Source organism: Cerasicoccus sp. TK19100, assembly GCF_027257155.1.
Classification (GTDB): Bacteria; Verrucomicrobiota; Verrucomicrobiia; order Opitutales; family Cerasicoccaceae; genus Cerasicoccus; species Cerasicoccus fimbriatus.
Genome location: NZ_JAPWDU010000005.1, coordinates 55631 through 113301, shown reverse-complemented (window position 1 = coordinate 113301; position 57671 = coordinate 55631). Strand labels below are relative to the sequence as shown.

Genomic DNA, 57671 nt, shown 5'->3' with positions numbered 1-57671 from the left:
GGGCTCGCTGCTCAAGCAATACCGCCGCGACTTCGCTGGCTACGAGATCGAGTTTAAAATTACGCCGGAATCCATCATCGAGATCGCCCGCCAAGCTTACGAGGAGAAGACCGGTGCCCGCGGCCTAATGACCGTCCTGGAGCGCATTTTCCGAAATTACAAGTTCGAGCTCCCCTCGACCGCCATCAAGTCCTTCGAGGTCACCACCGACATGATCGCCGACCCCGAGGAGTCGCTGACGAAGCTCATCGTCGACCACAAGCACCTGATGCGCGAGGTCTGGGAGAGCGAACTGGAGGCCTTCACTAAAGCCTTCGAAAGCGAAAACAGCTTCAAGCTGACCTTCACCGATGAAGCCGCTGACGTCCTGATCGAAGCCGCCACCGAAGCCGACCGCACCCTCCGCACCATCTGCGATGAGCGCTTTAAGGACTTCCCCCACGGCCTGAACATCGTCGCCCGCAACACCGGCAAGACTGCCTTCGAAATCAGCGCCGCCGCCGCAGAAAACCCCGACAAAGAGCTTTCCCAGTGGGTCGTCCAGAGCTTCAAAGAAGTCGAGGAAAACAAGCCCGCAGACGAAACGCCTCCAATCGACAACGACGCTACCGAACCGGAAAAATCTTAGCGCGACCTCGCAAAAGCGAAACGCGAGGTTGTCAAACGGGCAAAGTTTGCGTTCTAGTAAGGGATTATGCCGGAAGGAGCCGCAATCAGCCAGATGTTTGGACAAATCGCGCATCGCTACGATGCCGCGAATCACGTGCTTAGTGGCGGGGTGGACTTCTACTGGCGCAAAGTGCTCGTGGGCATGGTTGCCAAAGCCAAGCCGCAGGTAGTCGTCGATCTGGCCACCGGTAGCGGCGATGTCGCCTTTGCCCTGCGGCGCAAGTTACCCGCCGAGGTGAATTTGACCGGCCTCGATTTTTGCGAACCGATGCTCGATGAGGCCCGCGCCAAGCAACGCGACCAGTTTGGCGACGAGGCCATCCGCTTCGCCTTTGGCGACTGCCTGGACCTGCCACTGGAAAGCGAGTCCACCGATGCGATCACGATCGCCTTTGGCGTGAGAAATTTCGAGGACCGCCTACGCGGCCTGCGCGAAATGCGCCGCTCCCTGCGCCCCGGCGGACGGCTGTTCATCCTGGAGTTTTCGCAGCCCTACACGTGGTTTCGCCCGTTTTACTATTTCTATCTGAAGTGCGTGCTGCCGCCGCTGGCTGCCATCGTGACGGGGAAAAAAGACGCCTACGACTACCTGGCGTGCTCCATCGAGGGCTTTCCGGCACGTGAGACCCTCAGCGCGCAGATTCGCGAAGCGGGCTTTAGCGAGGTGCGTGCCGTGCCGCTGACGTTTGGCATTGTGGCGATCCACGAAGCGATTCGATGAGCAACGCCGCCGCCAGCCCCCCTGCCCCGGCACCGGCCTCTCCGTGGTCGGATGGGTGGCATCGCTGGCGAAAAAACCGCTTGGCCCTCGCCAGCGCCATCCTGCTTGCGCTGATCATCGCCGTGTGCCTGATCGGCCCGTTTTTCCAACCGGCGAAATACCACGAAGTCACCAACCTTGAGCTAGGTGCCAGCGCGCCATCGGCCGAGCACTGGCTAGGCACCGATATTCTCGGCCGCGACTTGCTGGCGCGCATCATGATCGGCGGGCGTATTTCCTTTGCCGTCGGGCTGCTGGCTTCCCTCGTATCCGTCCTCATTGGCGTGACCTATGGCGTGATCGCCGGGCTGGCCGGAGGCATGGCCGACCGCGCCATGATGCGCGGCGTGGAGATTTTGCAGGCCATGCCCTTTGTGATTTTTGTCATCCTGCTTCTGACCTTTTTCGGGCGAAACTTCGCGCTGATCTTTGTGGCCATTGGTGCCGTCGAATGGCTGACCATGGCGCGCATCGTGCGCGGGCAGGCTCTGGAGCTCAAGACCCGCGAGTTCGTGCAGGCATCGCGCGCACTGGGCCAAGGCGACTTGGCCATTATTTTACGGCACTTGCTACCCAATCTCTTTGGCGTAATCATCGTCTTTGCCACGCTCACGGTGCCGGGCGTCATGCTGCTCGAGGCGTTTATCAGCTTCCTCGGACTCGGCGTGCAAGCCCCGATGACAAGCTGGGGCGACCTGCTCAACCAAGGTGCCGAAACGATGGAAGAGTTCCCGTGGCTCCTGCTTTTTCCTGCGCTGTTTTTCTCGGCAACCTTGTTTTCGCTCAACGCGATCGGTGACGGCCTGCGCGACGCGTTTGACCCGAAGTCCGCAAAGTAAGACGCAAAAGCCGTTGCGCGGGAGTGGCGTAGGTCGGTCTCTTTAGAGGCCGACATGTAATTCGCGCAGAGATGCGGATGGCTGAAGCCGACCGCGCACGCCACGCCAACTCAGCGGACGCCTCGGAGATGCGTCCCTACCCCATTGCTGTTGCCTTACCAGTCCTTGACGACGCGCTTCATGGCCTTGGTGTCGAAATTGCCGAACTCCTCGCTGCCTTGCGCGTCTTCGGCAAACTGGACCATCTCCTGGTATTCCATGGCGACCTCCTGAGCGTTTTGCGCATTTGGCTCGCTGGGTTGCTGCGGCTGCTGGGCTTGTTGCTGAGCCTGCATTTGCTGCTGTGCGGCGGCAAGCTCTTGGGCGCGTTCATTGCGCTGGGCGAGCAGCTCTTCGCGGGCGGCATCCATCTTTTGGCCAATGGCGTCGGCTTGCGCATCGTCCTGCGCGAGGGCCATGGCGGAGTCGAAATTTTTGATCGCCTGCTCCATGTGGGCGATGGCCTGGTCTTCGTTTCCATTTTCCTCGTGAGTCGCGGCGGCGAGCATTTGCTGGTCGCCCGCTTGCTCCAGAGCGGCGGCTATTTTTTGCGTGGTTTCGGCTAACTTTTTCTCGGCGGATTCATTGCCGGGGTCAAAATCCAACGCCTTTTCAAGCTCGCTCTTGGCCGTGAGTAAACGGTCGGCGGCGTTCTGCGCGCTACGGGCATTATACTCCTCATACTTGGCAATTTCGTTTTCCAGGCGCTTCTGGCGATTGGCGTCGGGCTGCTGCGCGAGTTCCTTTTGCATCTGCTCTAAACGATCCTGCCGGGAGTCAATATGCTCCTGTGCACCCGCGGCAACGGCAAGATTTTCATCCGCCTGGGCCTCCAGCTCCTGAGACATTTTTTGCTGCATTTTTTGCAGCGCCTGCTGGGCCTGTTGGTTTTCCGGATCGTAGTCGAGGGCCTTCTGATAATCCTCCATCGCCTTCTCCGCCTGGTTCTGGCTGTCGTACTGGCTGCGGCGAATATTTTGCGCGAGCTCCTTGGATTCCTTTTCGAGCTGCTTGCGCTTTTTCTTATCCTGCTCGTTTTCCAACTGCTGCTGCACATCCTTGCGCTGCTGCTGTAGATCGGCGGTTTTCTGCTCGTAAAGCTCACTGTTCTGTCGCCACTTATCGGCGATTTCATCCATCAGCTTCGAGGCTTTTTCACGCGCTTCTTCCAGAGCTTTCGCAGCCTCTTTGTCATCAGGGCTGATCGACAATGCGTCTTCAAAGTTCGCCACTGCCTCACCGATTTGGTCCTCGGCATGTTGCAGCTCGCGCGCATCCTGTTGCTCCAGCTTTTCCTTGGCCGTGGGGTCATCGACATTCTCAATTTTCTTTTCGGCAGAGGCCAAATTTTTCTCTCCAGAATCTTTTAAATAGTCCGTCATCTTCTGGCGCGTGTTGTTGACGAGTTGCTGGATCTCCTCGTCCTCCGGGCGGATTAACAAGGCCTCCTCATAGTCCGTCAGCGCCGAGCGAAACAGCACCAAATCGCGCTCGCCCTTCACCCATTCGCTGTCGGATTTTTCGATCTTGGAATTGCCCTGCTGCACGAGATGCGCAACGAGCTTATCTGAGACGAACTCGTAATTTTGAACCGCGATATCGTAGCCATCATCTCGGTCCACGGCGGCTTGCAACGAGTGCTGGGCGCGGCGCAGCTGGATCGTGGCGTCCTCCTGCCGCCCGTCCGCCTTGATCTGCTCGCTAATCCGGTAGCTCGCGTTTCCGATCTGCGCCATGGCCTTGGTCACGAGGTCTTTGTCGGGCGCGAGGCGGACCTTTTCCCACAGCACAATCGCGTCCTCGTAATTGCCCCCCGCATAGTGAACCAGCGCGAGATTGTAGACGAGGTAAGGATCTTCCGGCGTCTGCTGGAGACGCTGGTCAATCAGCGGTTTGGCCTCGGTAAATTTGCCATCCGCGATCAGCTTTTCGATGGCCTCATACTGCGCGTGCGAGACAAAGGGCGCGGCGAGCAAAACACCGGCGAGGAGGATGCGGGTAAAGTTACTCATCGGTCAAAATTGCGCGCGGCGTGTGGCGGATGTTCTTTTCGGGAATCACGGTCTGCACCAAGAGCAGTGCCAAACCAATTAACAACGGAATCGGGAAAAACTCAACATAACCTTTCATCGTGGTCACGTCGGCCTCGTCGCCAAGCGGCTTCAGCGATTCGTAATAGAGGTCCACGAGCGCGTCGCCGTCTTCGTCGAGCTCGATAAACTTACCGCGCCCGGCCTCGGCCACGCGGCGCAGCAGCGAGCGGTCCATGCGCGAAGTGACCTCGGTGCCATACGCATCGCGCTGATAATAAACGCGGTCGCCGCGACGGCTCAGCTCGATCTTCGCACCCGTCATCGTGCCAGCGGCCACGGCGTGCGTAACGATGCCGTGCTCGTTATACATTTGGCGTGCAAAGCCCACGGCGTCCCCCTCCAGCTCCTCGCCGTCGGAGATGACGATCACGGCCTTGTGCTTCAGGTCCATGTCGGCCATGGCGTCGGCCACGCGCTCCAGGCCGCCCTCTAGATTCGTGCCGCCCGGGTAGGTATTGCTCGCGCTCACGTGGTCCAGCACGAGATTATACGCGGCGAAATCGAAGGTCAGCGGGGCGCGCAAAAAGCCTTTTCCGGCAAACACCACCAGCCCCACGCGGTCGCCCTTGGATGCCTCCAGCAGTTTTTTAATGGCCCGCTTCGAGGCCTCCAGCCGGTTGCTCTCCATATCGGTCGCGAGCATGCTCTTGGAGCCATCCAGCACGATAAAGTAGTCCATGCCGATGCGCTTGATTTCCTGGTCTTCAGGCTCCAACACCGGTCGCGCCAAGCCAATTAAAATCATCAGCAGACCGAGCAAAAACAACAGCGCCTTCAACCGGCTGCGCGCATAGATGGCGCGGAGGTTTGCCACGCGTTGAATCGCCGGCCCGAGGAACAAACGCATGCGCCGCTTGGCCCGCCAGTTCGACCAGACAAAGACCGCGAGCAACAAGACCAGAAAGCCAAGCCCGCCCCAAAAAATTTCCGGATAAACGAACCTCATGGCAGCCTCCTTTTAATCGTCTGCCACAGCAGGAAGTTCAGCGCCAGGCACCCCAGCCCGCCCCAGGCAAACCAGTGGTAAACCTCGTCGTAATTCTGAAAACGCTTTTGTTCGATGACGGTCTTTTCCATCTGGTCGATCTGCTGGTAAATCGACAGTAGCGTGGCGGTATTCGTAGCCTGGAAAAACTCGCCACCGGTTTCCTTGGCGATCGCATACATGACATCGCGCTCCAAACTGCGCGGCTGAACCGTGCCGGGATTAATCCGAATCGTGTGCACGCGGATCTGGTGCTCTTTGGCGATTTTGGCAGCCTCCAACGGCGACATACCGGTGTTGCTAATGCCGTCGGAAACGAGAATCAGCACCTTCTGCCGCTTGTCCGGGCCGCGCGATCCCTCCACCTCGATATGCTCCTGCATGTCGAGCATGTCGTACCAGTGCGAGGCTGGCTGTGGCTCCTGCCCCGCCTCCTCCGCCACGCGGCTGCGCTCGTCGGCAAGCAGGTATTTCACGGACATGTGGATACCCTCGCCTACCGCCGTGCCGCCTTCCGTCTTGATCGATTTCAGCGCGTTTTCGATCCAGTCATAGTCCAGGGTAAGCGGGCTCGTGAGATACGGATGCTTGGCAAAACCCACGATGCCAAAACGGTCGTGCGCACGGCCTTTGAGGAACTCGCCAATGACGGTGCTCAGCGCGGTCAGGCGGGAAACTTTCTCGCCGTCGACCACGTAATCCTCGGCGTCCATCGAGGCGGAAAAGTCGAGCACGAGCATGATGTCGATACCCTTCTCCGAGTCCGGAATTTCACCCTGCGGAATCCGCGGCCGCGCGATGGCGGCAACGAGCAGCGCCAGCCCAATGATCCTCAACAGGCGTAGAAAGAAACCGCGGCTCACGCGGTTTTCCTTGGCCAGCCCGGCGAGGATTTTCGTCGAAGAAAACGTCAACGAGCCCGCTGGCCCATGGCGCGAAGCCAGGTAAACCGCCACCGGGATCAGCACCCACAGCACCAGCAGCCACGGGTAGGCAAAGCGTATTTCCGCCGCGCGCAGCCAGAAGTCGTTCATCGCGAATCCTCCTTGGCAGGTGGTGATTTCTCGGTTGCCTCAATGTAGCTTTCGACGAAAGCCAAAAACGCGTTTCCCGTCTCTTCGGGCACCGTCTGATGCGCGAACTTGGCACGGTCGGACGTCTCCAGAAACTCGCGAATTTTCTCGCGCGTTTCTTCATTGAAACGGCTGCCCTTCGTCGCGGCTTTCAGAAACTCACGCGTCGTTTGGCTCGTGGCGCGAATGGTGAAACGTCCCTCCAAATAGGCGCGAAAAATCTTCGACAAGCGGTCAATAAATTCGCGCATGGTCAGCTCGCTCATCGCTGCACGCAGCTCTGCCAGGGCTTCACGCGCATCCTTGGCGGGATTGGGAGGCGGCGGCGCGGTTAGCTGCTCTATCTTCGCCCGTATGCGCGCCCGCATCTGCCAGATAATCGCCGCCAATGCGATGACCACGATTGCTGGGCCGATAAACCACCACGCACTGACCTCGGCCGGCGGCGTGGCGGGCGCAAGGTCGTCGATCAGGCCGATCTCTTCAACGGTGGTTGCCTCTGTGGTTTCGTCCGCCATCAGGCCAGTCGTCGCGACGAGCGCTCGGTTAGAAATTGACAGAGATCGACGAAATACGGGCGATCGGTATGGATGTCCAACGCCGGCACGCCGCCACTGCGCAGCTTGTGATGCAGGCTCCGGTAGCGAGCCATCGCCCGCTCTTTGTAAGCCTCGCGGATCTTCTTTTTGTTCGTGTTGATCTCCACGAAGTCGCCCGTCTCGGGGTCCTGCAACGTCACCCATCCCACACGCGGCAGCTCGAAATCGCGGTGGTCGATCAGGTTCAGCGCCATCATTTCGTGGCGTTGGTTGGCAGACTTGATCGCCCGCTCGAAGCCCTCGTCCATGAAATCGGAAATGACGACTACCACCGCCGGTCTCGCCGACACGCGTTCGAGGAATTTCACCGCCTCGGAAATGTTCGTGCCGCTGTTGCGCGGCTCGTGGAACAGCGCGCCTTTAATCATGTGCAGCACGTGGTCCTCGCCCTTGGCGGGGGGAATCCACGCCTCGACTTCGCTCGTAAAGAGCACCAGCCCGACGCGGTCGTTACTGCGAATCGCACTGAAGCCGAAAACGCCACACAGCTCGGCGGCGAGCTCGTTTTTCGACTGCTCAGCCGAGGTAAAGGCACCCGACGAACTCAGGTCCAGCAGAATGATAAAGGTCAGTTCGCGCTCTTCGATGAAGCGCTTCACGTAGGGCTCGCGCATGCGCGCGGTGACGTTCCAATCGATGCGGCGCACGTCGTCCCCCGGCTGGTAGGGCCGGACGTCTTCGAAGTCGATGCCGCGCCCCGTAAAGATGGAGTGCGCCTGCCCCTGTAGGAGTTGCTCCGAGAGCAGTCGGGTCTTCACCTCGACGGCGCGGACCCGCTTCAGCCATTGCTTGGCGCTCATAATCAGCGACCCTGCGGGCTTAGGGAACCTGGACGAGTTCAAGCACGCGGGTCAAAATATCCTCGCGGGTCACCTCGTCGGCGGCCGCTTCGTAAGTGGTGTTGATGCGGTGGCGCATCACGTCGAGCGCCATGTCTTTGACGTCGTCCGGCGTCACGTAACCGCGGCCGGAGAGGAACGCTTTGGCCCGGGCAGCGAGGGTCAGGTTGATCGTCGCACGCGGCGAAGCGCCGTATTTAATATACGGCACGAGCTTCTCATCGACGCGGGCCGGATCACGCGTGGTCATCACCAAGCTCACGATGTATTTGCGCACGGACTCATCGACGTAAACCTTGTCCACGATGTCCTGCATCGCCAAAATATTCTCCGGTGACAGCACCGGCTCAATGGGAATCTTGGGCCGTGTCTGCGCCATGATGTCGAGGATTTGCAGCTCCTCGTGCTCCTCCGGATATTCGACAACTACCTTGAGCATGAAGCGATCCATCTGCGCCTCGGGCAGCGGATAAGTCCCCTCTTGGTCGACAGGATTCTGCGTCGCCAACACCAGGAACGGCTCGGGCAGCGGATAGATGGTGTCGCCGATGGTCACCTGATGCTCCTGCATAGCCTCCAACAGCGCGGACTGCACCTTGGCAGGGGCGCGGTTAATTTCGTCGGCGAGGATCAGGTTGCCGAACAGCGGTCCCTTGTGCGTCGTGTAGACGTTGTCCTTCGGGTTGTAAACGAGCGTGCCGATCAGGTCGGCGGGAAGCAAATCAGGCGTAAACTGGATGCGCGAAAAGTCGGAATTTACCGCCAGCGCAAGCGCATTGATGGTCGATGTCTTGGCGAGCCCGGGCAAGCCCTCCAGCAGCACGTGACCGTTAGCGAGCAGGCCGACGAGCAGGCGATCGATCAGGTAATGCTGGCCAACGATGCGCTTAGCGAGCTGTTCATGCAGCGCGGGCAGCCATTGGTTAGCATTTTGAACTTCTTGGGTAACTTGCGCAATGTAGTCTTCGGTCTCAGTCACAGGGGGAATTGGGTTGGGGTGAAGGAATCACTGGTTTGCTTAGCAGCTTTCTTATCACATTAGAAACTATTTTCAGGACCAGTAGCACGGAATTTATCACCTAGTCGGAATATAACCACTTTCAAAACTGCTTTCGACAAGCTAATTTCAAAACAGTTCGTTCCGATCCTCGTTTGTTTAAAAAGAAATTTAGGGAATTATATAATTTACAATATAACAGTTATATGCACTGTAGTTTGCAACAACCCACATCAATTATGCAACAGACACTATCCCTCATCGCCCTATCGTCACTTTTGACCGTAAATGCTTCCGCCGCCATCGTCGTCGTCGAAGACTGGCAGTTTAACTCCCCCGGCGACACCGAAGGGTGGATCGCCGATGGCAGCACCAATTTGGACGTCCGCGCTGCCGTTAGTGGATCGGAAAGCGTCCTCAGTGCTGGTGCCAGCACCAACGACCCCAAGCTATTTTACACGAATGAAATCACCACGCCGGTCGGCTTCCAAAACTGGGAAACCATGACCATTCGCTGGCGGCAACTCGATGGCGACCCCATCGACGTCGGTACGGCTACCCAAGCCTATGCCAATTCCGGCACCCGCATCCAATGGCCGGGCTCAGGCTTTAAACAACCGTTGCCCACCACCAGCGGCGGCGACTGGACCTTTACCTTCGAGCCATCCGGCGAATGGGTGGAATTCACTTGGGACATTTCCGACTCTACCGACACGCCCATCGCCGCCAACGGATGGCGCTTCGACCCAATAGGTGATGTCGCGGGCACAGGCTACGAGATCGACTACATCGTCATTACCGCTGATGTCGTCCCCGAGCCCGAAACCTACGCCGCAATTCTGGGGCTGGGCGTACTAGGCATCGCTTGGTGGCGTAGACGCCAACGCTAGCCGCTTGGTATTGCCAAGTTTGCCCACGCACGTAGGCTTCAGCCCAAACTGAATGAAGAAGAAGGTAACGATACGCGACGTCGCCAAAGAATGCGGGTATTCCATTTTCACGGTCTCCTCCGCCCTGAATAATCGGGGCAACATCAAACCGGAAACATGCGAGAAGGTCCTCGCGGCCGCCAAGAAACTAAACTACAACGTCCTGCAAAACGTATCCGCTGTGCAGCGCATGCGCACACGGTCCATTGGCATCGTGCTGCCCGATTCCGGTTGCCTGAACAACGCCTTCTACAACCGCGCCATTTCCACATTTCGCGACGCGGCCACCGTCCACGATTACGACTGTAAACTCTTCACGGAGGAAGACATCAGTAAGCGCCTCGGGGTCAAACAACCCGATAGCGCCCATGCGCTCGGCTGCAAAGGTCTGATCTACTTCTGCCCGCGCACCAACTATTCGAAGGTTATCGACGCCTTGATCAACCAGTCTGTCGCGGTTGCCTTAATTCGCCGTCCAATCCCCGAGCGAAAGGGCCTGCTTCAGCTTGTGGATGACGACCGTGCTGGTATGATGACGATGCTCAATTACGTCCACCATCAGCTCAACTGCACTCGTTTGGCTTATGTGACGGGTCGACCGTTGGCCATGCGCTCCAAGGCCGGCCGCGAAATTGCGATCGATGAATTCATTGCCGCCAACCAGACCGTGACGGCGCATGCCATCATCGATGGCAGCCTGGCCAACGACCCTGTCAACTCCGAGCAGCTCATCCAGTTCCTGCAGGCAGGCCGTGACGCCGGGCAGAAGACCGCGCTGGTCTGCTGGACCGATAGCGACGCCGTCCCCGCAGTCGGGGTCGCCACTCAGGCCGGCTTTCGCGTGCCCGACGAGGTGTGCGTCACCGGCTATAACGACGATCCCCAATCCCGCAATGCCTACCCGGGCATCACCACCATGCAGATTCCCGTGGAAGACATGGTCGCGGACGCGACGCGTTACTTGATCGATTTCCTTGATGACGACGGCCTGCCGCGCTCTCGTGTCATACAGTTTCAACATGACTTGATTGTCCGCGGCTCGACCGAACACAACGCCGCCGCGACCAATGGCACCCGCGCATCGTAGCGCGAATCGACCGGTTAGTGTTGTCGCGCGACGCTGGGTGTGTTCAGTTGTGGCCAATAATGTTTCTTTTAATTGTATATGTGCTGATCGCGCTGGGCTTCTCCTTCCTTTGTTCGCTGCTGGAGTCGACCCTTCTGACCGTTACTCCGTCGAAGATCGAACGCGCCAAATCCGCCGGCAAAGCCTGGGGCGTTCGCATGGAAATGCTCAAAGCCGACATCGACCGGCCGCTCTCGGCGATCCTCACGCTCAACACCATCGCCCACACCATGGGCGCAGCCGGGGCCGGCGCGCAATACGCCAAGGTCTATGGCAACGTGGGTGAGTCGATCTTTGCCGGCGTACTGACCCTGGCGATCCTCATCGTCACGGAGATTATTCCAAAGACCCTGGGCGCGCGCTATGCGTTGTTTTTCGCGCCGATTGTTTCGTGGATTCTCCCCTGGCTCATCCGGCTGCTCAGCCCGCTGGTCTGGTTCTGCAAACAGATCACGAAGCTCATCACGCGCGGCAGTGTCGAGGGCACACACACCGACCGTGCTGAGCTGCTCGCTATGGCCAACCTCGGCGAGGAAGAAGGCATCATCGACTCGCATGAGCGCACCGTTTTCCAAAACATCCTGGAGCTCAAAAATATGCGCGTGGTCAACATCATGACGCCGCGCCCCGTCGTTTTCATGCTCTCGGAGAAAACCACCGGCCGCCAGTTCATTGAGGCGATCAAGGACAAGCCCTTCACCCGCATCCCGATCTTCCGAGAGAATCGCGACGACATTACCGGCTTCGTGGTTCGCTCCGAAGTGCTTTACCGCTGCGCCACCGAGGGCGACGACTTCGCTATCGAGGCCTGCCGCCGCCCCATCCTCGTCACCTCCGAGCGCGAATCGGTGGACGTCATGTTCCGCCGTCTGTCCGAGGAAAACACCCATATCATGCTGGCCACGGATGAGTTCGGCTCGGCCGCAGGCATCGTCACTTTTGAGGACGTCATCGAAACGGTGCTCGGCTTTGAAATCGTCGACGAAAACGACCGCCATCAGGACCTCCAGGCCTTTGCCCGCAAACTATGGCGCGTGCGCGCCGCCCGCATGGGTCTACCCACCGAGGACGAGCCGGAAGAAGCAGCCAAGGATACGTAACGCCATCGTGCGCATTCCCTGCCAATCATTTGACGACCACGCTACTTCGCTGTAACATTTTTACCGAAATCGGTTCTAAGGATACCATGAGCAAGCATGCACTCGCCGCCTTGGCGTTGTTAATCTTTATGTCAGGCATCGCCTATGCCTTCAAGCCGCCATCGACGCCGAAAGTTTACCATATTTCGATCTTTGGCGCCAAGGAAGGCGCTTACGAAAAGCAAACCTACGGCCAACCCGCCGAAGCTAGGTTCCAGCACCAGCCCACGCTCAAGGACGCCATTGAAATGGCGGGCGGGTTCAGCGTTTTCAGCAATATTTCGCGCATCTGGGTGATTGAGCAGATTGGCAGCAAAGACCCAATGCTCTACGACATGGCCGTCTTCCCCGACGCCGATAAAATCCTGCTCGAAAACCGCTCCATCGTCGTGATCCAGCAAAAGCAATTGCTGTTCTGATAGCTTGGAAGCTCCAAATCGTAATTAAACCTGTATACCGCGGTGGAGTAGACTTGAAAAACACAAATAAGAGCTTATTTTAGCGCTATTATGAGTCCTATTTTAAGCCCATATTCGGCAAGCATCTCGGAGCTGAAGAAGAACCCAAGCCAGCTGATCGAACAGGCAAATGGGGAGGCTGTCGCGATTTTAAATCACAACAAGCCAACGGCTTACCTGATTCCAGCCGAGACATATGAGTGGATTACCAGCGTGATCGAGGATCATGAATTAGCGCAAATCATAGAGCAACGCGCCGCCGAGAAGACTATGGCGCAAGAGGTCAGCTTGGATGAGCTATAAGCTGAAATTCCTCCCCAGCGCACTGAAAGAATGGCAGAAGCTCGGGCCCACGATCCGCGAGCAGCTCAAAAAGAAACTAAAGGAGCGATTGATTGAACCAAACGTTCCGGCAGATCGGCTTCATGGCTTCAAAAACCACTACAAGATCAAGCTTCGCTCCTCGGGCTACCGCCTTGTTTACGAAGTCGACGACGGTGAAGTGTCCGTCATCGTGATTACCGTCGGCAAGCGAGAACGATCACAGGTTTACAAGAAAGCCCGGCGACGCGGCTCTTAAGCCGAATGGCAACACGACACCAAATCCCCCCCGCTACGCCGGAGCCAGTTCCGGCCGGCTCGATTCGTCCAGCAGCTCGGTTAAATCCGTTAGCGAGCGGAAGTAGCTGGTGAAGTCGTCGCCGCCAGTGGCACCGCCCACGGCTTGCTCGAAGAGCTCGCGCTTCTCGGCCTTGAGCTTCTGAATGCGCTGCTCAATCGTGCCCGCGGTGATCATGCGATAGACGAATACCACGCGCTTTTGACCGATGCGGTGGACGCGGTCGATGGCCTGCGCCTCGACGGCCGGGTTCCACCACGGGTCGAGCAGGAAGACGTAATCCGCCGCGTGCAACGTGATGCCCGATCCGCCCGCGCGCAGGCTGACGAGGAATATCCCCGCCCCCTTCTGCTTTTGGAACTCGGCAACGGGCTTTTGCCGGTCGATCGTTTTCCCGCTCAGTTCGTAAATCGGTAGGTCGGGGAACTCCTCTTTAAGCACGTCTTTGGCGCGGTCGAGGAGCGAGACAAACTGGCTGAACACCACGGCCTTGTGCCCGCTGGCGATGATCTCGCGCAAGCGGTCGCGCAGCATGTTGAGCTTGCCGCTTTGAGTGGCGTCGGAGCTCATCCACGGCAGCAGGCCGGGATCGCAACAGGTCTGCCGCAGTCGCGTGAGCAGCGTTAAGAGCCCCATCGCATTCTCGCGCATACCGGCGGGCAAGTTGTCGCCAAAGCGGCTTACACCCTCCGTGGAAATCCGCAAATACTCGGAGCGTTGCAGGTCCGTGAGCGGGCAAACGAGGTCTAGCTCCACCTTGTCCGGCAGCTCCTTGGCGACCTCCTTTTTCGTGCGGCGCAGGATAAACGGTGCCAATTGCGTGCGGATGCGCTCCATGGCCACAGCACCCTCGTCGTGGATGGTCTCCTCGAACCGGCGACGCATGCCGAGCAGACCCGGCATCAGGAAACGGAAAATGGTCCACACGTCGAGGAAGCGGTTTTCCAGCGGCGTGCCCGTCAGCGCGAGGCGATGATCGGCCTTCAGCGCGAGGCAGGCCTGCGTGGACTTGGCGTCGGGGTTTTTAATAAACTGTGCCTCGTCGAGCACCACGTAGCCGAACTCACGGTCGTCAAGCTGCGAGCGGTGGCGGCGGAGCTGCGTGTAGCTGGCCAGCCAAAGGATATTCGGGTCGTCGAAGGATTCGAAACTCTGCCCCTTGCCGAGCGCTTCGGTGCGCATATGCGGGAAAAAGCGCTGCACCTCCTGCTGCCACACGGGCACCACGCTCGCCGGGCAAACGATCAGGCTCGGCTTGCCCGCTACCTGACGGATACTCAGCAGGCTCAGGACCTGCAGGGTTTTGCCCAAGCCCATCTCGTCCGCCAGCAAGCCATGGCAGCCGCAGCCGAACAAATGCTGCATCCAATGGACACCGTGCTGCTGGTAGCCGCGAAGAAACTCCGGCGCGCCGTTGACACCCGGGTCCGGGTGGAAAAGCCGTTTGCGCCAGTCATCCAGCTCGGGCGAGAGGTCGAGCTTCACCGCCTCCTGCGCGAAAAAAGAAAATAGCAGATAGCGCGGCGCGCGGCCGGAAATAACGGCCATGCTATCACCCGTTTCGGCAATGGCTTTAGCCTGCTCGCGATTGAGCCGGACCAGACCGCGCCCCGGCAGGAGCACCGGCCCCTCGTCGATCTTCCGCAAGAGGCGGCGGCGTTCTTTGTCCGTCAGTCGGCTGGAGCCCAGCGTGAGCTTCCAATTGATATCGAGGTCGCCGCCGGTGAGGACTTCGTCAATTTCCACGGCGACGTCGATCTCGCGCACGCCCTCGGCGAGGCATTGCACATCGGGGTCGATCTCGACGGTAAAGTGCTGCTCCCACTTGGGCAAATCCTGCCGCACAAAGCCCGGCAAACGGTCCAGCTGATGCAGCTCGTAACGAGCTGATCCCGACTGGTAACGGAAGCCGTCGCGACGGGCACCACTGGCCAGGCGGATCAGGTCTTCGCGCTCCTCGGCGGTGGTCATGTCCGCCCTAGGCGCATGGGGGCCAAGCGCGCGCTGTTCCTGCCCATTAGGTTCACGCCAGATGGCCAGCATCGCCAGGCCAGCGTCGATGGCGCTAAATTTCAGGATGAGCTGGCGGGTAGGCTCAGGCTCGACCTTCGGCGCTGGTTTAACCTCGGGAGCCGGCTCGGGCTCGACGGCGGCTTCTTCCTCCACCTGCTTGGCCTTGGGCTTATCCTCGGGCGGCAGCGCGCCGACCTCTTCGGCGACCAGCTCTTCGATTTCGTAAAGCGCGGCAGCGGCGATGATTTCGCGCAGGTAGGAATCTTCCAGAGACGAGCGCGCCGAAAAGCGTTCCTTCTCCCACTCCAGCACCACGTAAACATCCGAGCCGTCTTCGAGACGCAGGTGGACAATCGCGTCGTCAGCGCCAAGCTCGACTTGCCGGATGTTCCCCTTGCGATACAGTCGGCGGCCCTCATCGACCGCCTCGGAGTCAAATTGCTGCTCCCAGTCGTCCATCAGGCGCATCAACCAACTGTCGAGTGCGGCGTCCGAATAAACGCGTTGTGAAATGCGATGATTCATGTGGGGAGCATAGCGGCCTGAGATTTCGGCGGTAACCGATGTCTCGAAGGCGTAATGTAACTATAAGCAACCAAAGACGGTATAGGCCACTTTTCTCTGCGGCAAGGGAAATCAGACCCACATTTACGAAATCGCCCTTTTGCTAACTCACTGCCAGAACGCCAGATAGGCAACCGGTGCGTTACAGAGAGAGCCTCAACCCGTCGTAGGCCAAGGCCACTTTTTCCGGCATTTTGGCCGACCAAGTCTCGTGATCGATGTGAAAGGTGAAGTGCGTCAAGTAGGACTGCGGAGCCCCCATTTCGACGGCGGTTTGCATCGCCTTGGGGGTCGACATGTGCGTCGGGTGCTCCTTCGGGCGCAGGCCATCCAGCACGACCACATCGGCCCCAGCGGCCAACTCGCGAGCGGCGGGCGGCACCTCGCTACAGTCATTAAAATACGCCAACTTGCGGCCCGACGACTTCTCCTCAAACACCAGCCCAAGCGACATCAACCCACCGTGGGGAAGCAGCGTGCTCGACACCGTGCCACCGGGCGTTTCCAGGACGCCGGGCATCTCCGCCAATCGAAATGCCGCGTAGCCCGTGCTCGCCGGGCGCTCGCCTATCGCGTAGGGGTAAATCTGCTTGATACGCGCCAAGCCCAGCTCGGTGCTGTAAACGGGCAGCGCCACGCCACCATGCATGTCGCAAAAGCGGCGCAAGTCGTCCATCCCCTGAATGTGATCGGCGTGGGGGTGCGTTAAAATAAACGTGTCGATCCACTCGATCTGGTTGCGGATGCACTGCAGGCGAAACTCCGGCGCGGCGTCGACCTGCACGTGATAGCCGTCCATGACGACATGGATACTGCTGCGCGTGCGCCAGTTCTTGGGGTTGGCCAAGTCGCAACCCTCGCTGTCGTGCGCGATCATGGGCACCCCCTGCGATGTGCCCGTCCCTAGAAAAATCACCTCCATCGTCTGGCAAATAAAGGCGCCTGCCGTGAATTGGCGCAAAGCATTTTTCGCCAAGATTGACTCTCTGCCGCTGCGCCGCGTATCGTGGCCAGCATGTCTGATCTGCCGCGCTACATCGTGATCACCGGGTGCACCCGCGGGCTGGGCCGCGCGCTGGTCGAGGCTTACCACGCCGCCGGCTATCGGCTGGCTGGTTGCGCGCGTGATGACGCCAAACTCGACGAGCTGCGCGCACTGACCAGCCAGCCAGACAACTTCGCCCAAGTCGATGTGACCAACCATGCCCAAGTGCAAGATTGGGCGGATCAATTAACCAACCGCCTTGGCGCGCCGGACCTCTTAATCGCTAACGCCGGCATGATGAATAGGCACGGCGATATGGCCGAGATCCCCGTTGCCCACTGGGAGGAAATGCTGAGCCTCAACGTGATGGGCGTCGTCCACACACTGCGAGCTTTCGTACCGGCGATGAAGGCGCGCGGCGCGGGTGTTATTACAGCATTCAGCTCGGGTGCCGGGCACCGGGGTTACCCGAAGATCGCGCCCTACTGCGCCACCAAGCACGCCATTGAAGGCATCTTGAAATCGCTGGCGCTGGAGCTTTCTCCCCCGATGGCAAGCGTTCCCGTGCAGCCCGGCCTCATCGACACCGACCTCCTGCGCGGACACTATGGCGAGCGCTCGCGGGAACAGGCCTCACCCGAGCGCTGGGCCAGAGTCGCCGCACCATTCCTCCTCGGCCTCGGTGCCGAGCACAACGGGCAATCCCTCCGCATTGAGGGTTATTAAAGAAAATACCATGCCCGCCAAGCCACCCACTTTGCCCGACGCCGCCGGAGACTTCGCCCACGCCCTGCTCGCCTGGTATCGCGAAAATTACCGACCGCTGCCCTGGCGCGAGGAGCCCTCGCTCTACCGCACGGTCGTGTCGGAGTTTATGTGCCAGCAAACGCAGATTGCGACCGTGCTGCCCTATTTCGCCCGCTGGATGCAGGCGCTGCCGGATTTTGCCGCGCTCGCCAGCGCGCCGGAGGAGCAGGTCGTCAAGCTCTGGGAGGGCCTGGGCTATTACTCACGCGCACGCAATTTGCACAAGCTGGCCAAGCAATGGATGGCCGCCAAGCCCAAGCCGCAAACCGCCGAAGCCTGGCGCGCATTCCCCGGCGTGGGCCCCTACACGGCAGCCGCGATTGCCAGCATTGCCTTTGGCGAAAAGAGCGCCGTCGTCGATGGCAACGTTGTCCGTATCCTTGCGCGGCTGACCAACGACCAACAGGAATTTACCGACAACGGCAAGGCGGTGAAGGTGTTTACCGCGCTCGCCGACGAACTGATCCAGCACACCGCCGAGCCCGGCGACCACAACCAGGCCATGATGGAGCTGGGCGCGACGATCTGCGCCAAAGCCAACCCGCAATGCCTGCTCTGCCCGGTGCGCGGCTTCTGCGCCGGCTACCGCGAGGCCGACCCCGCCCAACTGCCGCGCATGCGGAAAAAGTCCGTCATCAACCGCCGCATCGACCGCGTATTCCTCGCGCACGAGGGCTGCCTGCTCGTGCACCAGATTCCCAAGACTGCCCGCCGCCTCGCCGGCATGTGCGAGCTGCCACCAGCCGAATTGCTCAGCGTCGCCTACCCCGCCGAACTGATCCTGACCCGCCGCCGTGGCATCGCCAATGAACGCATCGAGGAGCGCTTCCTCCACGTAGAGTGGTCGCCCGCGATCGAGAAATTTGTCGGTGGCGAGGAAACGCTGTTCTGGCAACCGGTGGCCGAGCTTGACGCCATCACCCTGACCGGGCCGCATCGCAAATGGCTCAGCGAGCTGCTCAATAGTAAGCCCCGATAACCCGTCTACCCGAAAAAGCCCAGCGCCAGAGTGGGCTGCATGGCCCACAAAGTTTTCATTGCGGTTGGGTTGGCGAATGCAGTATTTTGGTTACAATCTAGGCTTTGACTATCTAGTTTTCCCATTTACCTCGCATCCGTTCATGTTAAATACGCGCAGCCTCAGGCTCAGTTCGCGGCAGATTTTTCGACAAATTCTGACGATAGCCCTGCTCTTTGCCGCATTACCCGCAGTAGCCGCCAAGCCCAAGGAAAGCGCCCGCATTGATCAACTGCTCACCGACTATTGGCAGAGCCAAGGCGTGAAGGGCGAGCCCATCGTCGATGACGAAATTTACCTGCGCCGCACCTACCTGACCATTGTTGGTCGGATCCCAACCTACGAGGAGGCGACCGCTTGGCTCGCCGACAAAAGCCCCGACAAGCGCCACGCCCTCATTGACAAATTAATCGCATCAGAGGGCTTCGTGAGTCATCAGTTTAATCTCTGGGCCGACGCGCTGCGCATCCGCACCACCGGCCGCGAGGGCAACGTGAGCGGCGGCAAATATTTTGTCCCGTGGCTGAAGAATCAGCTCCGCGCGAACCGCCCCTACGATGAACTCGTCCGCGAAATTCTTTCCGCCGAGGGCGCGCCGTGGGATAACCCCGCGAGCTCCTATTACCTCCGCGATCAGGGCATGCCGCTCGATAACATGGCGCTGACGATGCAGGTTTTCCTCGGCACCCAAATGCAATGCGCCCAGTGCCACGACCACCCGACCGACGTCTGGACGCGACGCGATTTTTACGAGATGGCCGCCTACCGCTACGCCGTCAATACGCGCATTGGCTATGGCAATATCGACGAGCTAAAGCCAGTTCTCGAAGTTCTCCAAGAGCGCAACTTCGAGGAGCTTTCCGACAAAGACAAGAAGCGCATGAACGCCAGTCGTCTGCTCAATCCGGCCGGGCGCGACCTCTTCCGCCCGATGCTCTGGCAAACCGCCCACCGCGAACAGCCGCTCAAGTATCCGCACGACTACCAATACGACGACGTCAAAGCGAATACCAACGTGGAGCCGCACACGATCTTTGGCGAGAACGCGGATACCAAAAAAATGAAAGCCGCCGAGCGCACCGAGTATTACGCCGAGTGGGTGACCTCCGCCGATAACCCGCGCTTTACCACCGTAATCGCCAACCGCCTGTGGAAGGCTGCCATGGGCCGCGGTGCCATCGAGCCGATTGACGACTTGCGCGCCGACTCGAAGTCCCAGGTTCCGGGCTTGGCCGAGGCGTTGACCGAGATCATGCAGGCGAAGGACTTCGACATACGGGCCTTTTACACCGTCATTTTGAAAACGGATTTCTTCCAGCGCAGTGCGGTCATCTTCGATCCCGAGCAGCCGCAGGACTACCATTACACCGGCCCCGTTTTGCGCCGCCTGACCGCCGAACAGATGTGGGATTCTTACGTCGTCCTGCTCAAGCCAGAAGCCGATGAGAAGCCCGCCGACTACCGCGACTCCATTCCACCGCCCCCTGCTCCCGTCCAGCTGCTTAGCACCTTTACCAACGATCAATTTGCCGATTATTTGGAAAGCGCCGAAGTCGCCTGGCAGGAGCGTCAGGATGCACGAACCGCATTTTTTAAGATTCGCAACGATCCTGATTTGCGCGACACGCCTGAGTATAAAGAGCTTCAGCAAACCCATCGCGACGCAGAACAAAAGTGGCGGCAATACTCCAACGTCGACGCCTCGATGACTATGATGGGTGCCAGCATGGAAGGCGATGAAACTCTCGATAACGACAAGCCGAACAAGGGCAAGAAACTCGAATGGTGGGAAAAGAATTTACACCGCGCGGCCGACCTCAACAGCCCGGAAAACGTCGACCACTGGCTCCGCGTTTTTGGTCAGTCCGACCGCGACATCGTGGACAATGCTGACGACACCTCGACGATCAATCAGGCGTTGCTGCTTCTCAACTCCTCCGAGACCAACGGCGTGCTCGCCGACCACTCCGACCCGATAAAACGCGCACGGAAAACCAAAGAGCCGATGCAGGCATTGGAGATTTTAACGATGGGCTTCCTGACCCGCCAGCCCAACGAAAAGGAGAAGGCCTACGTGCTCGCGCAGTGGGAGGCCGACCCCAACCTGACGCGCCAGCGCATGGCGTGGGCCATGGTCAACACGCAGGAATTCATCTTCATTCAATAGCCGGAGCACCATGGACGACGACCTGAAAAAACTCGATGACCTTTCGCGCCGGAAGTTTCTCAACTACACCGCCCGCGCACTGCTCGGCGTGGGTTTAGCCTCCGCGGCCAACAATCCGCTGTGGGCCAATGTCGCCGCCGCAAAGGCCGGTCGCCCCCATGCGCGCAACGTGATTTATATTTACCTCGCGGGCGGGATGAGCCACCTCGACACGTTCGACCCGAAGCCGCAGTCTGACTCCCAGTATGGCCCGGTAAACGTCATCCCAACCAATGTCGCGGGCATCCAAGTCGGCGAATGGCTTCCCGGTCTCGCTCAGCGGATGAACCACCTTGCGCTGATCCGCTCAATGACATCCACCCAGGGCGCACACGAATCGGGCACCTATTACATGCGCACCAGCTATGCGCCGCGCGGCACGATTCAGCACCCGGGCCTCGGTGCCTGGCTAATGAACATGTCGGGCAAGACGAACACCACGCTCCCGGGCAACGTCCGCATCGGTGGCAGCGCGCAAATGCCCGGCCGCGAAGGTTTCCTGGAAAAGCGTTACGCCCCGCTATTCATTGGTAATCCCGACAAGGGACTCCGCCACATCAAGCAGCACCACCGCGTCGATGACACCGAGCTGCAGGAGCGCCTCGCGCTAGCCGAACTGATGGACCTCAGCTTTCACCAGAAATACAACAGCAAGCAAATCGCCTCCTATGGCGACATGTATGAGGAGGCGATCAAGCTGATGACCAGCGAAGATCTTGCCGCCTTTGACCTGCGCAAGGAGCCCGCCCATGTGCGCGAGCGCTATGGAAATTCTCAATTTGGCAAAGGCTGTCTACTTGCGCGCCGCCTCGTCGAAAATGGCGTGCGCTATGTGGAGGTAAATCGCGGCGGGTGGGACACACATAACGACAACCACAACCAAGTCGAAGCCCTCGCCTACGAAATTGACCAAGTGCTCTCCGCGCTGATCGACGACCTTTACTGGCGTGGCATGCTCGACGAGACCTTGATCGTCGTCGCCACCGAGTTTGGCCGCAGCCCGGGTATCAACCGCAACTCAGGTCGCGACCACCACCCCGCCGCATTCACTTGCCTGCTCGCGGGCGGTGGTGTGCAGGGCGGACAAGTGTTTGGTGCCACTGACGAGCGCGGCGGCGAAGTTGCCGAAAAAGCCGTCACCATTCCAGACTTCAACGCGACCATTGCCTACTCCCTCGGCCTGCCCGTGGAACAGGTGGTCATGTCTCCCAGCGGACGCCCCTTCACGCTCGCCGACAAGGGTGAGCCGCTGCGCATGCTGTTCTAAATGAGCTGGGATACCTACGGTGCCCTGCACCTCGTATTGCTCCACATCCCGATCGGGCTGTTCGTTGGCATCCTAGCGCTCGAAGTCGGCCTCTCGCGCGACAAGCATCAGGAAGCCTACAACACGGCACTCGGCGTGCTGCTGCCGCTATGCCTGTTGTTCAGCATTTTAACCGTGCGTCTCGGCATCGCATTGGCGGACACGGATTTCAGCCCGGAAACGGTGGCTGAGCACAGGAAGATGGGCCTGATATTCGTCTATTTTCTCGGTGCGGCAACGCTGATGTTTTGGTGGAGCCGCTGGCGCCCGAACAACGCTGCCGCCGGACTCTATGCCGTCAGCCTTACTTTTGCGTTTGTCGCACTGGTTGTAACCGGACACTACGGAGCCGTCATCACCCATGGCGAGGGCGTGCTGGATGAAGCGCTGCCGACCATGCGAACCATCCCCAAAGACTCTGCAACGCAAAGTAACTCTCTACCGCAAAGTGAGGCTCCTCCCAGCAATCCCTACGCCGTCGAAGCTTATACCATTCTTGAAAACAATTGCATCGAGTGCCATGGCCTGAACAAGCGTAAAGGCGGCTACCGTATCGACGTGCCGCGCTTAGCGCGCGCCGGAGGTGACAGCCATAAACCAGGCATTGTCGCCGGCAAACCTGACGAGAGTGAGCTGATCATTCGCGCCGAGCTTCCCCGGGGTGCCGAGGGTGCCATGCCTCCGGGCAAACGCACGCCACTGACAGCCGAACAGTTGGAAACCCTGCGCTCGTGGATCGAAGCTGGCGGACAGTTTCCCGGCGAATCGTCCGATAGTGAAGCAACCTTGGACCCGAAGACAATCAAGCAGCTTGACGAACTTCGCGAAACGGGGGCGGCGGCAGACTTCACCCCGTGGGGCGACGGCACAGTGCTGGTCAACCTCAGCCAAATGGAGGCACCCGACTGGTCACTTTGCATGACAAAGTTAATACCATTGGCCAACAAGCTTACCTGGCTCAATGCCGGCAACCAGGAGTGGCCGCCGGAGTTTTACGCGCAACTAAAAGACTTCCCCAAGCTCCAGCGCCTGCACTTGGAAAATAGCAACGTGACCGACGCCGACCTGTCCAAGCTAAAGGAACTCAAACAACTGAGCTACCTCAATATCAGCGGCACACAGATCAAGGAACCAGGCCTGAAGGTCGCCTTAGAATTACCTGCCTTAACCGAACTTTACCTTCACGGAATCGACATCGCTCCAAAGCAACTAAAGGCATTGCGTAAAGAGCATCCCGACATCGAAATCGCCGGACTTTCGCAGCAAGAGTTTCCCAAAGAAGACGACGATAAGAAATAGTCCGCTTAGGCCTCACCGCCTTGTGCTATGTAGAGATTTTTATAAAGGCCATCGCGCGACAGCAGTTCACTGTGCGAACCTTGGTCGACAATTTGCCCCTGCTGAAAGACCAGGATCTCGTCTGCCCGTTGAATCGAGCTGAATCGGTGCGCGATGACGATCACTGTTTTCTTCTCCGACAAGCGCTCCATGGCCAGTTGGATATAGCGCTCACTCTCGGCGTCGAGCGCAGAGGTGGCCTCGTCGAGAATCAGAATGGGGGCCTTCTTCAGGAAGGCCCTTGCCAGTGCGATGCGTTGACGCTGACCGCCGCTCAAACGCGCGCCACTGGGCCCGACCTGCGTCTTATAGCCATCAGGCATCGCCATGATAAAATCATGCGCATAGGCTTGCCGAGCAGCGTCCTCAATCATGCTCTGCGTGGCGTCTGGAGCACCGACCGCGATATTGCCAGCAATGCTGTCGTTGAACAGCACCGGACTTTGCGCGACCACCGAAATCTGCGAGCGCAGTTCGTTTTGACGCAAGTCCCGAACATCGATTCCCTCGACCCGGACAGCTCCATCGGTGACGTCGTAGTAGCGCAAAATCAGGTTCGCAAATGTCGTCTTACCCGCACCGCTGGGTCCCACAAGCGCATAGGTTTTTCCGGCTTCGATGCTCATCGAAACCCCACGCAGGACCGGTTCGTCCGCATACGCAAACGAGACGTTATCGAAAGTAATTTGCCCGGTAACCACTGCGGGAAAATTCTTTGGCGATTCGGGATCATGTATGACCTCGTCCTCATCCAATATGTGCTCAATGCGCTCCAAAGACGCAATGCCCGCCTGCATACTGTTGTTGAGTCGCCCCAGCCGCTTAACCGGTTCGTAGCACATGTAGAGCGCCGCCAACAGAGCCGTAAACGCACCTTCATCGATCTGGCTTTTGTAGGTGTAGTAAAGGCCGACACCAACGCCCAGCGCACCAATAAACTCAATAATCGGCGAAATAAGTGTGTTGTATTTCGCCAACTTCATGAAGCCTGTAAATACCCGCGACGCCGATTGGGTAAATTTTTCATTTTCGCGCTCTTCCAAATTGTAGGCGCGAATCTCCTGCGTGGCTTCAAGGTTTTCGCAAATTCGATTCGTGGCATCAGCCAACTCAAACTGCAAAGAAGACGCCTTTTTCTTCATCTTCTTGCCGATCATCTGAACCGGGACGATGCAAACCGGAATCGCGACCATAAAGATCATCAGGTAAATCACCTGCTCATGCTTCATCGAGAGGAAGGCCAGCATGCCGATTGCAAAGACCAGTGTCGCCGGTTGCCGAATGACCTCTTGCGTGATCGTGATGATGCTTTGCTGAACGACGTTGGAGTCCGACATCGCTCGAGAGACCAGTTCGCCCGGAGGATTCTTATGGTAAAAGCTCAACGGCAAACGCTGCAGTTTGGCAAAGAGATTGATACGAATTTTCTCCAGCACCGTTTGGCCACAGTAAGCTAAATAGTAGTTGCTGAAAAACGTCGTCAGCCCACGCCCCCCCATGACCATGGCCGGCAGCAGGCAATAAAACCAAAGGTCAGTCGTGGTCAGGTTGCGATCCTCAAACACCACCGGCACAATCTTATAAAGAATAACCGGGATGCCTGCTCCACCCAGGGCACCAGCAATTAGGCCGCACACCAGGGCCACGACCAGCTCACCCCCGACAGGCTTGAACATGGGAAAATAAGGCTTAAAGCGGCGAAGGGTTTTCATGGTGTTATAATGATTAAATTATCTCGAATCTCCCAACCCGAAAAGTGTGGTTGCACGAGTTTTCTGAGTACGCGCAAAGAAGGTAGATTGCGCGAACGGCCAAAACGCCCGGCATGGTTGATTACGATACAATGCCCTGCTGATGAGTAATGGCAAAGTTGGGAAAGCAAATATTCGATTGGTGCCGATGCCTCAGGCAGTGAGTGCTCATTATCCAAGAGAAAAAACAATGTTCGCTCAGTGAGCTCGGATAAAATGCCCTCCATGCCAGACGCAACCTTACGATGGACCACGGTTGCGCCATCAACGCCTTCGAATCGTAAGCATGCCGATAGATAGGCATCCATCCTTGACTCGATGGAGAAGCAGCGCGCGAGTGTCTTGGAAAATGCGTCCAACCGGTCACCGTCATCGCACTGCGTTTCGACATAATTCTTGCATCGATACTTCGAGCACACTTCCGAAAGGACGCGAATCTGAGCCTCCGTTGTTGGCGGAACCGGTCTCAAGGATCGCCGGATCGCCTTTAATTCCTCGGAGCTCGAACCGCGAATAATAGCCTGAAGCGAGCGCGGGTGAATCGCTTCGCCGACATTTGCCAGCTTCGACCGCATACGGCTAATCGCATTGCCATGCTTGTTATAGCTCGTCTTATTTTCGGTCGCTAAAGGAACGTTGGGCTTTGCATTGCGGTCAAATTCCCAATCGCCAAACATTTCCTTCAATGCGTCAAAAGTAAACGGCATTGCTTTTTGGCCCAGATGTATCTCGTCACAATATAGATCGCCGTTGGGTCGCCCAGTAGCATCGACAATCTTGTCATAGGTATTCAGAAACTTTATACCATGCTCTGAGCAAAGCTCGCACATCTGAAAATTAAAAGCCTGCACTGCCTCGTTTCGTTCAGCTTGAGATCGATATACCGGATAGCAGTTGGCCTGCCCGGTCTGCTCATCTCCATGCAGCGGAAGTGACGGAATGGAGTTATAAACGATGACATGATAATCCCTACTCTCAATCTCCTGCACGACAGAAAAATACCTTTGCACACAGGCCGCAGTCACATCCTCTATCGGTAGTTGCTTCTTCTCCGCTTGTTTCAACAAATGTGCCCGACAATCAATTTCGCCAAAAACCGTCATCACCCAGCTACCAGGGGTAATGTGATTGTCTAAAAGATAAAACAACTTTTCACGCCCCTTGGTCGTGGTGTTCGTCGATGGCAAATTATACGCCAAAACCGGCCCCAAGTGGTAAGCCCGAAAGCATTCCCAGGCGCGATCCTCCCCATTCTCAATCCAGGTAGAATTGGAACCGGAGAAAAATGCGACATGGCTGTCTCCGATACAGTGAATAATTCTAGGCGCTGTCATCTGCGGGAAACCGGCAAGCGAAGAGCGAAAACAAACGTCAACGCCAGCGTGAGTATCAGCGGTAAAATGCCGTCGGTTAGTCCTCCTCCGGCAAAGATCCAACGCAGTTCATCGGAAAAAACCCAGACGCTCCGCTGATAGGTGAGCATGATGAATACAATGCCTACATGCAGCCCCACTGGTGCCCACAGAGTCCGCGAGCGCAGATACAGCACACTCAATAGCGCGCCGAGCGATGTATAGTTGGCAAACTCGATAATGTTAAAATTTAAAAAAGCACCCGCTGCGTTGAGTCCCGCGATTTGCAAGCCCGCAACAAAGCCAGGATTCGCATTGGGTCCGGCCAACATTTCTCCCGGGGCTCTAAAGTGCAAATACGCATAGATCATCGAAGAAAGCACGATAGCGACCTTTGGCCGAAACCCCGTATAGAAAATCCTAAAGATCAGACTACGAAAGAGCACCTCTTCAATAAGGCCCAACAGGATCGCACTTAGCGCAGCACCACCAATAACCTTGAGCCAACCACCGGTCGTCGATACCTCACCCGGCCAATACCAAGTGAATATCAGCTGCAACGTGATTAACAATGCAGCCATGGCCACACCCAATATGCAGCTGCCGAAGAACCATCGCAGACTCCCGGGCCTTCCTTTTAAATCGTTAGCTTTGAGAAAGCCTGCCGATCGGCCCAACAGCCCCACTACAATCATCAACCAAGGCAGAAGGAACAAAATCGGCAGATAGCGACAACGATCCACAAACTTGTCAAAGCTTCGCGCAACGAGTCCTGCCGCGACGCCGTCGGGATTCCCTTCGGCCATCAACGAGAAGCCGTAGTATACTATCGGTGCAAATAACCCCGCAAAAAGCAGTGCGCCAAACCATATTGCAAAAAACAACCAGACACCGCGACGGCTATAGCGATCGGGCGACAACCCAAAAAGCATAAACTGGCGATCGCGTTCAAGCATGGGCAGCGCTCTCCTGAAGGAATGTCGTGAGCGAATCACCCACTACTTCGGGCGTAACCTGGCTAATATCGCCACCACCCGTTGGCGCGCAATTTGGCGGCTGCAGCAAAACCCGTGGTGCGTCAAAACATGGTCCCGTTCGTATCGGATTGGTTGGGCCAAAAACGACGATCACCGGTACACCAAGCGCGTTGGCCAAATGCATGCCGCCGGTATCATTCGTCACCAACACGCGGCAGGCCAACAGCTCGCTGGCGAACTCCATCAGGTTCGTTTTGCCTGCACGGTTTATCACGCGAGACTCATCAAAACCACTCGCCACTTCATTCGTGATCGCCCGGTCGTTAGCCGTGCCAAAAAGCGTGAAATGCTCATCGGGAAATTTTTCAATCAGCGCCCGCCAGTGCGAGACCGGCCAACGCTTGGCGGGTTCGTTTTCCGTGCCGCAGATAAGGCCAATCGTGTTGCGCGAAGTGGGTGCCACTACGCCCGTTAGTTCTGCCGCGGTATAGGGAGCAAAATTCGGTTTTTGCTTCAAACCAAACTCAGCCAGGAATTGTCGCCAGAGTTCCGTTTGATGCACGGTTGCCTCATCAAAGCCCGCCGGCAGCTCCCAATGATGCGTCAGTAACGGCCGCGGTTTCCCTGGTCGCAAAATGCCAAACCGCTGCGGCGCGCCGATACGTTTGGCCTCATGATCACCGCGGAATGAGTTGGTAAAAAGTATTTGTGTGTCGGGATACTCGAGCGCGAGATCACGGAAAAACTTTCCCGCTCCAGAGGAACCTTTGTCCGGCAAAGTAATCAGCCGATCGGCAATGGGAAAAGCTTCCAACAACGGACGAAACTGCCCGCGGGCCAGCACCGTGATCTCCGCATCCGGTCGGCCCTCGCGAATGGCGCGGATCAACGGCATGGCCATGATCACGTCTCCCAGCCAGTTCGGTAGTCGTATCCAAATGCGGGTTTGCCTCGGGAGAGATTCCCAGCCGCGCCATGCCATTTCGTCCTCCAGCGCATTGCGGCGATGCTTCAGTTGTAGCCGCCGTTCCGGCTCATCCTGCGTGCGCCAGCGCTCGTGTAGCCATAGCCAGTCGGTGCGAAATTTCTCCTCTGAGCGCAGCTTACCCTCAAACCATTGGTTGGCGGCAAAAACGACATCAATCGACTCCGAGGGCTTAGCCAACTCCTCCAGTTTTATCACGCCGCGCCAGAAGCCCGTGCGCTCCGTCCACACGGCTCCAATGCGGGTTTTGTATCGCGCCGCGAGCATGCCGGGCAACTCCGTGGTCGAACACACACGCCCCATAAAAGTCGACAGCACGCCAATGTTGCCCGCATTCTGGTCAAATAAAATACCGATCACTTTATTGTCGCGCACCATCTGTATCGCTTCGGCAAAGCCTTCCTTGCGCGATAGCAGCCGCAAACCGAAACGCTGGCGCGTGCGCAGGACCCAGTCCTCAATCGCAGCCTGCTTAAGCGGGCGATAAACCGTGCCCACTTCCGGGAATGAGCCCCCCGTCAGCGCGGGCAAAATCGTCAGGCTTTCCATCAGGCAAAGGTGCGGCACGATAACGACGGCCGGCTCGGGCTTTGCCGCATTTTGCTGAATCTCGCGCTCGAAGTTCTCATCAATCGAAAAGCGCGCCATCAATTGCTTTTTGGAAAAATGAGGCGAGACCAGTACGAACAGTCCCATCTCCATGGTTCGCCGGCAGCTCGTGCGCGCGATCCTGCGACGCTCACCCTCGGTCATCTCCGGGAACGCATGGTGCAGATTAGCCAATACACTGCGCCGACGCTTTGTGGGCAGGAAGTAAATCAAGTCACCCAGGGCTGCCGCCAAGGCACGGCTAAGCACCTCCGGACTACGGGCCAGGATCAGGCCAAGAAAATGTATGACTTTGATTACCACGAATTTTGCATGCGAATACAGGCGATCGCGCATGGATTGGCAAGCGTTGGCTGCGTATCAAAATCAGGTCCGGCAATCGGCACAAACCCCGTAAAGCTCCAGCCGGTGGGCTAAGTCATCATAGCCCAGGCGCTTGGCGGCAGCTTCAAACGGCGCAATCGCACAATGGTCCAGGCATTCAATTTTTCCACAGTTGCGGCAAATCACATGGTGGTGGTGCCCGTGGTCGGCATCAATCAGTTCATAAAGCGCCTTGCCATGCTCGTCGCGCACCACCTGTACGACACCGACTTCCTCAAAGGCGTCCAGGCAGCGATATAGCGTAACGAGGTCAAAGCTTTTGGGGCCAAGCCGCTGGTGAATCGCCTCAATCGAGAGCGGCGTACCGGCATCACACAAGACACTGGTCAGCCGCTTACGAGTCGCGGTGATGCGCATGCCGTGCGCACGCAGTTTGTCCAAAATCGAATCAATGTTCGCTACATGGTGATGGGTATGAGACACGGCGATAAACTAACGATAAAAATAGCGCGCACGCAAGCATCAGGATTTCGCCTGCACCCGGCAAAAAGTCCAGTTGGCATAGACCCCGCCACCTTCGTTTGCAAAACGTTGATCATAGTCACGAATCAGGCGGCGCAAACGCGTCCCGCGCATTTGCCCGCGCCGCACTGCGCCAACCCCATGCAGGCTCCGCAGCAGTTCCAGAGAATTCAGGTAAACTATTCGCTTCGTTTCGTGGTCCATGCGCTCGATTTCCCATCCGGCCTCGATAAAGGCGTTCCGCCATTGCTCAGCGGTCAGCCAGTTGAGTGGCGCAGACTCCTCACCCTGCAAGCCACGCAGCTCCATCAAGGTCGGATCGATATAAAAACCATGCAGCATGCGCGCCCCACTGGGCAATCGGCTCCGCCAATCGCGCAAGATCTCAACCGGGTCCGGGCACCACTGCATCACGCTCGAAGACACCACGATATCCACCGTCGGCTCCAGCGCGACTCCCGCCCAGGCATCGCCTTGCCGCCACTGCGCATCCGGTGCATTTTGCGCCCCCTGCTGCACCATTCGCGGGGCGAGATCGACCGCCGTAATGTCCGCCAAACGTCCGGTCAACATCTGCGTAAACAGCCCCTCTCCGGCACCGTATTCCACCACGCGATCACCAACAAACATCACTGCGTCCAGCCACTCGCCCAGCCACTGCGCCATTTGCCGCTGCACATGAGCATGCTGGGCATATACGTGGGCTCGCTCGTCAAATCTCATCATACCGCAACCTCCTGCAGAAGTTCCTTAAAGTCATGTCCTGCATCTGGCAAGATGAGCAGGTCCGGCCACCGTTGCTGCAACTGCACCGCATCGAGCAAATGATCCCGCTCACCAACGCAGGCGCGAATGTTGTCACGACGCCAATGCTCGACTCCCGGCCCGGCCAATTGCTCGATGCCCCAATACAGCGCATCAAAATCATAGGGCAGCACTTCAGACGCATCTCGCGCAATGCCTGCCTGCTGATAAAAATCCTGAAGTGCCGCCAGCGGATCACGGCGCAGCCAGCGCAGCAACACCGACAAACGCCGACCATCGACACGCCCGCCTTTCAACGCTTCGCGCTTAAAATCCAAGATCGGTGCCAGCAGCATAATCGGCAGCTCTGGCAATTGCGCATACTCCCGCAGCAGCAGGAAAGCGCCAAGTGAATACCCCCCGATTCGCTCGACCTCGTACTCGCGGCAAAAGCGAACTAACTCTGCGATGCAAAGTGAATCGGGCACCAATACCGTATGCTCAAACTCCGGCCAGCGCTCAGCAAATGCGCATTGCTGCTCACTCGACGACAGGCCCCAGCCACCAACCCAAATCCAGTGCTTCATCGGGCGACCTCCTGCAACACTGCCGTAAGTTGCTCAAGTTGACCCTCGGTTAAACCCGTATTGAGTGAGATTCTCAAGCGGCTGCTATTGGCAGGCACGGTTGGTGGACGCACCGCGCCGACACGGAAACCGCTCATCAGCAATTCCTGCGCGGCTGCCATTGTTTTATCTGCCGGGCCTAGCAGCACCGGCACAATTGGCGAATCTCCGTCGGGTGCCTCCGCAATGGCACTACGAAAGTCGCGGGAGCGCTGACGCCATTGCACCCGCTCTTCCGTCATAGCCTCAGCAATTTCCACGGCCTTACTCGCCGCCGCGGCTGAGGCTGGAGCAAGGTAGGTGGAATAGATAAACTCGTTGGCAAAGTTAATGAGGTATTCGCGCAGCTCTACTTTGCGAAACAAAGTAAAGGCACCCATCGAACCAAGCCCTTTGCCCAAAGTTCCAACCAACACATCGACAAACTCCGCGACGCCGGCTTCCTCAACCAAGCCACTTCCCTTCGCACCATACCAACCGATCGCATGCGCTTCATCGACGATCCAAATAAAACCGTAACGCGCTTTAAGCTCCGCCATCGCAGCGAGGTCCGGGTAGTCCCCATCCATGGAAAACACGGACTCGGTCAACACGAATACATCGCGCTCATCGCCGGTGTGTTGCTCCAGCAGTGACTCCAGATGCCCGAGGTCCAAGTGTTGGTAACGCTGCAATCGCGCACCGGAGTGCAGGACACCTTCGATCATGCTGGCGTGAATCAACCGGTCGGCCAACACAAGGTCCCCCCGCTGCGGTAACCGGCCCAACACCGCCTGATTGGCCGCATAGCCGGAGTTCCAAACCAAACAACTGGAAAAACCCGCCCATTGGCAAAGTCGCGCTTCGAGCTCCGCGTGCGCCTCAGTGTAGCCAGAGATCAGCGGAGACGCAGCAGCAGACGCACCCCACTTCGCCATAGCTGCCTGCCCGGCTGCAATCACCTCGGGGTGCTGCGACAGCCGCATGTAATCGTTGTTCGATAGATCGATTAGCGTGGACTCCGCGCTGCGCGCAGTCAGCGTTCGACGTAAGCCGCTCGCGTCGCGCTCCGCCAATGACTCATCCACGCGGTGCCACAAGCTGCTCATTGCTTCAACCATGGTGCCTCCAGTTTGCGCGGCAGTGGCATCTCGAAATCCTGCAAGGCCCACAGCGGAAACGCCAACTCACTCAGCACGTTTTCATTAACGAGTCGCACCTCGTCCGACGTCCCCAGCTGCGACTCATTGAGCCACCATCCGGCGTGCAAGCCTTTGGCGTTTGCATAGTGCGCCAGCAGACGCGCTTGGTTGATCGCGCCCAGCCGGTCGCCCACCACGAGCACGACATAATCCGCCTGAATCGCCAAGGCGAAGTCTGCCCAATCACGTGGTGCGGGGCCGCTCTCCAGCGGAACGCTGAGGCCACCGGCACCCTCGACGATGCGCCAGTCAGCCACAGTCATTTCTAACACACCTTGCACTAAAGCATCGAAGGACAACTCCTCGCCATCGGCTTGAGCCGCTTCTACCGGTGCCATCGGTTTGGTGTATCGCTGAAGCGTGTGGACCGTAGCTTTGCCCGGCAAAGTTTCTTTGCAATGCAAAGCTTGGGCCACGAATTCGGCATCGCCGGCACCACCTGGGGCGATGCCGGTTTCCACTGGTTTTATTTTCTGCACGCTCGCGCCCTGCCCGGCCAACATCCGTGCAATCGCGGCGGACACCCACGTCTTGCCGACGCCGGTGTCATTTGCAGAAATAAAAACCGTGGGCATGGCAGGCTAGGCTTTGACGGGTTCCGCTTCGGGTTGCGCCTCGGCACCGTGATCGTGATCACAGCCGCCTTCGCATGCGTGCGCCCAGTAAGCCGCGCCTTCTTCGAGGTGTTCGGCAAAGGGGTCTTCGTGCGCGTGGTCCTTGGCGTCGGCTGCGGCATGAATCGCACGCGCGTCGTCAGGATTGAGCGGGTGCAGGCCAAGCTTGTCGAGCAATTGACGATCGTCCGTGGCACTCGGGTTCGCGGTGGTCAGCAGCTTATCACCCAGGAAAATGCTGTTCGCGCCAGCCAAGTAGCAAAGCGCCTGCATCTCGTCGTTCATCTCGGTGCGGCCAGCCGACAGACGCACCATCGCCTTGGGCATGATAATGCGCGCAGTGGCAATCATACGCACAAACTCAAAACTATCGACGAACTTCTGGTCTTCGAGCGGCGTGCCCTTCACAGCGACGAGTGCATTGATCGGCACGGAATCCGGCTGCGGGTCCATGTCGGCAAGTTCCTTCAGGAGCTTCAAGCGGTCATCGATGGACTCGCCCATCCCAAGGATGCCGCCGCTGCAAACTTCCATGCCAGCCTCGCGAACGTTCTGCAGCGTTTGCAGGCGGTCGTCGTAGCTACGGGTGCTGATGATCTTGGAATAGTATTCGCGCGAAGTGTCGAGATTGTGGTTATACACATCGCAGCCGGCTTCCTTGAGGCGCTTGGCTTGATTGCCATCGAGCATGCCGAGCGTGCAGCAAACTTCGAGGCCGATGTCTTTCACGCCCTTCACGGTCTCGATAATGTTATCGAACTGCGAGGTGTTATAAACGCGACGCCAGGCAGCGCCCATGCAGAAGCGGGAAGCACCGCCAGCCTTGGCGGCCTGAGCGTCCTTGAGAATGGTAGGCGTATCGAGCAGCACTTCCGGCTCGACGAAGGTCTTGTTGTGCGCGGACTGCGGGCAGTAGGCGCAGTCTTCCGAGCAACGGCCGGTCTTAATCGACTTCAGCGTGCAAAGCTGCACACCGGCCGGGTCTTGGTATTTTTGGTGAACCTGCTGAGCGCGGAACATCAGCGTGGTGATTGGCAGGTTGTAGATTTCGCGTATTTCGTCGAGTGTCATGGTGTTGTTGGTTAGATTAGAGTGAGCAGATTAAAAATTAAAGGTAAGCTTTGCATCGCAAAGTATCGAGCAAGGCTGATTTAAGGAAATTGATTTCATCGCGGCTAATGACCAACGGCGGCACAATCAACAGACTGTCGCCCAGCGCACGCAAGAGGACGCCTGCTTCCCGCAGCGCGATGCAGAAGTGCATGCCGCGGCGCAGTGAGGCATCGCCCGCGGGCAAATCCAGCGCACTGGCGAGTCCGCGCTGGCGCATTGAAAAAGACTCTGGCAGCTCGGCGCGCAGTTCGCGGTAAAACTCATTAAAGGCCTCAATCGTGTCCGCCAGTTGACCGGTATGGATTAGCGTTTCAAGCTTTTCAATGCTCTTCAGCGCAACGACGCAGCCCAGTGGATTGCCGGTAAACGTGTGGCCGTGGAAGAAGGCCTTGTATTCGCCGAACTCGCCGAGGAAGGCCTGGTAAATTTCCTCGCGTGAGACCGTTGCGGCGAGCGGCAGGTAGCCGGCCGTCAGCCCCTTGGCCAAGCAGTAGAAGTCGGGTGTCACGCCCTCGGACTCGCCGACCAGCATGGGACCACAGCGGCCAAAGCCGACAAAAACTTCGTCCAGAATCAGGTGGACACCCTTTTCGCGACAGCGGCGCTGCACCTCAGCGAGGTATCCGCGCGGCTGCATCAGCATGCCGCCCGCGCCCTGCACCCACGGCTCCAGAATCACCGCGGCAACTTCATCGCCAAAGTTCGCGAAGTGGGCGTCGAGCGCGGCGAGGGATTCCTCCATGTCGCTGGAGAAAACTTCTCCGCCAAACTCCTCGCAAGTCGGCGCAGGAATGCGCTCTACGGGAAATTTCCACGGATCAAAGCGCTGGTGGAACACGCCACAATCGCCCAACGACATCGTGCCAAAGGTGTCGCCGTGGTAGGCGTTGGAGAGCGCGATTACGCGGCGGCGCTGCGGCTGCCCAGTGAGCTGAAAATATTGAAAGGACAACTTCAGCGCGATCTCCACGGCGTTCGAGCCGTTGTCTGAATAAAATACGCGGTCGAGACCGGTGAGCTCGCAAAGCTTATCCGCGAGCAGCGAGCCCGGCTCGTGCCCTAGCCCGAGGTAAGTCGAATGCGCGACTTTGCCAAGCTGCTCGATGATGGCGTTGTTTAAATCCGCATCCTGGTGCCCGTGGACATTCGTCCAAATCGAGGCGTTGGCATCCAGGTAGCGCTTGCCATCAACGTCGGTCAACCAGCAGCCTTCACCACTGGCAATCTGCACGCGAGGCAGGCTGCAATACTCCTGCATCTGCGTAAAGGGGTGCCAGCTCCGCCGGACATCAAGCGCGTCCGCTTGGCCTTCTGGTGATGCGATTGACTGGAACCCAGCTTTCATATCAAAAACTTATAGCAAAAAACCATACCATAAGTTTTTCTTTTGTTAAGCAAATTCGACGAATGCATTAACAAAAAATTCCCGCCTTAGTTCAAGGCGGAATCTCCATAGGGTTGCCGGTTGGCTATAGCTGGTGCATTTTAATTCGCGCTATGGGCGTCGCAGCAAACACGGACGCGCAAGTTGACTTGGCGGACCGTGTAGCCCATTTGCTTGATCATGAATCGCTCGCGCAGTATCAGGCAATCGTCGTGCAGTGGGATCGTCTTTCCGCATTCGTCGCAAACCAGATATGCCTGAGTATCGACGCCGGAGCCGACTTCGTACTGCTGTTTTTCGCCGACGCCATCGATTTGCCGCACGAGGTCGCAGTCTTCGAGTACGTTGATCGTGCGGTAAATCGTCGCGAGGGAAATGAGCTCGTCAACCTGCCGGGCGCTGGCCAGGAGCTGCTCGGCATCAAAGGCCCCACCCTGCTCCATCACGGATTGCAGGATGACGCGGCGCGGAATAGTTATCCGGTGGCCGGCTTGTTTGAGGAGCGTTTCCCATTCGGCCAAGCGGTCGGCAGGATCCGAATGAGCGGTCTCGGCCATGGTCAAGCAGCGCTGGGCTTGTAGCGGAAAGTAAGCTCGATCGGGCGGTTGTGCGACATGGTGTCCATGCGCACGCGCTCCATCGCACGGTGGCAAAACTCCTCCAGATCGCCTTGATCAAGCGATACGGGGAAGCTGCCCGAAGGCGCGTCACCCGCTTGGATGGAAATTTCGATGTTGGACTCAATCCAGCTACGCAGCGGCTGCAAGGCAATCTGCGATTGAGAATCAGACACATGGAGCAATTTGAAAAAGCACTGCACACATTGGCTCGGCGAGCTCGGGTTCTGCGTCATCCCATACAAGTCCAGCAGGCTGTCAGCCGCTTTACTAAAGGGCTTGCAGAGCGGCAGCACGACGGATTCCGGCAAGATGGGCAGTATTTGTTCCATGAAACGAAAACTGGAGCAAATGCGACTCAATCGCAAGCATTATTTTCGCAAAGAAAAAGCCCGGCGACGCATATCAGCCGGGCTTGTATTGAAAATTAGCGATTTTGCTTACTTGGCGGAGAACTCACCGCACCAATCACTGGCCTTGGTTTCCGGGAAACGGCTCTCGAACTGCGTGCCCGCATCCACCTTAAAAACGATGGCTTGGGGAGAACGAACGCGACATTCGCCTTCGCCCGATGTGGTTTCCTTCCAGTATGCGCATGCGCTGCATGTCTTAGTGTGTGTGGCTGTTGATTCCATAATACTTATCCGTTGAGTTGTTGTGAATAACTCTAGCACGGATACCGGAAAATAAAAGCTAAAGAACGCGTAAACCCCTACCTGTTAATGATATGCAGTCGCAGGCTTCTGAAAAGAAATCTCAGTATCTTAAAGCTGGGTGCTACGGGCCAGCGCCTGCCAATAACGGTAGCTCTGTGCGTTTTCCGAAGTCAGCCGGAACATGAGATCGCCATAGCAATCGAGCGCTTCGAGGTAGCTGAAGTCGCGGTCACCCAGTGAGGCGTAGCCGATCCAATAGGAGATCACCGCCTGTGCATTCAGTCGCAGCGCCCGCCCCTCCCCGCCAATGAATAGCCAACCTCTCTGGATTGCCTCCAGGCAGCAAGGCTGCATGGAAACGCTCAGGTAACCAAAGGCACCAGCAATGCTGACCACGACGTTTTGACGCTCTTCAACAATTTCCGAGAAAATCGCACGCGCCAGGAATTCACCCCCGGCAAAGCCCATCTCGAAGTCCACGGGGAAGCCATTACTGATTGAGAGCGGCTCGCAACGCAGCTCACTATGGGTCAAATCTACCGACGGCCCACGCTGGTGTTGGTGCGTTTCTGGCGTCAACGAAGCAATACGCCCGAAGTTTCTCACCTGTTCCAGCTCCAAGTCACGCCGGTAAAAAGTGCGGGTCAGCTCCTCCCATACTTCGGCATCCGAATCGGGGGCCACCGCCATGCGAAACAGCGCGCTTTGCTCGGCATCGAAAGCCTCCAGCCCGATCAGGTCCCCGCAATGCAGGGAGCGCTCCTGCATGATGCAGATTTGATGCCACTGGTTGACGTCCAACGTGAGATAGGTCTCCATCGACGAACCGCGCAGCAGACCGCTTTCGGGCCGCATAACAGGCAGCGAGCCGGAGTAGCCGAGAATGGCATTGCGGTTGCGCCCGTAGCATAGCATGGGGCCGACTTTGTTGGCCTCGGCCAGGATCTCATCAGGCAGACAGTGCAGCTCACCCGCGTGGATCATTTCGACGCGGCAATGAGGGCAAGCCTCTTCGGCCTGCTCCTTCGGCTCGCGCGACTTGGTCGGATCGTTACGCATCCTGCCCTACAGTCAGGTTGGACTCAAAAAAGCGCTCCATCCAGGCATCGAAGCCTTCGTCGAAATCGACATCCAGCTCCACACGCTCGGCCAGCGGCTTAGCTCCGCCCTTTTGCAGTGCTTCATCAAGCTGGCGACCGCAGCCGCAAAAATCATCATAAGCGCTGTCGCCCAGGGCCACCACATAATATTCGAGGTGGGCCACTTCGATTTTCTGTTCGTAAAGGGCTTCGCAGAATTCGATGGCGTCGTCGGGCGGCTCACCATCGCCCCACGTGGAGAAAATAAACACCACGCGCTTGGCGTCGGCGAAACGCGAAAGATCCCAGTCTTCCGCGGCGTTCAGGGTGTGCTTTACGCCCTTGGCGTCGCACTGGTCGGAGAAGCGTTCCGCCAAATCCTGCGCATTGCCGGTGACGGTGCCATAAATAATGTGTGTGGTCATTTCGTTGAGACTCATGATCAGATAAACTAGACTGAGTCTCATTTTCCTGAACAAAGTCAAGCCACTATATTAATTTTCTTTATCTCCCGCTTTAAAATTCGATCACGCGAAGCGGCGGAAGCTCGTCTACCACAGCATTGAGATACGCACACTTGCCGCCAGGGCCTTCGAGCATGATTTAGGATTTTCTGTGGATCGAAGGCACTGGCGCGAGGCCCCGACCTTACACGACGAGTTCACTTGAGCGGCTCCTTAAGCTGGTGAACCTTCAAGTCCCAGTATTCCGCGATGAGCGGGGTCATCTGGCGAAACCCGATTTTCCCGCCTCCGAGCACTGGCCCGAAAGCATCCCCCGGATCGGTCCAGCGGAAGCACTCCAGCGCATCCACCCCAAAGCGAACCTGGGCACCGGATTTGATTAACCAAATGCGGTAGCTCTCCTTCTGGTCAGGGACGCCCGGGATCGGATCAGCCCCTTGCGCTACCAGATGAAAGCCATGGCTTTTCCGCAGATTGCACGTGGTAAACGCACGCTCAGTCTCCCAACGACGGCGGAAATAACTCACGTGCAGCGCATTAATATCGCCTGAGTGATACTGTTGGTAGGGGCCATTACGCGGCTCTAAGGATGGGTCCAGCACATCCTCGCCATGCCGCCCCTTGGCCGAAAAGAACAGTATGCTTAGCCCGGGCTCTTGCACGGCGCGGTAGTTCCAGCTGATGTATACATCGTCCGGAAACTCCTGCGGACACCATGCCACCAGATTCGCCGCCTGCCCCTCGCCCGGATCCCGCGTCCCCTCCAGTCGCCACCGATTCAGAGGGAAGCTGGACGCTGCATCACCTTCAAACTGAAACCCATCCAAATCAGAGGCTCTGTTCAGTGGATTTGCGTAAAAGAGCTCTCCAAGTGATTCTTCAGGTAACATGCGATCATACTGGTTAAAACGCGGCGGCACCGATTAGCCATGATAAGCTATTCTGCCAACGTTAGCGGAGTCGCTGGCTTTGCCCAGGCCACGTTCATCTCGGCAAAGAATTTCCCTTGGTCGATAGACTCCACCAAGGCCTCATTTATCCCTTCGGCCGCAGAAAGAAGCTCGCCCCGCCAATCCATTTCATAGCGATGCGGCGGCTCGATAGAGTGGATTTCGCAACTGTTATGCAGCGCGTTGATCAGGCGCGTGTGCTCGCGCGCCATCTCAAGCGAGCAACCCATCGGACGCCCCTCGCGCATAGCGTTCACCAGCTGCCTAAACATTTCTACCGTGTTTTCTCGACCGGCGGGGGTAGGCAGGCTCTCGCCATCGGGACGAAGTGAGACCTCCTCATGAAATTCCCAAATGACCGAACCATCCTCACCAATCACCTCTACCATTGGAGTCGTCGTCTCTGCCCCGCTGTGCGTGAGATTCACCTGCATTTCGACGCCGTTTTCCATCCGTAACTGAGTGACCACGGTATCGAACGTTTCAATTGGCTTAGCACGGTATAGCTCGGCCAACCCCTCACGAATTCGCGCGACGCCAAACTGCTCCGAACCCGCAAAGTACAACCCGGCAATCACGAAGTGCGCCAAGGCATTGTTTGCGGGCGAATCGTAGATAAAATTATCGCCAACTTTCACGCGTCCCGCCCAGTTATTGCGCTGGTAGTAGTCAAGCGTACGCGGCCAGCTGGCCCAGACTTTGACGCGCTTTACGCGGCCAATCTTCCCCGCCAAAATGTGCTCTTTCATCCGAATGATTGGGGGCTGATATAGATCGTGGAAGCCGACATGCACCTCCAGCCCGGTCGCATCCCGCGCGGCGATCATTTCATCAACTTCGGATAGCGTGGCGGCAACGGGTTTCTCGACCAGCACGTGGCAACCGGCGGCCAGCGCATTGACCGTCATCGGGCAATGCCAGCCAATGCCGGTCGGGATGGAGCAAATGTCAATCTTGCCCTTCTCCGCGCCAAGCATCGCCTCGTAGTCTTCATAAATTCGGCAGCCGCTGGCGTCCAGCGCGTCCCAGGCCTCAGCGGCTTCATCGCGATTAATAATGGTCGCCGCCGCCAACTTCAACAGGCCCTCGCCTTCCAGTTTCTGTAAGGATTCCAGGTGAGCATTGCCAAATCCAGTCACGCCAATCAGCGCAATTTGCGGCACTTCATTTCTAAATTTATTAGCAGTCATACTCGTTATAAAAACATCTGTCCATACTTACCGGAAAGTGGCGATAATAAAGTCGGTTAACCAATGAAACACTTGCCGTTGCAGGGAAAACTTATAAACCAAAAACATGCTTTCTCCCCTGATCGACTTCACGTCTCTCAGCGCCTCCCTACGTGGCGAACTCAACACTGGCGACATGATGCGCCGACTCTACGCCACCGACGCTTCGGAGTATCAGGAAATGCCCGCCGCAGTGGCCTTTCCCGAGGCCGAAAGCGACATCCCCGCGCTCATTCATTTTGCCCGAAACAACGGCCTTTCGCTGATCCCCCGTACCGCCGGCACCTCACTCGCCGGGCAGGTTGTGGGACATGGCATTGTCGTCGATCTCGGGCGGCTGAATCAGATCAAGCACATCGACGCCGAATCCCGCCGCGTCGTCGTTCAGCCGGGCGTCGTCCGCAACGAGCTCAACCAGGTGCTCTACCCGCACGGCATGCTATTTGGCCCGGAAACATCCACCGCCAATCGCGCCATGATTGGCGGCATGGTGGGCAACAATTCCTGCGGCTCCAACTCGGTCGTCTACGGCAGCGCGCGTGACCACCTGATCTCCTGCCGTGGTTTTCTGAGTGACGGTAGCGAGGTGACCTTTAAAGCGCTGACCGAAGCTGAGTTTGCCGCCAAATGCGAGGGCGACTCACTGGAGGCGCACATCTACCGCGAGTGCCGCGACCTGCTCAGCGATGCGGCCAACCGCGCCACCATCACCGAACGCTTCCCGAAGAAATCCATCCCCCGGCGCAATACCGGCTACGCGCTCGATATGCTGATGGACGCCAAGGTCTTCGACCCCGATTCCGAGCAGCCGTTCAACCTGTGCAAGCTCATCGCCGGTAGCGAAGGCACCCTGTTTATCGGCGTCGAATTTGAGATCGACTGTAACCCCCTGCCCCCGCCCTACAGCGCCTTGGTTTGCGCACATTTTGAAACTGTGCTCGAGTCGCTGAATTCCGTCGGCCTGGCGCTCAGCGAGCAGCCGTTTGCGGTGGAGCTGATCGATAAAAACATTCTCGATGCCAGCAAGCGCAGTCGCGAGCAACTGCAGAACCGATTCTTTGTCCAGGGCGATCCCGGCGCGATCATCGTGGTCGACATACGCGGCGAAACTCAGGACGCAGTCGATCGCAAGATCGAGCACCTGATTAACAACTTGAAGTTCGCTCAGCTTGGCTACGCCTACCCGGTTTTACGTGGTACTGACCAAGGCAAAGTCTGGGAGCTACGACGCGCTGGCCAAGGCCTGATGAGCAACATTCCCGGCGACGCCAAACCGCGTGAAGTTTGTGAAGATACCGCCGTCGACGTGCGTGACTTGCCAGCCTACATTGGCGAGTTCGATCAGATCATGCGCGACAAGTATGACATCGAATGCGTTTACTACGCGCACGCCGGCTCCGGTGAGCTACACACGCGCCCCATCTTCAACCTGAAGACGCCGGAAGGCATGCAGAAATTTCGCGGCGTCGCCGAAGACATCGCCGCCCTTGTACGCAAATACAATGGCTCGCTCAGCGGCGAACACGGCGACGGCCGTTTGCGGGGGGAGTTCATCCCGCTCATGGTAGGCGAGGAATGCTACGCGATGATGAAGCGCGTCAAAGCCGCCTTCGATCCGCAGAACATTTTTAACCCCGGAAAGATCGTCGACACGCCCCCGATGGACGCCCAGCTCCGCTACGGGCCGGATAAAAATTACCCCGAGTACGAGACCCTCTTCGATTTCTCCGACACCCATGGATTCCTCCACGCCGCCGAGCAATGCAACGGCTCCGGCGACTGCCGCAAAGGACCCACCGCCGGTGGCACGATGTGCCCCAGCTACATGGCTACGAAGCACGAAAAAGACACCACTCGTGCCCGCGCCAACATCCTGCGCCAGACGATCACCGAGGGCCCACAAACCGCCCGCGCCGCCTTTGGCAGCAAGGATGCCAAGGAAGTGCTCGATCTTTGCCTGTCCTGCAAAGGCTGTAAATCCGAGTGCCCGTCCAACGTCGACATGGCCAAGCTCAAGGCCGAGTTCCTCCAGCATCACTACGACATTCACGGTGCCCCGCAACGCGCCAAGATGATCGCCAAATACGTGCAAAGCCAGAAGCTCGCGCGCATGGCACCATGGGCGTGGAATCTCCTTTTCGGCACAGAATCCATTCGCAAAGCGCTGAACTTCTTCGTTGGCTTTCACCCGGACCGCACCATCCCCCTGATGCCCAAGCAAACGCTCAAGTCCTGGTTCAAGCGGCACACCCCACATGCCAACGCAGGTAAGGTTGGCGAAGTCTGGTTGTTCAATGACGAGTTCACCAACTTCGGCGATCCGCACGTAGGCATCAAGGCAGTGGAGCTGCTGGAGCGACTCGGCTACAAGGTGGATTTGGCACCCGTTGAAGAGAGCGGCCGCACCTGGCTCTCCAAAGGATTTGTCCGCCAAGCCCAAGAACTGATCAACCACAACACCGATACTTTGCATCGCAAAGTAACGAAGCAAAAGCCAATGATCGGCATCGAGCCCTCGGCGATTTTAACCTTCCGCGATGAAGCGATCGACCTCGCCCGCGGCGAGCAAAAACAACGCGCCAAAGACACCGCCCAGCACTGCTGGACCTTCGAGGAATTTATGGTGCGCGAGTTCGAGGCAGGCCGCATCAAGCACGAGTCTTTCACGGACGAACCACGCACCGTGCGCCTCCACGGCCACTGTTTTCAAAAGGCGCTGGTTGGCGTGCAGCCATCCTTGGCGGCGCTTACCTTACCACAAAATTACGCCGTCGTGCTGATCCCGAGTGGCTGCTGCGGCATGGCGGGTTCCTTTGGCTACGAGCACGAACATTACAACGTCTCGATGAAGGTGGCCGAGCTCGCACTGCTACCCGCTGTCCGTGCTGCCGATGAAAATGATATCATCGCTGCCGCCGGCACTTCTTGCCGCCATCAGATCCACGACGGGGCCCAGAAAACCGCACTCCACCCAGCCGAAGTGTTGCACGCCGCGTTGTTAAATTAAAACCGTGCCAGCTTGAATGCTTCCAACAATTGGCGGGCCAACATCCGGTAATTGGTTGGCAAGTTTTCATTGTCAGCGGCTGTCTGGACCAGCGTTTCGTAGCTGTCGCGGTCGGCCGGTTCCGCGTCGGCTATGAAGCTTTGCGCCACCCAATCCGGGTCGAGAAATTCCGGGCTCAGGTGATGGCAAATGCGGATAATCGCCTCGCCTGTTTCCACGCTAAAGTGGCACTTGCGCTGCAGCAGGCCGATCTCGCGATCCATGTCCGCCTCGTCAGTCAGCGGCGTGATGAGCGCAACAATCGCGGCGGCAAGAATGAGCACGCGCGTGCGTTTGTTGTCCCGATTCTTCGGTGGCTGCCGCCAGAAGAGTTCAAAGGATTCCAGAAAGCCGGGCTTCCGCAGAAAGTCATCAAATTCCGCCTCGCGCTCCACCACGGGCAAAGAATCAACCGACGCCTTGCGACTCGTAATCCGCGCGCGGCGCACGGAAAAAAGATGCGTTGGCCCGGCGCGGTGGCCGACCAAATCACCCATCAAGGGATGCTTTACCGCTGCAGCCTGTTTGTTGTCCGGAATGATCGAAAATAAAAACTCGCGCGCCTTCTTACCATTGTGGCAACGACGCACTGCGGCCTTTAGCCGGGCGAAAGCCGCGCGGCCTTCTTCCAGGCTCGTGCGATCTTCCCGATACAGCTCCACTACCCAGCGCTGATACGCCGACAGCTGTGCGCCGACGAGGAGTTGCTCGATCTGATCCGACACCTCGGCCTGGTCCAGATAGAGCTCCCAGCTCAAGCAAAGGTAAAAGCAAATCAGCCGCAGCCGGAGTTCTTTATCGTCTCCAAGCTGCGACCAGAAAATTGCTTTTGCCGACAGCATGCAGGCTTAGCTACGACCGGAAAGCACCGAGGCTTCGTAGTCCTTGATAGCAGACATCGCCTGCCAATCGGACGGAGTGTTATTGCGGGCACAGAACTCGTTCCACACCACGCTCCACGGCATGGCCTTGTTGACCTCGTGCAGCATGAGGCGCGTGGTGAAGTCACCCGCCTGCTCGGCAGCATGCATCTTTTCACTCGGTTCCAGCAACGCGAGCAGAAGCGACTTTTGCGCCGCACGAGTACCAATCACCCATGCCCCAATGCGGTTAATGGACGCATCGAAAAAGTCCAGGCCGATGTGGGTGCGCGACAGCGCGTCGCAGCGGACGAGCTCCTGCATGATGGCCTGCGTCTGATCATCGAAGAGGACTACGTGGTCGCTGTCCCAACGAACACCGCGTGAGACGTGGAGCAGCAGCTCGGGCACGTAAAGCAGGACGGAGGAAATCTTGTCGGCAATGCCCTCAGTCGGGTGGAAGTGGCCGGCGTCGAGGCAGAGCGCGGTCTGGTTCTTCATCGCGTAGCCCATGTAGAACTCGTGCGAGCCGACGACGTAGCTTTCCGAGCCAATACCGAAGAGCTTGCATTCGACAGCGTCAATATTGTGGGACGGATCGAGCTTTTCCGACAGGACCGTATCGAGGCTCCGGGAAAGATTTTTACGGAAGCCCAAGCGGTCGGCAGGCAGGTCTTTGAGACCGTCCGGCACCCAAATATTCGTCACGCAAGGGCTGCCAAGTTGCTTGCCCATCTCGGCACCGATTGCCCGGCTGCGCTTACAGTGTTCGATCCAAAAATCGCGCGTGCCCGCATCGGGTGAGCTAAGGGTAAAGCCATCATCGGCCTTTGGGTGCGAGAAGCAGCTCGGGTTGAAATCCATGCCGATGCCCTGTGCCTTGCACCAATCGATCCAGCCTTGGAAGTGCTTCACTTCGATCTCGTCGCGGTCGACCTTTTCGCCGCCGAAATCACCATAAATCGCGTGCAGGTTCAGCCGGTGGTTGCCCGGCAGGAGCGACAGCACTTTCTCCAAGTCGGTCTGCAGCTCGGCAATCGAACGCGCCTTGCCCGGGAAGTTCCCCGTCACGGCCAAGCCGCTGCCCAGCTCGCCATCACCTCCCTCGAAACCGCCAACATCGTCACCCTGCCAGCAATGGAGGGAAATCGGGGTCGAAGCCATGACTTCGAGTGCTTTTTCAACATCAACGCCGAGCTCGGCGTAAGAGTCTTTAACTTGGTCAAACATATCGGGGTTCGTTCGGGTTGATAGATTAGCAGGCGTAACCTGGCTTCGCTAGCATCGAATACTTGGAGAAAAACGACTCATTCTGCAAGCAATACTCCACAAAACGCGCAATTTCTTTCAAAATCTCTCAGTCAAATTAATAGGCCCCTGGAGGTTAGCTAATTTCCCGAACAATATCGGCCCACAATCAATCCACACTGGACATTGCCCACTACCTTCCTACTTTTTATGAAAATGAAGTACGCTTTCTGTGTTATTCTGGTGCTGTCGGCACTCAACCCGCTTTGGGGAATCATGCTCAAGGGGGCCAATGGCCGGGAGGTGGATTTTGCCGGAGTTCTGAAGGCCAGCAAGGAAGGCTTAACCGTGAAAATTTCGCCGGACGCCAATGAAATGGTCGTCCCGTGGGAAAAGTTTGACCTCGACGCCATGAAGGCTGAGCAGCCGGAAATATATACTGCTTACACCCGCAGTAGCCTGGGCCAAAACGAAGTCATGCTCAAGCTCGGCGTCTTCGAAAACCACAAGACGTATGACGAGATCATGGTGTCCATGAGAAAATCCCTGGATGAGCGTTTCGCCGTTCCGCTGCCGAGCTCCTACGACCATTGGTTCGAGAATTATTATAGCCGAAGCCGGAACTCATTCGATGCCTGGCAGCGGGCGCAGCGTCGCTATCATACCATGATCAATGACCTCTTCGCCGGTGCCCCCATTGTGCGCAACCAAACTGGCAAGCCCATTGGCAGGAGCTACTATTATTATTCGGCTTATTATTATGGCAGCACCTGGGATTTCTCCGCTGAGGTCACTTCCAAGCGCGTTCTCAACTACTTTGCGGGTGATCACGATAGCTTCCACGACACGCTGGACTACTTGCAAAACAACCCTTTGCTCGTCATCGGCGTTGCCGAGAAGCTGCAAGCCGCCAAACAAGAGTTCGCCAATAGCGGTCATAGCCACGTGCAAACCCAACACGGCACGATCGACTTCGTACTCGATTCAAGCATCAGAACCTTGGAAACCATGGCCGAGGGACGAGCCTACAATGAGAACTCCGGCCGTGTCCTGAACAAGCTGCTCACGGTAACCTACAAAGAAGACGCAAAAGGAATATGATGAAACACATCGCAGGCATCGTCATTTTGTTTTTAGCGGCCAACGCTTTTGGCCAGAGCCACCTCTCGCCCCACTTTCCACCCGGTGCCACGGACCTCGTGCCGATGCAAAACCAGCTGCCACAAGTTGGTCCCAACGTCCAAGCGCCTGAGATGCAACAGGCCACGATTTCATATCAGGGAGGCCATCATTACCCAAGCGCATCCGAACCTCAAGGCGTGCTCGATTTCCCAACCCCCGAGCCGATTCGCTTCATAGTCATCAAGGAAACACTCATGCCCGACCAAACAGTTCGGCGCTTCTGGATCGTGAATCCCGAATACTAAACTTGGTAAAATTTGAACCAATTCGAGCTTGTTGTTGTCGAAACACGCAATTGCCTTAAAGGTAAGGCTTTTAGCTCGTGAACGTTGTCCATCATTATCGGCATGGTAATCCCCGAATGGGGGTGTTTTATGTAGTCGCCGCCCTGCTCTTTGCCGTATTGGCGTCGGGCTTGGCGTGGCGACAGTTGTTGATGCACCAGGAATACCGTGAGCGTGAGCAACGTCAGAGCCAGCGGCGCATTATTCAGCCCGGACCACGCGGCAATATTTACGACTACTCGGGCAAACTGCTCGTTGGCAACCGGCCGCGCTTCTCAGCCGTCGTCTACCTGGAAGAGCTCCGCAGCGAAATCCAGGAAGAATACATCAACATCAAGCGCGAGCTTCAGGCACAGCATGAGGCCGAAAACCCGGAAGAGAAATTTGCCTTCGACTGGAAAGAAACCTCCTGGCAAGCGCGGGAAAATGTCATCCAGCGCTATCTCTCCGAGATTAATGATATCCTGGGAACAGACCACCAGATCGATAAGCGCTATTTCCGCCGGCACTTCGTGGAACGCCAGCTAATGCCGTTTGAGCTCGTTAGCGACCTACCTCGCGAGGACTACGCGCGTCTCATCGAACAGCTTCCGCTGGGCTCAAAAATCGGGATCTACACCGACACCGCCCGCGACTACCCAAACGGCTCCGCGGCAGCACATACTCTGGGCTACGTGCGCGGAAGTTGGATAGTACCTCCAGAAGGCATCCCGGGTGATGAACTGCGCACCTACACTTACAAGGGAGAAGTCGGCATCAACGGTCTGGAAAAGCAGTTTGACGATATCCTGCAAGGTGAGTCCGGTGGCGAAATTTACCTCGTCGACAAATTCCAATACCAGTTCGGCGAGCCCATTTTCCAGCAAAACGCCAAGCAGGGAGGCCATGTCCACACCAGCCTCGACATCGATCTTCAACTTGCCGCTGAGCGCGCCCTGGGCGACCGGACCGGTGCCGTGGCCGCCATCATGGTGGAAACCGGCGAAATCCTCGTGCTGGCCAGCAGCCCCGGCTACGACCTCAACGACTTCAGCCCCCGCCTCACCCAGGAGACCGTTAACGAGATCAACGAGAAAGGTGCCTGGGTCAACCGCGCGGCAAAAGGCCTCTACCCGCCCGGCTCGACTTTTAAGCTGCTTACCACGATCGCAGGCATGCGCTCCGGTGCCATAAATCCGGACGAGCAGGTGCAAGGCGGTTCCCATTTCCGCGTTGGTAATCGATTGTTCCCGGAGCACTCCGGCGGCCCGTATTACGATACCGACGTCCGCAAAGCCATCGAGAAGAGCTCCAACGTCTATTACTACGACATGGGCATCCGCACCGGCATTGAAAATATTGCTAACGAGGCCCGGCGCTTTGGTATGGACGAGCCACTCGACATCGAGCTGCCCTTCCAGCAGACCCGCATGATCGTCCCCGATATGGAGTGGTCGCGCGAGGTACGTGGCTTTGGCTGGCGTGCGGGTGACACCGCCAACGTCGCCATCGGCCAGGGCGACCTGCTCATGACGCCACTGCATGTGGCCTCGTTTATGGCCTCTTTCGCCCGTCGCGAAACACGCACGGACCTCACCCTGCTCAGACGCGACACCGGAGAAATCATAGATCATGGTGGCGAGCCCATCGGCTTAACCGATTACCAATACCAGGCCATTCTCGAAGGCATGGAGCGCGTAGTGGGCCCACAGGGCACTGGCCGATATGCCATGATTGACGGCGTCCGCATCGCAGGAAAAACCGGCACCGCGCAGGTAAAACGCCCGTCTGGCAAATTGACGCTCGCTTGGTTTGCCGGGTTCGCCCCGGTGGATAAGCCGCAGATTGCAATTGCCGTCATCGTGGAAGGACTCACGCCTGGCGACCGCTATGCAGGCGGTGCCACCGCAGCCCCCGTCGCCCGCGCTGTCTTCAAGGAGTTTTTCCAGGAACGCGCCGCCGAGGAACTGCTCTCCATGCAGCCCTAACCCGATGAATTGGAAGTGCACCTGCGCCTACGATGGCAACGGCCTGAACGGTTGGCAAAGCCAGCCCGGCGGCAACACCGTGCAGGACTTCATAGAAGCGCGGCTGGAGCAAATTTTTAAAACGCCGCTGCGTATCCATGGCAGCGGTCGCACCGATGCCGGGGTCCACGCCAAAGCGCAGACGTTCAATTTCAAAGCCGACTGGGAACACGGCGCGGACAAGCTCGAACGCGCCTTCCGCAGCGGTCTGCCGGCCGGCATTCAGGTCTATCAAGTTGAACCGGCGGCGGACGATTTTCACGCCCGATTCTCCGCAACTGGTAAGCGCTATGCCTACCGATTTTATGAAGGCTGGGCGCGCCCATGGGATGCTCGCTATTGCTGGGAGCTCGGCCGACGCCGTCTAGACGAATCTGCGATGAACACCGCTGCCGCGCAGCTCCTTGGGCAGCATGATTTCACCGCCTTCGGTGCCAACCGCGGCGACGGCTCCGAGGACAACCCCATCAAGGACATGCGCACGCTGGAGGTCCATCGTGAAGGCCCCACACTGACCCTCGTCACCGAGGCCAGTGGCTACCTCTACAAGATGGTCCGCAGCTTGGCGGGCACATTGGTAGAGGTTGGCTTAGGCAAGCTCACTCCAGCTGAAGTTCGCACGATTTTAGAAAGCCGCGAGCGCACAAACCGCGTCGCCACCGCCCCGTCTAAAGGGCTGTGGCTGGAGCGCGTGTATTATTAAACCCGGTCGCTAGACTTACTTGCGGCGACGCAAAAAGGCTACGCCGACACAAGCCACACCGGCCAAAAGCGCGTAAGTCGAGGGCTCGGGCACAACGCCAGACACGTCTGCAAAAGATTCACCGAGGCGGAACTCGTCATAAATGACATTCGCGGTGTTTCCTTGCGGGTTCTGGTCAGTCATCGACCAAGAGTTAAAAGTGTGGTCGGAGTCGTGCGAAACCGAAATCGTCGGTGTCCCGAGCGCGGCACCCGTGTAACTGCTCGATTCAAAAATCCAGACATTGAAGGTATCGGGCGTGCCGCTGGAGTTCAGCAGCGCCTGCGCCACCATGAAATAGCTGGTGTCTTCGGCCATTTCAAACGAGGTGCCTACAGCGATGTCTGCTGCCGAGCCGAAACGGATGTTCGCCACCAACGTAGTGCTGAAATTTTCCGCGTGGATCCCCATAAACTGACCCGCACCGGTGGTGTTAGTCGCAAAAGGATTTAGCCGGAACTCGCGCAAACCATTTCGCTGAACCGTCCAACTGGCCCACCCTTCCGTGAGGCCGCTGGCGCTGAAACTAGCATTATACTGGCGTCCCAAAGCTTGGCTGGACGTCCCATCGCCAAAGGTAACCATGCCGTTCTCGCTCTCAACCGAGCTGGGCGCGATACTCCCGGTGACCGTCGCATACTGCGAGCCACCGGTCCAGGCTCCTGCCCATCCCGTGCCATTGCCGTTACCGCTGATTCCAGCGCCATCAGTATAACCATCGCCACCAACGCCAAATCCATCATAGGCCAAAGTATCGGCATGGGCAGCCGAGGAGACACCAAGTATCAGTGATGCAGAGATCAACAAGCGAGCGCCAAGCTTGTTGGTAAAGAGCGGGTTAACCGGTAGTGTACTTTTCATAGGGGTAGTATTGAGTTGATGATAAGAAGAACGAATCAATGTTAACTAAATCGTTATACAAAAATCGCCAATTCGTCAAAGAATAAATGCTAATTTATCAAAATTCGGCCTTTTCAGCCTAAACAAGCATCGATCAAAGGCCTAAATAAGCCTCTGTCACAGACTCAACACGCTACCCCTTCCACACCTTCTTCTCGGGCACGGGAAGGCCGCGGGCCTCGAAGGCGGTGCGGAAGTGGAGTTTGGCAAAATCGCCGAGGCGGGCGTCGCCAAATTTTTTAACGATCTCCTTGGCCTGATCCTTCACTTTCTTGCTGGCACCTTTGGCCAGCGGAATATCCGCCTCCTTGGACAGCGCGGCCATGCGGCGGACAAACTCCGCGCGCGCGCAAATCGACGCCGCCGCAACCACGGGATCGGACTCCGCCTTGGTGCGCATTTGCAGGTCGAACTCAGTCGCCGCGTAGTGGTCCTTGGTCAAAGCGCGCTGCACAAGCGGCTGCTTGGAAAACTGGTCCAGCAGGCCCCATTTGACCTTCTTTTCGTCGAGCGCGGCTTCGAGGCACTTGGCGTGTTGCCAGGCCAGCAGGCGGTTAAGGTTACTGCCAAATTTGGTGTAGAGCTCGTTGTATTTCGCCATACGCAGGCACATGCGCTTCACGACGACGCCCTTGGTCTCGGTAATGATTTTATCCAGCTTGAGGATGGCCTTGTCGCTGGTGATTTTCTTCGAGTCCTGGATGCCCTTTTCACGCCACTCGGTGACCATGTCGCCCGTGGCGATCACGCAGCACGACACCAGTGGCCCAAACAGGTCACCCTTGCCCGACTCGTCGAGCCCGGCGTGATCAGTGAACCACTCGGGGTTGTTGACCTCGTCGTAGCCCATTTTGGGGTCATGGGTAATTTCACCTTCGAGCACGAAGGTCACCCAGTCTTCGGTCTTTTTGCCCTGCACCACGAGCTTGCCCGACTCGTAGCCGACGATGTTCACCTGGTCCCCCTTGTAGCCGAAGTAGGCGTAATCGACCGCGTAAAATTCCCACAGCCGCTTCTCGCACCACTCCTTAACGAGCATCATCTGCTCGTCGGTGATTTTAATCGTGTAGAGCGTCTTTTTCTTGGGTCCCTCTTCTTCGGGCTCTGGCTGTTTCTTGCGCTTGGGCATGAGGAGGGAGATAAAAGATTAAAGGAAAAAGATTAAAGGAAAAAGGTGGTGGATGGGTGGAAGTAGTTTGCAGTTCGTAGAATAGGCGTCTCGCCTGTTCACCAATCCAACTAATTTACACAGGCGAGACGCCTGTGCTACGCTTCGACCTAACCCCGCTTCAGCACGCGACGGATCAGCTTCAGGATCTCCGCGCTGTCTTCAAACTTCAGCGCAAATAAAATCGCGAAATACACCGCCGCGCCTGCCGGGATGATCACGCCGCAGGCCACGAAGGCCGCTTGTTTCGTCTCGCCCATCAGCGCGCCAACCGCCAACAGCATACCATAGGTGGCCGCCGCCATCCCGATGGCAGATACCGTGATCTTGCCCACCGCGCGCATCAGGCGAATGCCGGACAGCTCCGGCTTTTTCTTCACGATGCCACGGGCGAGGAAAAACGTTAGTGCGAGCGATGAAAGCAGATTCGCCAAGGCAAGCCCCTTGGCCTCCAGTGGGAACATCAACACCGCGCCGAGGCCCGCGTTAACCACAAACGCCACCAGTGCACAGGCAACCGGCGTTTTCGTGTCCTTAAACGCATGGAAGCCGCGCGTGATAAAACTGCTCACGGCGAAAAACGGCGTCGTCGCGGCCAGAATCATTAACAGCGGACCAGTCATGGCGACATCACCCTCGCTGAAGCGCCCCCATTGAAACAGCATCCGCAGGACGGGCTCATTGAGCACGATCAGGCCCACGGCGGCCGGCATCGTTAGCGCCAGCGTCATCCTCAGGCCGTGCCCGTAGCTTTCCACGAGGCCCTCGCGGTCTTTGGCGGAAACCATGGCGCTCATCTGCGGGAAAATCACCGTGGAGATCGCCACCGCAAAGATACCCAGCGGCAGCTCGATCAGACGGTTGGCGTAGTTAAGCGTCGTCGTCGCCGTTTCGTTGAGCCCGAAGGCCAGCAACCGCGAGACGAGTATGTTAATCTGCAAGATCGCTGCGCCCCAGAGTCCGGGAATGAAGAGGCGCTTCAGCTCGTCCATGCCCTCCACCGGCCCGCGCTCGATTCTGGGCCGCCAGCCCTCGCGCCAGAGCGCCCAGATCGCCGTGGCCAGTTGCATCACGCCGCCCGCGAGCACGCCAATCGTCAACACCCAGACGAGCTCAATCGCCGGCAAATGCATCATCAGGCCGCCGATGAGCAGCGCCGCAATCATGCCGACATTGAGCAGCATATTCGAGAGCGCTGGCACGGCAAAGCGGCTGCGCACATTGAGCACCGCGCCAAGAATCGCCGTCACGCAGATCATCGGCATGTAGGGCATCATCACGACGCTCAAAACTGCGCCCAGCTGCCACTGTTCAGCAATGGGCTTGGTCCACCCGTCCGGCCCCAGCCAGACGTTTTTGATTAAAATCGCCCCACCAAAAAACAACACACAGAGAACCGCCATGATGCCCACCGTCAGGATCGCCAGCCGAAGCAGCACCTGGTTTACAAAGCGAAAAGCGCGCTCGTCACCGTGGTTGGCGTGGTCAGACAGCACGGGCACGAAGGCCGAGGTCAGCGCGCCTTCGCCAAACATCCGTCGAAAGAGATTCGGCACCAGAAAGGCGAAAATAAAGGCATTGCTGGCCAACGAAACCCCCAGGAATGCCGCCGTCAGCGAATCCCGCAGCAGCCCGAGCACGCGAGAGCCCAGCACGCTGGCGGAGACGGTAATCATGCTTTTCAGGCGTTGGGACACAGTTGGCTTTTAGTTTGCTTCTAAGGAGGAGTTGTCTTTTGTGGAGAACGTCTACTCAATTTCACAAGTCATTCCCCGACAACCTGAAACTTTCCCGATGTCACTGATTAACCGCTTATCAATCCGCCTGCAAAACCACCCCAAGCGCCTCGTCTATGCTGAAGGCGCTGACCCCCGCATTATTCAGGCGGCCCGACTCTATGTGAACCGCGGCCTCGGCGCTCCCATCCTCTTAGGTGAGCGCGCGGTCATCAAACAACGCGCTGAGCAGCTCGACATCAAGCTGGACGGCATCCGCATCATCGACCCGTCCGACAGCGACGAGATGCCGGAGTTTGTCAACAAGTTCCAGGGCCTGCGCCGCTTCCGCGGTTTCAACGAGCAAGAGTCGCGCGACTATCTGCTCAACACCTCGTATTTCGCGACCATGATGCTCGCCACCGGCTCGGCGGACGCGCTTGTCTCCGGAGCCACCGCCGTCGCCTCCAGCGCCCTGCGCCCTCTCTTCCGCATCATTCCGATGCAAAAAGGCGTGGAAACGGCCTCCTCCATTTTGATTTTGGAAAAGGAAGACGACCGCCTCGGCATTGAGGGCGCGCTCTTCCTCTCGGACTGCGGCGTTATCCCCGATCCGGACCAAAACCAGCTGGCGGACATGGCCATCACCACCGCGCTGCTGGCCAAGCACCTGACCAACGAGCCGCCCCGCGTGGCTATGCTCAGCTATGCTTCGAAAAAGGAAGGCGCCAAGAACCCGTCTTTGCTCAAAATGAAGTCCGCCACCGCCTTGGCCCGCGACAAGGCCCGCACACTGGGCATCGATGTGGACATCGACGGCGAACTGCAGGTCGACGCAGCGCTCGTGCCCGGTGTCGCCGAGCAAAAGGGCATCTCCAGCAGCGTAGCTGGCAAATCCAACGTGCTCATTTTCCCGGACCTGAACGCGGGTAACATCGCCGCCAAGCTCGCGCAAATCGTCGCCGATTGTCGTGCCTACGGCCAGATCATCACCGGTCTGTCCAAGCCCGCCGCCGAGATTTCCCGCGGTGCGAGCGCGCATGACATCTTTGGTGCCTCGGTGATTGTTGCCGCTCAAGCCGTCGACCCGAAGTATCTCTTCCCGATGGATTGATCTCGCGGAACCTACGACTGCAACCCATTTAGACGCGCCACATATGCCGCCGAGAAAAAAGACCAAGAGCACCATCACTTCCAAGCCGTTCGCGGGTGACGAAGATACCGCCACGCTGCTGACTGCACCGCGCAATAGCACCACGAAGCGTATCTTCGTGGCCGCCACGCGCCAAAACGATGGTAAAACCACCACCAGCCTCGGCCTCTACGGAGCCATGCGTAATCGCACGCCGGACGTCGGTTTCATCAAGCCTGTCGGCCAACGCTTCGTCGAAAAAGACGGCCATAAGGTCGACGAGGACTCCGTGCTGCTCGACTCGATATACGACGTCAAGATCCCGATCGACGCGATGAGCCCGGTCGCCGTCGATGGCACCTTTACCCGACGCTTCCTCGACAACCCCGAGGAGAACCTCGGCATCTTGCAGGACCGCATTTGCCGCGCGTTTGACCGCGCCGCTTACGAGAAGGAGGTCTGCATTATCGAAGGTAGCGGCCATGCGGGCGTCGGTGCCGTGTTCGACCTTTCCAACGCCCAGGTTGCCAAGCTCCTCGGTGCCAAGGCCGTCATCGTTGCCCAGGGCGGCATCGGCCGACCGGTAGACGAAATTGCGATCAACAAGGCCCTTTTCGACAAGCACGGTGTGGAAGTCATCGGGGCGATTCTGAACAAGGTGCTACCGGACAAAATGGACACCGTGCGCACCTACGCGGGTGAGGGCCTGCGCCGCCTCGGCGTGCCGCTACTCGGCGTGCTTCCGCTGGCCAAGCAACTGGCCGCACCGAACCTTTCACAGATCGTCGAGGAAATCAGTGGCCGCTGGATCAATGGCCGCGAGCAAGCCGCCAACGAGCGCATCCTGCGCGTCGTTATCGGTGCGATGACCGCAAAGGGCGTCATCGACTACCTCCAGCCCGGCGTTTTGATCATCACCCCCGGCGACCGCGACGACATCATTTTCTCCGCCATCGCCAGCGCTGGCATCTCCGGCAAAAAGGTAGTGAGTGGTATTATTTTGACGCGCAACATCCTCCCCCACCCCAAGCTCATGGAGATGCTCGCGCAGACCAACATCCCGTGCGTCATTTGCAGCGAGGAAAGTTACTCGGTCGCCAGCCGCATCAACTCGATGACGGTCAAAACACAGCCGCAGGACACCGACAAAATCCCGATCATTCGCAACCTGATCCTGGATCACGTCGACATCGACGCGATCTGGAACGCGTTTTAAGAGTTAGTTCGGAGTTGCGAGTTGCGAGTTACGAGTTTGTAGTAAATACCACTCGTCACCCCTGAACTCGAAACTGTGAACTCGCAACTAAAGATCAAAATCTGTGGCTTGACGCGCCGTGTCGATATCAGCGCGGTGCTGGACTTGGGCGCGGACTATTGCGGGATGATCGTTTACCCGAAGTCACCGCGCGCCGTGACGCGAGACCAGGCGTGGGACCTCTGCCAACGCATCCCTGCGGGCATGCGCGTGATGGTGGATGTCAACACCGGCACCGACGAGCTCGAAGACTGGGCCGACTGCGGGTTCGACCATTTTCAGATTCACTGCGATATCGACGTAAACCTCGCCACGCTCGCGGCGTGGAGCGGCATCGTGGGCAAGGAACGCTTGTGGCTCGCGCCGAAAATCCCGCCAGGCGAACCCTTTCCGCAGACCTTGCTGGAGTTTTCTAACACCATCCTCATCGACGCCTACCACAAGGATAAATACGGCGGCACCGGCCAAACCGGCAACTGGCAGCAGTTCGCCGATTGGGCCACGATGTACTCGCACAAGCGGTTCATCCTCGCCGGCGGCCTCACCCCGGACAACGTCGCTGAGGCGGTGCGGACCAGTGGCGCGGAAACGATCGACGTCAATAGCGGCGTCGAGTCGGCACCCGGCATCAAGGACCCCGCCAAGCTCAAGGCGCTTTTCGAGATTTTGCGCGGCTAAGCCATGGGCCTCGCCGACGTCATTTACCGCCGCTTGTCCGGCGATGAGAACGGCGCGCAGGCTAATGACATTACCGAGGAGGCAGCCAAACATGTGCCGCGCAATTTCCTCGTGCAAGTCATCGGCTCGGTGGCGACCAAAACCGGCGATCAGCTTTTCAGCCCGCGCCTACTCCTGACCTGGCTGATGGCCAGCATCGGTGCCCCGGCCGCGGCGATCTCGCTCATCGTGCCCGTGCGCGAATCCCTGTCCCTGCTCCCGCAAATCACGGCGGCGGCGATGATGCGCCAGCACGCGATTCGCAAGTGGTTTCTTGTCGGCGGCTCGGTCACGCAGGCAGCTAGCATTTTGCTAATGATCACGGTGGCGCTGCTGTTCGAGGGCGCACTCGCGGGCTGGTTGCTGCTGGCGCTGCTGGCGTTGTTCAGCCTCGGTCGCGTGTTCCAGTCGATCACCAGCAAGGAGCTGACCGGCAAGACGCTGCCCAAGCAAAGGCGCGGCCTCGCAGGCGGGACGGCCAGTGCGTTGGCGGGCGGCGGTGCCCTTCTGGTGGCGGCTTACTTTATCTTTCTCGACGAAGACGACGTCACGGTGCCGACCTTGTGCGTGATCCTTGGCATCGCGGCGGCCTTGTGGCTACTGGGGGCCATCCTGTTTGCTCAGTTGAAAGAGCTACCGAGCGAGGTCGATGACGACGGCAACGGCTTCGTAAACCAATTGAAAAGTGGCCTTCGTGAGCTCAAGCAAAACCGCGGCTTCCGCTCATTCATCGCGGTGCGCACTGGGCTGATTGGCAACGCCCTCGTGCTGCCGATGGTCGTGATGATCGCCTTTCAGGAGAGCAAGGGCAGCGCGCAAAGCCTAGGCATTCTGATGG

The 57671-nt window shown here is 58.0% G+C and carries 53 protein-coding genes and 1 pseudogene (2 of these 54 running past the window's edge); 23 read left to right on the top strand and 31 right to left on the bottom strand.

The features are described 5' to 3' along the window. From O3S85_RS13175 to O3S85_RS13165, 3 genes are all read left to right on the top strand, one after another. Positions 1-628, top strand: partial view of an AAA family ATPase gene (locus O3S85_RS13175; RefSeq protein WP_269540895.1) — the 3' end only. It extends 1028 nt beyond the left edge of the window; only the last 628 of its 1656 coding nucleotides appear in the window; its start codon lies beyond the left edge, outside the window; its stop codon occupies positions 626-628. Between the two features lie 66 nt (positions 629-694). Continuing rightward, positions 695-1390 carry a bifunctional demethylmenaquinone methyltransferase/2-methoxy-6-polyprenyl-1,4-benzoquinol methylase UbiE gene (gene ubiE, locus O3S85_RS13170; protein WP_269540894.1) on the top strand — a complete coding sequence of 232 codons (696 nt, stop codon included), beginning with the start codon at positions 695-697 and terminating at the stop codon, positions 1388-1390. After that, the gene (locus O3S85_RS13165; RefSeq protein WP_269540893.1) at positions 1387-2268 is read left to right on the top strand and encodes an ABC transporter permease; all 882 of its coding nucleotides are present in this window, start codon (positions 1387-1389) and stop codon (positions 2266-2268) included. Before ubiE ends, O3S85_RS13165 begins: the two co-directional genes overlap by 4 nt. A gap of 155 nt (positions 2269-2423) precedes the next feature. On the opposite strand, the gene O3S85_RS13160 is transcribed toward O3S85_RS13165, so the two are convergent. The 6 genes from O3S85_RS13160 to O3S85_RS13135 are packed head-to-tail and all read right to left on the bottom strand — an operon-like array spanning position 2424 to position 8875. Continuing rightward, positions 2424-4319: a tetratricopeptide repeat protein gene (locus tag O3S85_RS13160; RefSeq protein ID WP_269540892.1), complete on the bottom strand. Its 1896-nt coding sequence runs from the start codon at positions 4317-4319 to the stop codon at positions 2424-2426. Next, a complete protein-coding gene (locus O3S85_RS13155; RefSeq protein ID WP_269540891.1) occupies positions 4312-5346 on the bottom strand; it encodes a vWA domain-containing protein in 1035 nt (344 codons plus the stop codon). The genes O3S85_RS13160 and O3S85_RS13155 overlap by 8 nt, the downstream gene beginning before the upstream one ends. Then, entirely contained in the window at positions 5343-6419 is a 1077-nt protein-coding gene (locus O3S85_RS13150; RefSeq protein ID WP_269540890.1) for a vWA domain-containing protein, read from the bottom strand. The genes O3S85_RS13155 and O3S85_RS13150 overlap by 4 nt, the downstream gene beginning before the upstream one ends. Then, a complete protein-coding gene (locus O3S85_RS13145) occupies positions 6416-6976 on the bottom strand; it encodes a hypothetical protein (protein ID WP_269540889.1) in 561 nt (186 codons plus the stop codon). The genes O3S85_RS13150 and O3S85_RS13145 overlap by 4 nt, the downstream gene beginning before the upstream one ends. Next, positions 6976-7857: a DUF58 domain-containing protein gene (locus O3S85_RS13140; RefSeq protein ID WP_269540888.1), complete on the bottom strand. Its 882-nt coding sequence runs from the start codon at positions 7855-7857 to the stop codon at positions 6976-6978. Before O3S85_RS13140 ends, O3S85_RS13145 begins: the two co-directional genes overlap by 1 nt. A 19-nt stretch (positions 7858-7876) precedes the next feature. Beyond that, complete coding sequence (locus tag O3S85_RS13135) at positions 7877-8875, bottom strand: AAA family ATPase (protein WP_269540887.1); 999 nt, start codon at positions 8873-8875, stop codon at positions 7877-7879. A gap of 257 nt (positions 8876-9132) precedes the next feature. On the opposite strand from O3S85_RS13135, the gene O3S85_RS13130 reads away from it, so the two are divergent. The 6 genes from O3S85_RS13130 (at position 9133) to O3S85_RS13105 (ending at position 13125) form a co-directional block, all read left to right on the top strand. Next, positions 9133-9783: a PEP-CTERM sorting domain-containing protein gene (locus tag O3S85_RS13130; protein ID WP_269540886.1), complete on the top strand. Its 651-nt coding sequence runs from the start codon at positions 9133-9135 to the stop codon at positions 9781-9783. Between the two features lie 52 nt (positions 9784-9835). Beyond that, entirely contained in the window at positions 9836-10909 is a 1074-nt protein-coding gene (locus tag O3S85_RS13125; RefSeq protein WP_269540885.1) for a LacI family DNA-binding transcriptional regulator, read from the top strand. 59 nt (positions 10910-10968) lie between these two features. Further along, a complete protein-coding gene (locus tag O3S85_RS13120) occupies positions 10969-12048 on the top strand; it encodes a CNNM domain-containing protein (RefSeq protein ID WP_269540884.1) in 1080 nt (359 codons plus the stop codon). Between the two features lie 86 nt (positions 12049-12134). Next, the gene (locus O3S85_RS13115; protein ID WP_269540883.1) at positions 12135-12506 is read left to right on the top strand and encodes a hypothetical protein; all 372 of its coding nucleotides are present in this window, start codon (positions 12135-12137) and stop codon (positions 12504-12506) included. A gap of 90 nt (positions 12507-12596) precedes the next feature. Then, on the top strand, positions 12597-12848 hold the full coding sequence (locus O3S85_RS13110) for a type II toxin-antitoxin system Phd/YefM family antitoxin (protein ID WP_269540882.1): 252 nt from the start codon (positions 12597-12599) through the stop codon (positions 12846-12848). Continuing rightward, entirely contained in the window at positions 12838-13125 is a 288-nt protein-coding gene (locus O3S85_RS13105; RefSeq protein WP_269540881.1) for a type II toxin-antitoxin system RelE family toxin, read from the top strand. Before O3S85_RS13110 ends, O3S85_RS13105 begins: the two co-directional genes overlap by 11 nt. A gap of 33 nt (positions 13126-13158) precedes the next feature. Here O3S85_RS13105 and O3S85_RS13100 read toward each other — a convergent pair whose 3' ends face one another. Both O3S85_RS13100 and O3S85_RS13095 read right to left on the bottom strand, forming a co-directional pair. Continuing rightward, on the bottom strand, positions 13159-15702 hold the full coding sequence (locus tag O3S85_RS13100; RefSeq protein ID WP_269540880.1) for a DEAD/DEAH box helicase: 2544 nt from the start codon (positions 15700-15702) through the stop codon (positions 13159-13161). A 181-nt stretch (positions 15703-15883) separates the two neighbouring features. Continuing rightward, positions 15884-16618 (bottom strand): MBL fold metallo-hydrolase, encoded by a 735-nt coding sequence (locus O3S85_RS13095; RefSeq protein WP_269540879.1) that lies wholly within the window; start codon positions 16616-16618, stop codon positions 15884-15886. A 138-nt stretch (positions 16619-16756) separates the two neighbouring features. On the opposite strand from O3S85_RS13095, the gene O3S85_RS13090 reads away from it, so the two are divergent. The 5 genes from O3S85_RS13090 to O3S85_RS13070 all read left to right on the top strand — a co-directional run bounded on the left by O3S85_RS13090 (position 16757) and on the right by O3S85_RS13070 (position 23362). Then, positions 16757-17452 carry an SDR family oxidoreductase gene (locus tag O3S85_RS13090; protein ID WP_269540878.1) on the top strand — a complete coding sequence of 232 codons (696 nt, stop codon included), beginning with the start codon at positions 16757-16759 and terminating at the stop codon, positions 17450-17452. A gap of 10 nt (positions 17453-17462) precedes the next feature. Next, positions 17463-18512: an A/G-specific adenine glycosylase gene (locus tag O3S85_RS13085; protein ID WP_269540877.1), complete on the top strand. Its 1050-nt coding sequence runs from the start codon at positions 17463-17465 to the stop codon at positions 18510-18512. Positions 18513-18654: 142 nt separating this feature from the next. Beyond that, the gene (locus tag O3S85_RS13080) at positions 18655-20718 is read left to right on the top strand and encodes a DUF1549 domain-containing protein (protein ID WP_269540876.1); all 2064 of its coding nucleotides are present in this window, start codon (positions 18655-18657) and stop codon (positions 20716-20718) included. 10 nt (positions 20719-20728) lie between these two features. Continuing rightward, the gene (locus tag O3S85_RS13075; RefSeq protein ID WP_269540875.1) at positions 20729-22024 is read left to right on the top strand and encodes a DUF1501 domain-containing protein; all 1296 of its coding nucleotides are present in this window, start codon (positions 20729-20731) and stop codon (positions 22022-22024) included. Beyond that, positions 22025-23362 (top strand): c-type cytochrome domain-containing protein, encoded by a 1338-nt coding sequence (locus tag O3S85_RS13070; protein ID WP_269540874.1) that lies wholly within the window; start codon positions 22025-22027, stop codon positions 23360-23362. 5 nt (positions 23363-23367) lie between these two features. Here the strand turns inward: O3S85_RS13070 and O3S85_RS13065 are convergent, their stop codons facing one another. From O3S85_RS13065 to O3S85_RS12980, 18 genes and pseudogenes are all read right to left on the bottom strand, one after another. Further along, entirely contained in the window at positions 23368-25113 is a 1746-nt protein-coding gene (locus tag O3S85_RS13065; protein WP_269540873.1) for an ABC transporter ATP-binding protein, read from the bottom strand. Continuing rightward, a complete protein-coding gene (locus tag O3S85_RS13060; protein ID WP_269540872.1) occupies positions 25110-26486 on the bottom strand; it encodes an SGNH/GDSL hydrolase family protein in 1377 nt (458 codons plus the stop codon). Before O3S85_RS13060 ends, O3S85_RS13065 begins: the two co-directional genes overlap by 4 nt. Beyond that, on the bottom strand, positions 26483-27460 hold the full coding sequence (locus tag O3S85_RS13055) for a CPBP family intramembrane glutamic endopeptidase (protein ID WP_269540871.1): 978 nt from the start codon (positions 27458-27460) through the stop codon (positions 26483-26485). Before O3S85_RS13055 ends, O3S85_RS13060 begins: the two co-directional genes overlap by 4 nt. Beyond that, complete coding sequence (locus O3S85_RS13050) at positions 27453-29411, bottom strand: LpxL/LpxP family acyltransferase (RefSeq protein WP_269540868.1); 1959 nt, start codon at positions 29409-29411, stop codon at positions 27453-27455. The genes O3S85_RS13055 and O3S85_RS13050 overlap by 8 nt, the downstream gene beginning before the upstream one ends. A 30-nt stretch (positions 29412-29441) precedes the next feature. After that, positions 29442-29882, bottom strand: a complete 441-nt coding sequence (locus tag O3S85_RS13045; RefSeq protein ID WP_269540865.1) for a Fur family transcriptional regulator — start codon at positions 29880-29882, stop codon at positions 29442-29444. Positions 29883-29921: 39 nt separating this feature from the next. Continuing rightward, positions 29922-30647 (bottom strand): methyltransferase domain-containing protein, encoded by a 726-nt coding sequence (locus tag O3S85_RS13040; RefSeq protein WP_269540864.1) that lies wholly within the window; start codon positions 30645-30647, stop codon positions 29922-29924. Then, the gene (locus tag O3S85_RS13035; protein ID WP_269540862.1) at positions 30644-31252 is read right to left on the bottom strand and encodes a hypothetical protein; all 609 of its coding nucleotides are present in this window, start codon (positions 31250-31252) and stop codon (positions 30644-30646) included. The genes O3S85_RS13040 and O3S85_RS13035 overlap by 4 nt, the downstream gene beginning before the upstream one ends. After that, positions 31249-32379, bottom strand: coding sequence for an aminotransferase class I/II-fold pyridoxal phosphate-dependent enzyme (locus tag O3S85_RS13030; RefSeq protein WP_269540861.1), 1131 nt, complete (start codon positions 32377-32379; stop codon positions 31249-31251). The genes O3S85_RS13035 and O3S85_RS13030 overlap by 4 nt, the downstream gene beginning before the upstream one ends. Next, on the bottom strand, positions 32376-33047 hold the full coding sequence (gene bioD, locus O3S85_RS13025) for a dethiobiotin synthase (RefSeq protein ID WP_269540860.1): 672 nt from the start codon (positions 33045-33047) through the stop codon (positions 32376-32378). The genes O3S85_RS13030 and bioD overlap by 4 nt, the downstream gene beginning before the upstream one ends. 189 nt (positions 33048-33236) lie before the next feature. After that, positions 33237-34157 (bottom strand): annotated as a pseudogene (gene bioB / locus O3S85_RS13020) (biotin synthase BioB); the annotation flags it as partial. A gap of 37 nt (positions 34158-34194) precedes the next feature. Beyond that, entirely contained in the window at positions 34195-35544 is a 1350-nt protein-coding gene (gene bioA / locus O3S85_RS13015; RefSeq protein ID WP_269540858.1) for an adenosylmethionine--8-amino-7-oxononanoate transaminase, read from the bottom strand. 140 nt (positions 35545-35684) lie between these two features. Continuing rightward, positions 35685-36140, bottom strand: a complete 456-nt coding sequence (locus tag O3S85_RS13010) for a Fur family transcriptional regulator (protein ID WP_269540857.1) — start codon at positions 36138-36140, stop codon at positions 35685-35687. 2 nt (positions 36141-36142) lie between these two features. Next, complete coding sequence (locus O3S85_RS13005; protein ID WP_269540856.1) at positions 36143-36532, bottom strand: hypothetical protein; 390 nt, start codon at positions 36530-36532, stop codon at positions 36143-36145. Positions 36533-36640: 108 nt separating this feature from the next. After that, entirely contained in the window at positions 36641-36835 is a 195-nt protein-coding gene (locus O3S85_RS13000) for a hypothetical protein (RefSeq protein WP_269540855.1), read from the bottom strand. A gap of 129 nt (positions 36836-36964) precedes the next feature. Further along, the gene (locus O3S85_RS12995; protein WP_269540854.1) at positions 36965-37915 is read right to left on the bottom strand and encodes a hypothetical protein; all 951 of its coding nucleotides are present in this window, start codon (positions 37913-37915) and stop codon (positions 36965-36967) included. Further along, complete coding sequence (locus O3S85_RS12990; protein WP_269540853.1) at positions 37908-38375, bottom strand: flavodoxin domain-containing protein; 468 nt, start codon at positions 38373-38375, stop codon at positions 37908-37910. The genes O3S85_RS12995 and O3S85_RS12990 overlap by 8 nt, the downstream gene beginning before the upstream one ends. A 221-nt stretch (positions 38376-38596) precedes the next feature. After that, on the bottom strand, positions 38597-39289 hold the full coding sequence (locus tag O3S85_RS12985; RefSeq protein ID WP_269540852.1) for a DUF1961 family protein: 693 nt from the start codon (positions 39287-39289) through the stop codon (positions 38597-38599). A 47-nt stretch (positions 39290-39336) separates the two neighbouring features. Further along, positions 39337-40539, bottom strand: coding sequence for a Gfo/Idh/MocA family protein (locus O3S85_RS12980; protein ID WP_269540851.1), 1203 nt, complete (start codon positions 40537-40539; stop codon positions 39337-39339). Positions 40540-40645: 106 nt separating this feature from the next. On the opposite strand from O3S85_RS12980, the gene O3S85_RS12975 reads away from it, so the two are divergent. Further along, on the top strand, positions 40646-43585 hold the full coding sequence (locus tag O3S85_RS12975; protein WP_269540850.1) for an FAD-binding and (Fe-S)-binding domain-containing protein: 2940 nt from the start codon (positions 40646-40648) through the stop codon (positions 43583-43585). Here O3S85_RS12975 and O3S85_RS12970 read toward each other — a convergent pair. Then, on the bottom strand, positions 43582-44466 hold the full coding sequence (locus O3S85_RS12970; RefSeq protein ID WP_269540849.1) for a hypothetical protein: 885 nt from the start codon (positions 44464-44466) through the stop codon (positions 43582-43584). The genes O3S85_RS12975 and O3S85_RS12970 overlap by 4 nt on opposite strands. Before the next feature lie 6 nt (positions 44467-44472). Further along, entirely contained in the window at positions 44473-45714 is a 1242-nt protein-coding gene (locus O3S85_RS12965; RefSeq protein ID WP_269540848.1) for an L-rhamnose isomerase, read from the bottom strand. Positions 45715-45948: 234 nt separating this feature from the next. Here O3S85_RS12965 and O3S85_RS12960 point away from each other — a divergent pair, with 234 nt between their 5' ends. The 4 genes from O3S85_RS12960 (at position 45949) to truA (ending at position 49907) form a co-directional block, all read left to right on the top strand. Beyond that, positions 45949-46833 (top strand): hypothetical protein, encoded by an 885-nt coding sequence (locus O3S85_RS12960; RefSeq protein WP_269540847.1) that lies wholly within the window; start codon positions 45949-45951, stop codon positions 46831-46833. Next, entirely contained in the window at positions 46830-47159 is a 330-nt protein-coding gene (locus O3S85_RS12955) for a hypothetical protein (RefSeq protein WP_269540846.1), read from the top strand. The genes O3S85_RS12960 and O3S85_RS12955 overlap by 4 nt, the downstream gene beginning before the upstream one ends. Before the next feature lie 116 nt (positions 47160-47275). Next, a complete protein-coding gene (locus O3S85_RS12950) occupies positions 47276-49165 on the top strand; it encodes a peptidoglycan D,D-transpeptidase FtsI family protein (protein ID WP_269540845.1) in 1890 nt (629 codons plus the stop codon). Positions 49166-49169: 4 nt separating this feature from the next. Then, positions 49170-49907: a tRNA pseudouridine(38-40) synthase TruA gene (truA, locus tag O3S85_RS12945; RefSeq protein ID WP_269540844.1), complete on the top strand. Its 738-nt coding sequence runs from the start codon at positions 49170-49172 to the stop codon at positions 49905-49907. A gap of 15 nt (positions 49908-49922) precedes the next feature. Here the strand turns inward: truA and O3S85_RS12940 are convergent, their stop codons facing one another. The 3 genes from O3S85_RS12940 to murJ all read right to left on the bottom strand — a co-directional run bounded on the left by O3S85_RS12940 (position 49923) and on the right by murJ (position 53690). Further along, positions 49923-50807, bottom strand: coding sequence for a PEP-CTERM sorting domain-containing protein (locus O3S85_RS12940; protein ID WP_269540843.1), 885 nt, complete (start codon positions 50805-50807; stop codon positions 49923-49925). Positions 50808-50979: 172 nt separating this feature from the next. Then, entirely contained in the window at positions 50980-51975 is a 996-nt protein-coding gene (gene rnhC, locus O3S85_RS12935; protein WP_269540842.1) for a ribonuclease HIII, read from the bottom strand. A gap of 149 nt (positions 51976-52124) precedes the next feature. Further along, complete coding sequence (gene murJ / locus O3S85_RS12930) at positions 52125-53690, bottom strand: murein biosynthesis integral membrane protein MurJ (RefSeq protein ID WP_269540841.1); 1566 nt, start codon at positions 53688-53690, stop codon at positions 52125-52127. Between the two features lie 118 nt (positions 53691-53808). Here murJ and O3S85_RS12925 point away from each other — a divergent pair, with 118 nt between their 5' ends. From O3S85_RS12925 to O3S85_RS12910, 4 genes are all read left to right on the top strand, one after another. Then, positions 53809-54843, top strand: coding sequence for a phosphate acyltransferase (locus O3S85_RS12925; RefSeq protein ID WP_269540840.1), 1035 nt, complete (start codon positions 53809-53811; stop codon positions 54841-54843). A gap of 43 nt (positions 54844-54886) precedes the next feature. Next, positions 54887-56077: a phosphotransacetylase family protein gene (locus O3S85_RS12920; RefSeq protein ID WP_269540839.1), complete on the top strand. Its 1191-nt coding sequence runs from the start codon at positions 54887-54889 to the stop codon at positions 56075-56077. A 75-nt stretch (positions 56078-56152) separates the two neighbouring features. After that, positions 56153-56794 carry a phosphoribosylanthranilate isomerase gene (locus O3S85_RS12915; RefSeq protein ID WP_269540837.1) on the top strand — a complete coding sequence of 214 codons (642 nt, stop codon included), beginning with the start codon at positions 56153-56155 and terminating at the stop codon, positions 56792-56794. Between the two features lie 3 nt (positions 56795-56797). After that, positions 56798-57671, top strand: partial view of an MFS transporter gene (locus O3S85_RS12910; RefSeq protein ID WP_269540836.1) — the 5' portion only. 431 nt of this gene lie beyond the right edge of the window; only the first 874 of its 1305 coding nucleotides appear in the window; the start codon lies at positions 56798-56800; the stop codon falls past the right edge of the window.

Bases quoted from the DNA above. Each gene is read 5' to 3' on its own strand.
- ubiE (WP_269540894.1), top strand. From the start codon at position 695: ATGCCGGAAGGAGCCGCAATCAGCCAGATGTTTGGACAAATCGCGCAT.
- O3S85_RS13165 (WP_269540893.1), top strand. From the start codon at position 1,387: ATGAGCAACGCCGCCGCCAGCCCCCCTGCCCCGGCACCGGCCTCTCCG.
- O3S85_RS13160 (WP_269540892.1), bottom strand. From the start codon at position 4,319: ATGAGTAACTTTACCCGCATCCTCCTCGCCGGTGTTTTGCTCGCCGCG.
- O3S85_RS13155 (WP_269540891.1), bottom strand. From the start codon at position 5,346: ATGAGGTTCGTTTATCCGGAAATTTTTTGGGGCGGGCTTGGCTTTCTG.
- O3S85_RS13150 (WP_269540890.1), bottom strand. From the start codon at position 6,419: ATGAACGACTTCTGGCTGCGCGCGGCGGAAATACGCTTTGCCTACCCG.
- O3S85_RS13145 (WP_269540889.1), bottom strand. From the start codon at position 6,976: ATGGCGGACGAAACCACAGAGGCAACCACCGTTGAAGAGATCGGCCTG.
- O3S85_RS13140 (WP_269540888.1), bottom strand. From the start codon at position 7,857: ATGAGCGCCAAGCAATGGCTGAAGCGGGTCCGCGCCGTCGAGGTGAAG.
- O3S85_RS13130 (WP_269540886.1), top strand. From the start codon at position 9,133: ATGCAACAGACACTATCCCTCATCGCCCTATCGTCACTTTTGACCGTA.
- O3S85_RS13125 (WP_269540885.1), top strand. From the start codon at position 9,836: ATGAAGAAGAAGGTAACGATACGCGACGTCGCCAAAGAATGCGGGTAT.
- O3S85_RS13120 (WP_269540884.1), top strand. From the start codon at position 10,969: ATGTTTCTTTTAATTGTATATGTGCTGATCGCGCTGGGCTTCTCCTTC.
- O3S85_RS13115 (WP_269540883.1), top strand. From the start codon at position 12,135: ATGAGCAAGCATGCACTCGCCGCCTTGGCGTTGTTAATCTTTATGTCA.
- O3S85_RS13110 (WP_269540882.1), top strand. From the start codon at position 12,597: ATGAGTCCTATTTTAAGCCCATATTCGGCAAGCATCTCGGAGCTGAAG.
- O3S85_RS13105 (WP_269540881.1), top strand. From the start codon at position 12,838: ATGAGCTATAAGCTGAAATTCCTCCCCAGCGCACTGAAAGAATGGCAG.
- O3S85_RS13100 (WP_269540880.1), bottom strand. From the start codon at position 15,702: ATGAATCATCGCATTTCACAACGCGTTTATTCGGACGCCGCACTCGAC.
- O3S85_RS13095 (WP_269540879.1), bottom strand. From the start codon at position 16,618: ATGATCGCGCACGACAGCGAGGGTTGCGACTTGGCCAACCCCAAGAAC.
- O3S85_RS13090 (WP_269540878.1), top strand. From the start codon at position 16,757: ATGTCTGATCTGCCGCGCTACATCGTGATCACCGGGTGCACCCGCGGG.
- O3S85_RS13085 (WP_269540877.1), top strand. From the start codon at position 17,463: ATGCCCGCCAAGCCACCCACTTTGCCCGACGCCGCCGGAGACTTCGCC.
- O3S85_RS13080 (WP_269540876.1), top strand. From the start codon at position 18,655: ATGTTAAATACGCGCAGCCTCAGGCTCAGTTCGCGGCAGATTTTTCGA.
- O3S85_RS13075 (WP_269540875.1), top strand. From the start codon at position 20,729: ATGGACGACGACCTGAAAAAACTCGATGACCTTTCGCGCCGGAAGTTT.
- O3S85_RS13070 (WP_269540874.1), top strand. From the start codon at position 22,025: ATGAGCTGGGATACCTACGGTGCCCTGCACCTCGTATTGCTCCACATC.
- O3S85_RS13065 (WP_269540873.1), bottom strand. From the start codon at position 25,113: ATGAAAACCCTTCGCCGCTTTAAGCCTTATTTTCCCATGTTCAAGCCT.
- O3S85_RS13060 (WP_269540872.1), bottom strand. From the start codon at position 26,486: ATGACAGCGCCTAGAATTATTCACTGTATCGGAGACAGCCATGTCGCA.
- O3S85_RS13055 (WP_269540871.1), bottom strand. From the start codon at position 27,460: ATGCTTGAACGCGATCGCCAGTTTATGCTTTTTGGGTTGTCGCCCGAT.
- O3S85_RS13050 (WP_269540868.1), bottom strand. From the start codon at position 29,411: ATGCGCGATCGCCTGTATTCGCATGCAAAATTCGTGGTAATCAAAGTC.
- O3S85_RS13040 (WP_269540864.1), bottom strand. From the start codon at position 30,647: ATGATGAGATTTGACGAGCGAGCCCACGTATATGCCCAGCATGCTCAT.
- O3S85_RS13035 (WP_269540862.1), bottom strand. From the start codon at position 31,252: ATGAAGCACTGGATTTGGGTTGGTGGCTGGGGCCTGTCGTCGAGTGAG.
- O3S85_RS13030 (WP_269540861.1), bottom strand. From the start codon at position 32,379: ATGAGCAGCTTGTGGCACCGCGTGGATGAGTCATTGGCGGAGCGCGAC.
- bioD (WP_269540860.1), bottom strand. From the start codon at position 33,047: ATGCCCACGGTTTTTATTTCTGCAAATGACACCGGCGTCGGCAAGACG.
- bioA (WP_269540858.1), bottom strand. From the start codon at position 35,544: ATGAAAGCTGGGTTCCAGTCAATCGCATCACCAGAAGGCCAAGCGGAC.
- O3S85_RS13010 (WP_269540857.1), bottom strand. From the start codon at position 36,140: ATGGCCGAGACCGCTCATTCGGATCCTGCCGACCGCTTGGCCGAATGG.
- O3S85_RS13005 (WP_269540856.1), bottom strand. From the start codon at position 36,532: ATGGAACAAATACTGCCCATCTTGCCGGAATCCGTCGTGCTGCCGCTC.
- O3S85_RS13000 (WP_269540855.1), bottom strand. From the start codon at position 36,835: ATGGAATCAACAGCCACACACACTAAGACATGCAGCGCATGCGCATAC.
- O3S85_RS12995 (WP_269540854.1), bottom strand. From the start codon at position 37,915: ATGCGTAACGATCCGACCAAGTCGCGCGAGCCGAAGGAGCAGGCCGAA.
- O3S85_RS12990 (WP_269540853.1), bottom strand. From the start codon at position 38,375: ATGAGTCTCAACGAAATGACCACACACATTATTTATGGCACCGTCACC.
- O3S85_RS12985 (WP_269540852.1), bottom strand. From the start codon at position 39,289: ATGTTACCTGAAGAATCACTTGGAGAGCTCTTTTACGCAAATCCACTG.
- O3S85_RS12980 (WP_269540851.1), bottom strand. From the start codon at position 40,539: ATGACTGCTAATAAATTTAGAAATGAAGTGCCGCAAATTGCGCTGATT.
- O3S85_RS12975 (WP_269540850.1), top strand. From the start codon at position 40,646: ATGCTTTCTCCCCTGATCGACTTCACGTCTCTCAGCGCCTCCCTACGT.
- O3S85_RS12970 (WP_269540849.1), bottom strand. From the start codon at position 44,466: ATGCTGTCGGCAAAAGCAATTTTCTGGTCGCAGCTTGGAGACGATAAA.
- O3S85_RS12965 (WP_269540848.1), bottom strand. From the start codon at position 45,714: ATGTTTGACCAAGTTAAAGACTCTTACGCCGAGCTCGGCGTTGATGTT.
- O3S85_RS12960 (WP_269540847.1), top strand. From the start codon at position 45,949: ATGAAGTACGCTTTCTGTGTTATTCTGGTGCTGTCGGCACTCAACCCG.
- O3S85_RS12955 (WP_269540846.1), top strand. From the start codon at position 46,830: ATGATGAAACACATCGCAGGCATCGTCATTTTGTTTTTAGCGGCCAAC.
- O3S85_RS12950 (WP_269540845.1), top strand. From the start codon at position 47,276: ATGGGGGTGTTTTATGTAGTCGCCGCCCTGCTCTTTGCCGTATTGGCG.
- truA (WP_269540844.1), top strand. From the start codon at position 49,170: ATGAATTGGAAGTGCACCTGCGCCTACGATGGCAACGGCCTGAACGGT.
- O3S85_RS12940 (WP_269540843.1), bottom strand. From the start codon at position 50,807: ATGAAAAGTACACTACCGGTTAACCCGCTCTTTACCAACAAGCTTGGC.
- rnhC (WP_269540842.1), bottom strand. From the start codon at position 51,975: ATGCCCAAGCGCAAGAAACAGCCAGAGCCCGAAGAAGAGGGACCCAAG.
- murJ (WP_269540841.1), bottom strand. From the start codon at position 53,690: ATGATTACCGTCTCCGCCAGCGTGCTGGGCTCTCGCGTGCTCGGGCTG.
- O3S85_RS12925 (WP_269540840.1), top strand. From the start codon at position 53,809: ATGTCACTGATTAACCGCTTATCAATCCGCCTGCAAAACCACCCCAAG.
- O3S85_RS12920 (WP_269540839.1), top strand. From the start codon at position 54,887: ATGCCGCCGAGAAAAAAGACCAAGAGCACCATCACTTCCAAGCCGTTC.